Origin of the sequence: Pseudomonas sp. MWU15-20650 (assembly GCF_023242475.1) — a bacterium.
Classification (GTDB): Bacteria; Pseudomonadota; Gammaproteobacteria; order Pseudomonadales; family Pseudomonadaceae; genus Aquipseudomonas.
In genome coordinates this window covers 115,344-159,311 of the sequence record NZ_JALJFG010000009.1, presented here as the reverse complement: position 1 = coordinate 159,311, position 43,968 = coordinate 115,344, and the positions used below count along the sequence as shown (strand labels likewise).

37 protein-coding genes and 3 pseudogenes are annotated in these 43,968 nt (G+C 60.4%); 19 read left to right on the top strand and 21 right to left on the bottom strand.

The window, feature by feature from the left end:
- Window positions 1-2,171: OsmC domain/YcaO domain-containing protein (locus M5B43_RS10805; protein WP_248750090.1), on the bottom strand; the 2,171-nt coding region annotated here is incomplete at its 3' end.
- A 133-nt stretch (window positions 2,172-2,304) separates the two neighbouring features.
- Between M5B43_RS10805 and M5B43_RS10800 the strand changes: the two genes are divergently transcribed.
- Together M5B43_RS10800 and M5B43_RS10795 are read left to right on the top strand one after the other, a co-directional pair.
- Window positions 2,305-2,925, top strand: coding sequence for a LysE family translocator (locus M5B43_RS10800; protein ID WP_248750089.1), 621 nt, complete (start codon window positions 2,305-2,307; stop codon window positions 2,923-2,925).
- A 244-nt stretch (window positions 2,926-3,169) separates the two neighbouring features.
- Complete coding sequence (locus tag M5B43_RS10795; protein ID WP_248750088.1) at window positions 3,170-3,730, top strand: cysteine hydrolase family protein; 561 nt, start codon at window positions 3,170-3,172, stop codon at window positions 3,728-3,730.
- Here M5B43_RS10795 and M5B43_RS10790 read toward each other — a convergent pair.
- Both M5B43_RS10790 and M5B43_RS10785 read right to left on the bottom strand, forming a co-directional pair.
- Entirely contained in the window at window positions 3,727-4,191 is a 465-nt protein-coding gene (locus M5B43_RS10790) for an NUDIX domain-containing protein (protein ID WP_248750087.1), read from the bottom strand. The two genes, M5B43_RS10795 and M5B43_RS10790, sit on opposite strands and share 4 nt — an antisense overlap.
- A 46-nt stretch (window positions 4,192-4,237) precedes the next feature.
- Window positions 4,238-5,014, bottom strand: a complete 777-nt coding sequence (locus M5B43_RS10785) for a nucleotidyltransferase domain-containing protein (protein WP_248750086.1) — start codon at window positions 5,012-5,014, stop codon at window positions 4,238-4,240.
- Between the two features lie 187 nt (window positions 5,015-5,201).
- Between M5B43_RS10785 and M5B43_RS10780 the strand changes: the two are divergent.
- Window positions 5,202-5,342 (top strand): annotated as a pseudogene (locus tag M5B43_RS10780) (MarR family transcriptional regulator); the annotation flags it as partial.
- Window positions 5,343-5,434: 92 nt separating this feature from the next.
- On the opposite strand, the gene M5B43_RS10775 reads toward M5B43_RS10780, so the two are convergent.
- Window positions 5,435-6,838, bottom strand: a complete 1,404-nt coding sequence (locus tag M5B43_RS10775; protein WP_248750085.1) for an MFS transporter — start codon at window positions 6,836-6,838, stop codon at window positions 5,435-5,437.
- 731 nt (window positions 6,839-7,569) lie between these two features.
- Here M5B43_RS10775 and proP point away from each other — a divergent pair.
- Together proP and M5B43_RS10765 are read left to right on the top strand one after the other, a co-directional pair.
- Complete coding sequence (proP, locus tag M5B43_RS10770; RefSeq protein ID WP_248750084.1) at window positions 7,570-9,072, top strand: glycine betaine/L-proline transporter ProP; 1,503 nt, start codon at window positions 7,570-7,572, stop codon at window positions 9,070-9,072.
- Window positions 9,073-9,085: 13 nt separating this feature from the next.
- On the top strand, window positions 9,086-9,619 hold the full coding sequence (locus M5B43_RS10765) for a GAF domain-containing protein (protein ID WP_248750083.1): 534 nt from the start codon (window positions 9,086-9,088) through the stop codon (window positions 9,617-9,619).
- On the opposite strand, the gene M5B43_RS10760 is transcribed toward M5B43_RS10765, so the two are convergent.
- Window positions 9,594-10,517, bottom strand: a complete 924-nt coding sequence (locus tag M5B43_RS10760) for an AraC family transcriptional regulator (protein ID WP_248750082.1) — start codon at window positions 10,515-10,517, stop codon at window positions 9,594-9,596. The genes M5B43_RS10765 and M5B43_RS10760 overlap by 26 nt on opposite strands.
- Window positions 10,518-10,683: 166 nt before the next feature.
- Here M5B43_RS10760 and M5B43_RS10755 point away from each other — a divergent pair, with 166 nt between their 5' ends.
- Window positions 10,684-11,706, top strand: a complete 1,023-nt coding sequence (locus M5B43_RS10755) for an alpha/beta hydrolase (RefSeq protein ID WP_248750081.1) — start codon at window positions 10,684-10,686, stop codon at window positions 11,704-11,706.
- Window positions 11,706-12,893 (top strand): MFS transporter, encoded by a 1,188-nt coding sequence (locus tag M5B43_RS10750; RefSeq protein ID WP_248750080.1) that lies wholly within the window; start codon window positions 11,706-11,708, stop codon window positions 12,891-12,893. The genes M5B43_RS10755 and M5B43_RS10750 overlap by 1 nt, the downstream gene beginning before the upstream one ends.
- Here the strand turns inward: M5B43_RS10750 and M5B43_RS10745 are convergent.
- A complete protein-coding gene (locus tag M5B43_RS10745; protein WP_248750094.1) occupies window positions 12,886-13,659 on the bottom strand; it encodes a helix-turn-helix transcriptional regulator in 774 nt (257 codons plus the stop codon). The two genes, M5B43_RS10750 and M5B43_RS10745, sit on opposite strands and share 8 nt — an antisense overlap.
- 145 nt (window positions 13,660-13,804) lie before the next feature.
- Between M5B43_RS10745 and M5B43_RS10740 the strand changes: the two genes are divergently transcribed.
- Complete coding sequence (locus M5B43_RS10740; RefSeq protein ID WP_248750079.1) at window positions 13,805-15,016, top strand: MFS transporter; 1,212 nt, start codon at window positions 13,805-13,807, stop codon at window positions 15,014-15,016.
- 62 nt (window positions 15,017-15,078) lie between these two features.
- Here the strand turns inward: M5B43_RS10740 and M5B43_RS10735 are convergent.
- A pseudogene (locus M5B43_RS10735) lies at window positions 15,079-15,369 on the bottom strand (DUF2834 domain-containing protein); the annotation flags it as partial.
- A 167-nt stretch (window positions 15,370-15,536) separates the two neighbouring features.
- On the opposite strand from M5B43_RS10735, the gene M5B43_RS10730 reads away from it, so the two are divergent.
- Window positions 15,537-17,237 (top strand): amidase, encoded by a 1,701-nt coding sequence (locus M5B43_RS10730; RefSeq protein ID WP_248750078.1) that lies wholly within the window; start codon window positions 15,537-15,539, stop codon window positions 17,235-17,237.
- A gap of 1 nt (window position 17,238) precedes the next feature.
- Here the strand turns inward: M5B43_RS10730 and M5B43_RS10725 are convergent, their stop codons facing one another.
- Window positions 17,239-17,973, bottom strand: coding sequence for a CPBP family intramembrane glutamic endopeptidase (locus tag M5B43_RS10725; protein WP_248750077.1), 735 nt, complete (start codon window positions 17,971-17,973; stop codon window positions 17,239-17,241).
- Window positions 17,974-18,326: 353 nt separating this feature from the next.
- On the opposite strand from M5B43_RS10725, the gene M5B43_RS10720 reads away from it, so the two are divergent.
- A complete protein-coding gene (locus M5B43_RS10720; RefSeq protein WP_248750076.1) occupies window positions 18,327-18,758 on the top strand; it encodes a nuclear transport factor 2 family protein in 432 nt (143 codons plus the stop codon).
- Between the two features lie 29 nt (window positions 18,759-18,787).
- Here M5B43_RS10720 and M5B43_RS10715 read toward each other — a convergent pair whose 3' ends face one another.
- Window positions 18,788-20,113 carry a PLP-dependent aminotransferase family protein gene (locus M5B43_RS10715; RefSeq protein WP_248750093.1) on the bottom strand — a complete coding sequence of 442 codons (1,326 nt, stop codon included), beginning with the start codon at window positions 20,111-20,113 and terminating at the stop codon, window positions 18,788-18,790.
- Window positions 20,114-20,204: 91 nt separating this feature from the next.
- On the opposite strand from M5B43_RS10715, the gene M5B43_RS10710 reads away from it, so the two are divergent.
- Complete coding sequence (locus M5B43_RS10710; RefSeq protein ID WP_248750075.1) at window positions 20,205-21,095, top strand: DMT family transporter; 891 nt, start codon at window positions 20,205-20,207, stop codon at window positions 21,093-21,095.
- Here M5B43_RS10710 and M5B43_RS10705 read toward each other — a convergent pair.
- On the bottom strand, window positions 21,092-21,646 hold the full coding sequence (locus M5B43_RS10705; protein ID WP_248750074.1) for a YceI family protein: 555 nt from the start codon (window positions 21,644-21,646) through the stop codon (window positions 21,092-21,094). The genes M5B43_RS10710 and M5B43_RS10705 overlap by 4 nt on opposite strands.
- 108 nt (window positions 21,647-21,754) lie before the next feature.
- Here M5B43_RS10705 and M5B43_RS10700 point away from each other — a divergent pair, with 108 nt between their 5' ends.
- Window positions 21,755-22,249 (top strand): PaaI family thioesterase, encoded by a 495-nt coding sequence (locus M5B43_RS10700; protein ID WP_248750073.1) that lies wholly within the window; start codon window positions 21,755-21,757, stop codon window positions 22,247-22,249.
- 44 nt (window positions 22,250-22,293) lie between these two features.
- Window positions 22,294-23,181, top strand: a complete 888-nt coding sequence (gene yghX / locus M5B43_RS10695) for a YghX family hydrolase (protein ID WP_248750072.1) — start codon at window positions 22,294-22,296, stop codon at window positions 23,179-23,181.
- A 131-nt stretch (window positions 23,182-23,312) separates the two neighbouring features.
- Here yghX and M5B43_RS10690 read toward each other — a convergent pair whose 3' ends face one another.
- Both M5B43_RS10690 and M5B43_RS10685 read right to left on the bottom strand, forming a co-directional pair.
- Entirely contained in the window at window positions 23,313-24,497 is a 1,185-nt protein-coding gene (locus M5B43_RS10690) for a DUF2252 family protein (RefSeq protein ID WP_248750071.1), read from the bottom strand.
- Between the two features lie 74 nt (window positions 24,498-24,571).
- Window positions 24,572-25,450: a LysR family transcriptional regulator gene (locus M5B43_RS10685; RefSeq protein ID WP_248750070.1), complete on the bottom strand. Its 879-nt coding sequence runs from the start codon at window positions 25,448-25,450 to the stop codon at window positions 24,572-24,574.
- 132 nt (window positions 25,451-25,582) lie between these two features.
- Here M5B43_RS10685 and ampC point away from each other — a divergent pair, with 132 nt between their 5' ends.
- On the top strand, window positions 25,583-26,725 hold the full coding sequence (gene ampC, locus M5B43_RS10680) for a class C beta-lactamase (RefSeq protein ID WP_248750069.1): 1,143 nt from the start codon (window positions 25,583-25,585) through the stop codon (window positions 26,723-26,725).
- A 55-nt stretch (window positions 26,726-26,780) separates the two neighbouring features.
- On the opposite strand, the gene dctM is transcribed toward ampC, so the two are convergent.
- The 8 genes from dctM to M5B43_RS10640 form a co-directional block, all read right to left on the bottom strand.
- The gene (gene dctM / locus M5B43_RS10675; RefSeq protein WP_248750068.1) at window positions 26,781-28,061 is read right to left on the bottom strand and encodes a C4-dicarboxylate TRAP transporter large permease protein DctM; all 1,281 of its coding nucleotides are present in this window, start codon (window positions 28,059-28,061) and stop codon (window positions 26,781-26,783) included.
- Window positions 28,061-28,693, bottom strand: coding sequence for a TRAP transporter small permease (locus M5B43_RS10670; protein WP_248750067.1), 633 nt, complete (start codon window positions 28,691-28,693; stop codon window positions 28,061-28,063). The genes dctM and M5B43_RS10670 overlap by 1 nt, the downstream gene beginning before the upstream one ends.
- A gap of 119 nt (window positions 28,694-28,812) precedes the next feature.
- Window positions 28,813-29,796, bottom strand: a complete 984-nt coding sequence (dctP, locus tag M5B43_RS10665; protein WP_248750066.1) for a C4-dicarboxylate TRAP substrate-binding protein DctP — start codon at window positions 29,794-29,796, stop codon at window positions 28,813-28,815.
- 218 nt (window positions 29,797-30,014) lie between these two features.
- Window positions 30,015-30,830 (bottom strand): CoA ester lyase, encoded by an 816-nt coding sequence (locus M5B43_RS10660; protein ID WP_248750065.1) that lies wholly within the window; start codon window positions 30,828-30,830, stop codon window positions 30,015-30,017.
- Between the two features lie 15 nt (window positions 30,831-30,845).
- Window positions 30,846-32,042 carry a CaiB/BaiF CoA-transferase family protein gene (locus M5B43_RS10655; RefSeq protein WP_248750064.1) on the bottom strand — a complete coding sequence of 399 codons (1,197 nt, stop codon included), beginning with the start codon at window positions 32,040-32,042 and terminating at the stop codon, window positions 30,846-30,848.
- Window positions 32,043-32,051: 9 nt separating this feature from the next.
- The gene (locus tag M5B43_RS10650; protein ID WP_248750063.1) at window positions 32,052-33,401 is read right to left on the bottom strand and encodes an MmgE/PrpD family protein; all 1,350 of its coding nucleotides are present in this window, start codon (window positions 33,399-33,401) and stop codon (window positions 32,052-32,054) included.
- Window positions 33,402-33,411: 10 nt separating this feature from the next.
- A complete protein-coding gene (locus M5B43_RS10645; RefSeq protein ID WP_248750062.1) occupies window positions 33,412-34,575 on the bottom strand; it encodes an acyl-CoA dehydrogenase family protein in 1,164 nt (387 codons plus the stop codon).
- Window positions 34,576-34,602: 27 nt separating this feature from the next.
- The gene (locus M5B43_RS10640; protein ID WP_248750061.1) at window positions 34,603-35,421 is read right to left on the bottom strand and encodes a MaoC family dehydratase N-terminal domain-containing protein; all 819 of its coding nucleotides are present in this window, start codon (window positions 35,419-35,421) and stop codon (window positions 34,603-34,605) included.
- A 199-nt stretch (window positions 35,422-35,620) separates the two neighbouring features.
- On the opposite strand from M5B43_RS10640, the gene M5B43_RS10635 reads away from it, so the two are divergent.
- Window positions 35,621-36,520: a LysR family transcriptional regulator gene (locus M5B43_RS10635; RefSeq protein WP_248750060.1), complete on the top strand. Its 900-nt coding sequence runs from the start codon at window positions 35,621-35,623 to the stop codon at window positions 36,518-36,520.
- Here the strand turns inward: M5B43_RS10635 and M5B43_RS10630 are convergent.
- A complete protein-coding gene (locus M5B43_RS10630) occupies window positions 36,507-36,701 on the bottom strand; it encodes a hypothetical protein (protein WP_248750059.1) in 195 nt (64 codons plus the stop codon). The genes M5B43_RS10635 and M5B43_RS10630 overlap by 14 nt on opposite strands.
- Window positions 36,702-36,918: 217 nt before the next feature.
- Here M5B43_RS10630 and M5B43_RS10625 point away from each other — a divergent pair, with 217 nt between their 5' ends.
- From M5B43_RS10625 to M5B43_RS10610, 4 genes and pseudogenes are all read left to right on the top strand, one after another.
- Window positions 36,919-40,962: a hypothetical protein gene (locus M5B43_RS10625; protein WP_248750058.1), complete on the top strand. Its 4,044-nt coding sequence runs from the start codon at window positions 36,919-36,921 to the stop codon at window positions 40,960-40,962.
- Window positions 40,956-41,089 (top strand): annotated as a pseudogene (locus tag M5B43_RS10620) (GFA family protein); the annotation flags it as partial. The gene M5B43_RS10625 and the pseudogene M5B43_RS10620, both read left to right, overlap by 7 nt.
- 94 nt (window positions 41,090-41,183) lie before the next feature.
- Entirely contained in the window at window positions 41,184-43,007 is a 1,824-nt protein-coding gene (locus M5B43_RS10615; RefSeq protein ID WP_248750057.1) for a serine hydrolase domain-containing protein, read from the top strand.
- Between the two features lie 17 nt (window positions 43,008-43,024).
- On the top strand, window positions 43,025-43,816 hold the full coding sequence (locus M5B43_RS10610; RefSeq protein ID WP_248750056.1) for a MipA/OmpV family protein: 792 nt from the start codon (window positions 43,025-43,027) through the stop codon (window positions 43,814-43,816).
- Window positions 43,817-43,968: the final 152 nt, after the last annotated feature.

The following is a 43,968-nucleotide window of genomic DNA, read 5'->3' as shown; positions in this document are numbered from 1 at the left end:
GCATGCAGCTTTTTATAGCTGTCGATCAGGCGCAAATGCCGGTCCAGCCCTTCCAGCTTCATGCTCGTCGGCGTCAGCCCATAGAACCGCACGCTGCCGTTGACCGAGCCAATCACCGCATCCATGCGCTCATTGCCGAACATGCGTCGGAAGTTGGCCTCGTAGTCCGCCAACTCCAGATCGTCATCCAGCTCCATTTCCAGCACCGCGTTCATCGCCTGGTAAAACAGGCCACGCTCGGCGGTGTTGTCGTTGTACTGCAGGAACATCTCCACGCACTCCTTGGCCTCTTCATACTGCTTGAGGGCCAGGAAGATCAGCAGCTTCAGCTCCAGGATGGTCAGTTGGCCCCACGCCGTGTTGTCATCGAATTCGATGCCGATCAGGGTGGTGATGTCGGTGTAGTCGTCCAGCTCGCTTTCTATCAGGCGCTCGACCAACGCCTGCAACGCGTCCTCATCGAGGCTGTACAGGTTGAGGATGTCCTCGCGGAAAAACAGCGCCTTGTTGGTGTTGTCCCAGATCAGGTCGTCCACCGGGTAGATTTCCGAGTAGTCCGGCACCAGGATGCGGCAGGCGGTGGCGCCAAGATGTTCATACACCGCCATGTACGACTCTTTGCCCATGCCGTCGAGGATGCCGAACAGCGTCGCGGCTTCCTGGGCGTTGGAGTCTTCGCCGTGGCCCGAGAAGTCCCACTCCACGAATTCGTAATCCGACTGGGCGCTGAAGAAGCGCCACGAGACCACACCGCTGGAGTCGATGAAGTGCTCGACGAAGTTGTTTGGTTCGGTGACCGCCTGGCCTTCGAAGGTCGGCTGGGGCAGGTCGTTCAAGCCTTCGAAACTGCGGCCTTGCAACAGCTCGGTGAGGCTACGTTCCAGCGCCACTTCCAGGCTCGGGTGCGCACCAAACGAGGCGAACACCCCGCCGGTGCGCGGGTTCATCAAGGTCACGCACATCACCGGGAATTCACCGCCCAGGGAAGCATCTTTGACCAGCACCGGGAAGCCCTGGGCTTCCAGGCCCTGAATGCCTGCCAGAATGCCCGGGTACTTGGCCAACACCTCGGCCGGCACATCCGGCAGGGCGAATTCACCTTCGATGATTTCGCGTTTCACCGCCCGCTCGAAGATCTCCGACAGGCACTGCACCTGCGCTTCCGCCAGGGTGTTGCCGGCACTCATGCCGTTGCTGAGGTAGAGGTTTTCGATCAGGTTGGAGGGGAAGTACACCACCTCGCCATCGGACTGGCGCACGAACGGCAGCGAGACAATACCGCGTGCCTCATTGCCGGAGTTGGTGTCGAACAGGTGCGAGCCCCGCAGTTCGCCGTCACGGTTGTAGATCTTCAGGCAGTAGGCATCGAGAATTTCGCTCGGCAGCTCATCCTTGGGACCGGGCTGGAACCAGCGCTCATCCGGGTAATGCACGAACGGCGCATTGGCCAGCTCCTCACCCCAGAACTGGTCGTTATAGAAGAAGTTGCAGTTGAGCCGCTCAATGAACTCGCCCAACGCCGACGCCAGTGCGCCTTCCTTGGTCGCGCCCTTGCCGTTGGTAAAGCACATCGGCGAATGCGCATCACGGATATGCAGCGACCACACGTTCGGCACGATATTGCGCCACGAAGCGATTTCGATCTTCATGCCCAAGCGGGCAAGAACGCCGGACATATTGGCAATGGTCTGCTCCAGCGGCAGGTCCTTGCCGACGATGTAGGTGCCCGCCTCGGACGTCGCGTTGGGCATCAACAATGCCTGGGCGTCGGCATCGAGGTTCTCCACTTCTTCGATCACGAACTGCGGCCCGGCCTGCACTACCTTCTTCACGGTGCAACGGTCAATGGAACGCAGGATACCCTGGCGATCCTTATCGGAGAGGTCTGCCGGCAACTCGACCTGGATCTTGAAGATCTGGTTGTAGCGGTTTTCCGGATCGACAATGTTGTTCTGCGACAGACGAATATTGTCCGTGGGAATATTGCGTGTTTCGCAGTACAACTTCACAAAGTACGCCGCACACAACGCCGACGAAGCCAGGAAGTAATCGAATGGCCCCGGTGCCGAACCATCGCCCTTGTAGCGAATAGGCTGGTCGGCTATGACCGTGAAGTCATCGAACTTGGCTTCAAGCCGAAGGTTGTCGAGAAAGTTGACCTTAATTTCCATGCGGGCACACCAGAATAACGAGCTAAACAAATTGGCCGCCATTATGAAGATTTTCGCCGGGAAGTCTCAGGCTTTTCCGTATTGCCTGCCGATCGGTTAACGTTGCGCTCTCCGACCTTGAAGACGTCGCCCCATGTCCATCACCGACAACCTGCTGGCCTTCACCTTCGCCGCCACGCTGCTGACGCTCACGCCCGGGCTCGACACCGCCTTGGTACTGCGAACCGCCACCGTCGAAGGCAAGCGCCAGGCATTGCAGGCCACTTTGGGTATCAACGCCGGTTGCCTGTTGTGGGGCGCGGCGGTTGCCTTCGGGCTGGGCGCGCTGATTGCTGTGTCCGAAGTGGCGTACAACCTCTTGAAATACTGCGGCGCCGCTTACCTGGCCTGGCTGGGCTTGAACATGCTGGTGCGTCCGCGCCGCTCACTGTCACCCCCGGCAGCTGACGGCAAGGCGCGCAGCAACTGGTTCCTCAAGGGCATGCTGGGCAATGTCTTGAATCCCAAGGTGGGGATTTTCTACGTGTCGTTCCTGCCGCAATTCATTCCCCCGGGCCATTCGTTGATCGCCTGGACGTTCGGCCTGGTGAGCATCCATGTGGTGCTCGGGCTGGTGTGGTCGCTGGTATTGATCGGCGCCACTCAACCCCTTTCCGGTTTCCTGCGCCGCGAAAAGGTCATCCAGTGGATGGACCGTACCACTGGCATGATCTTCGTGTTGTTTGCCGCCCGCTTGGCTTTCAGCAAACGCTGAGTCGTGATCACAGGCGCACAGACAGCGCGATGAGTGGTAGCAAACCACCCAAATGCTCATCGACATCCTCGCCCAACCCGACACGCCTGCGCTGGAACGCTTGCGCTCAACCCTGACAGCTGATGTCGGCGAACTACAACAACGCCTACTCAGCCGGCCGATAGTCCGGGCACTTCCAACAAATGACTGCCTGGATGCCCGCGATGCTGATAGGTTTCGCACTTCACAGGCGAAAGGACAGGCAATGGAACCGTTAGCAATGAACGCGGCGTTGGTGATCATTGATATGCAACAGGGCATGCGCGATCCAACGCTTGGCCGACGCAACAACCCCGATGCCGAGTTACAGATAAAGCGCCTCCTGGACGCCTGGCGGCACGCCCTGCGCCCGATCATCCATGTGCGGCATATCTCCCGCACGCCCGGGTCGGTGTTTTGGCCAGGGCAACCGGGCTGCGAATTCCAGGACGCGCTGCAACCCCTGCCCCATGAGCACGTCGTGGAGAAAAACGTTCCGGATGTGTTCGCCGCCACGGGCCTGGAGCGCTGGCTGCACCTGCGTTCGATCCAGCAACTGGTGATCGTTGGCGTGACCACCAACAACTCCGTGGAGGCAACGGCGCGCTCAGCCGGCAACCTGGGCTTTGACGTGATCGTGCCGGGCGATGCGTGCTTTACGTTTGATCAAACCGACCTCTCGGGTCGCCTGTGGCCGGCTGAAGATGTGCATGCGCTGTCGCTGAGTAACCTGGCGATGGACTACGCCAGGGTGAGCGAAACCCGCGAAATCCTGACCAATAGCTAAGCGGGATCGGCGGCAAACACACCGGCCTGCACAAGCATCGGTATCAGCGCCTCAGGCCATACCGTATCCCCTGTGGCGCGCAATGCTTGAGCCGACCACCAACGATGGTCTGCCATCACCTGGGTTTCTTGCTCGGTCCATTCGGCTCTGGAGAGGCGCTCGCTGGGCGCGTGAACCACGAAGTATTGCTCAATGGCCAGCACCGTTTCACCGCAGGGCAACATCAAGGGAACGCGGCGGTCTGCCACGGATTCGTCAATGTGGCTGACCCTGATACCCGTCTCTTCGCGCAACTCACGAATCGCGGCGGCGTGGAAGGTTTCGCCCTCCTCGACACCGCCTCCCGGAGTAGCCCAATAATCGTTGCCGGCCAACGCGCCCTCTTTGTGGACGAACCGGAAAAGAAGCACCTCGTTCGCCGGGCTTATCACCAGTACTCGTGCTGCCTTTCGTTCACGCATTTGAATCGATTCCTTTCCTGTCACTGTTGAGCCCCCATACCGCTATCTATCCCTGCTGCGAAACCATCCAGGTCACAAACGCCTGCAACCGCGTGCAAAATGCCTCACGCTCGGCACTGGGGTTGCGCGCCTCAAACAGAAAATACGCGATCTGGACGCGCATCTCAGGGTGATGCTGGACGAACAGGGCAACATGTTCTTCGAGGGTGTGTGGCCACATCAATGCGTCTTCCGGGCGCAATGTGTGGGTAGCTCGAATCAGCTTGCGCGCCGCTTCGCGTTGCAAGCGAAGCCGTTCTGGCACGCTGTCGACGCCATCAATACGCGTGAGGTAGCCGCTCAACACCGGTTCGAAGTCCGCATTGAGCGCCCGTGCAACGTCACGTGAAGGCTTGAACCCCTCGAAGTGCAACGAGAGATCCTCGCCCCACACACAACGGCAGTGATGCTTGAGCCAGAAGCCCCATTTGGGTTGATGCTCGGGAGCGAGCACTTCGGCACGGTCGCCAATATCGAAGTCGATCTTGGTGACTGATGGGTGTCGCTGCTCCAATGCCTGGCGCAGCCTGTCCAACGACTCACGCACCGACGAATCTGGCGGCTCGCCCAGTATCAACGTGAGGTCGAGGTCCGACTCACCTGGGCTGGCATCGCCCCGGGCCACACTGCCGTAGACATAAATACCGAGCAGCCCCAACCCCGCTTGCGCCAGGGTCGCACAGGCATCCGCCAGCACGGGCTGAAATTCAGGCTGAATGGCCGCATCGCCAACCCTCAACACAATGCCCTGCGCATCGACACCCGTAGGCAACACGGTACTCATGGGCGATGCACCTCAATCACCCAGCCTTCGGCCTCGTTTGGCACAACAGCCGTATGTTCGGCAAGGGTGGACTTGCCGCACAGCAGATGCAGAGTGGGCATCGGACGGTTCCTTTTTTCGGGGGGGGGGTGAAGCATGCCACCTTTCAGGTGCTCTCATCATATTTCGACACGAATTACCCTGAAACTGGAATTGGGCGTTCGAAGCGCTGGTGGCGGAGATCGTCGCCAAGTATTTGCGCGCGTTCGAGCCGACCTGCGAGCGTTGCCGGATCGCAGAGAAAGACGGCGAGGTCGTCGGTTCGGTCTTTGTGGTGCGCCACGACGAGAACCCACCCTGAGTTTCGGCAAACCGCTGGTCAGCCAGACCTGGGCACGAGACCTGTCAATCGGGGCCTGGTCACCCAGGCCCCGAAGCGGGTTACAGATCGGTGATTTCCTTATGGCGCGGCACCAGCGCTTTCATCACGCTCCATGCCACCAGGTAAGCCAGCGCGCAGATCGCAAACATGATCATATAGCCGGTATGGATGTCGTTGATGGACTTGTAGTAGTCGAACACCCAACCGCCGATCTTGGTCATCACGACGCCCCCCAGGCCACCGGCCATGCCGCCGATGCCAACCACCGACGCCACGGTTTTTTGCGGGAACATGTCGGACACGGTGGTGAAGATATTGCACGACCACGCCTGATGCGCCGAGGCCCCCACGCCAATCAGCAAGACCGGCACCCAGAAGCTCAGATACCCCAAGGGCTGCGCCAGCAGGACCACCAACGGGAACAGCGCGATCACCAGCATGGCTTTCATGCGCCCGTCATACGGCGCATCGCCGCGCGCCATGAAATAGCTGGGGAACCAGCCGCCACCGATACTGCCCACCATGGTCATGCTGTACAGCACCGCCAGCGGCATCACAATGTCGGCGCCTTTCATGCCGTATTGCGCTGACAGGTAAGTGGGCAACCAGAATAGGAAGAACCACCACACGCCATCGGTCATGAACTTGCCGAAGGCAAACGCCCAGGTCTGGCGATAGGTCAGCAACTTGAACCACGAGACTTTGTTCGCGGCTGGACCGGCAGGTTCCGCAGTAAAAGACTGTGCGGTCTGGTCGCTACGGATGTAGGCCAGTTCTTCGGCCGATAGGCGTTTCTGCTGTTCTGGTTTTTGGTAGAGCGCCGACCATACGGCCACCCAGACAAAACCCAGCAGGCCAATCACGATAAACGCCGCTTCCCATCCCCAAAGGCCGGCGATCAGTGGCACACAGATCGGCGCCAGGATCGCGCCAACGTTGGCACCCGAATTAAAAATACCGGTTGCCAAGGAGCGCTCTTTCTTCGGGAAATATTCAGCGGTGGCCTTGATCGCGATGGGGAAGTTGCCCGCCTCGCCAATCGCCAGTACCGCGCGCGACAACATGAAGCCGGCAATCGACACCGGGATCACCGCCAGGCCAATGGCACCGCTGACCGCCGCGATGCCCTCGCCCATCGGCACCGAAAACGCATGCATGACCGCACCGGTAGACCAAATGCCGATGGCGACCACGTACGCCGCCTTGGTGCCGATCTTGTCGACGAACCGCCCGGCAAACAACATGGAAATCGCATAGACAAACTGGAACACCGCCGCAATGTTGGCGTAGTCGGTGTTACTCCAGCCAAATTGCGTGGACAGCTGCGGCGCCAGGAGGCTGAGCACCTGGCGATCAAGGTAGTTGACAGTGGTCGCGAAGAACAGCATCGCGCAGATGGTCCAGCGGTAGTTGCCGACGGCCTGGCCGACGCGGTGGGCGTTGATGGGCTCATTCAAGTTCATGGCATCACTTTTTATTTTTGTTAGATAGGACATACATAACGTCATATGTCGTCGTACAACTATGGCTTTTATAGCGAGCCCCCTATGCGCTGTCAATCTGAAAGATTGCGGTTTCACGCGGCGTTGCGTGGGTATGGAAGGTGTTAAAGCAGGACAGTTATAGGATGACCCCGACGGGCAGGCAGCTCACGCCCACACAATCCCGAGCTGACTGCGCATCCAATGTGGGAGGGACGGTGCGACTTGCGCCCAATGGCGTTGACTCAGCCACTTAATCCAGTGACTGACGCACCGCCATCGGGAGCAAGCCCCCTCCCACATTTGAATTTCTATTGTTTGGACGATTTAGATCTGTGCCAAGGCTTGGGCTAAATCTGCGCATCGGTATCTACACGCTCGCGCCAACATAACCCAAGCCTGACGCTGAAAACCTGTGGGAGGGGGCTTGCTCCCGATGGCGGTGGCTCAGTCACCTAATCCAGTGAATGACACACTGCCATCGGGAGCAAGCCCCCTCCCACATTTGAATCTGCGCGCAGATCCTCCACCTCCTCATCCCCCCGCTACTTTCCACGCCGCTCACAAACACGGTGCGTCAGGCACCGTATTTTCGTCCTGCCGAGAAAAACAACTAATGGAGTGAATTTTTTCACGTCCGCTTGTATCTGAACTGACAGTGCGGTGCTGTCGTAACGATGGCACCTCCCCTGTTCAGTTTTAGAGTGGCCTCCATGAAAATACGTAAAAAGAGCGTCAAACCCATCGGGTTGAAAGACATCACCATCGTCGACGATACCAAGGTGCGCAAGGCGATCACCGCTGCTGCACTGGGTAACGCCATGGAGTGGTTTGACTTCGGCGTCTACGGGTTCGTCGCCTACGTACTCGGCAAAGTGTTCTTCCCCGACGCCTCCCCCAGCGTACAAATGATCGCCGCATTGGCCACCTTTTCCGTGCCCTTCCTGATTCGCCCCTTGGGTGGCCTGTTCTTCGGTGCGCTTGGCGATAAATACGGGCGACAAAAAGTACTCGCCGCCACCATCGTGATCATGTCCCTGAGCACCTTCGCCATCGGCCTGATCCCGGGCTATGACTCGATTGGCATCTGGGCGCCGATCCTGCTGTTACTGTGCAAAATGGCCCAAGGCTTCTCGGTGGGCGGCGAATACACCGGCGCCTCGATCTTCGTCGCCGAATACGCTCCGGACCGTAAACGCGGGTTCCTCGGCAGTTGGCTGGACTTCGGCTCGATTGCCGGCTTCGTGCTCGGCGCCGGCGTGGTGGTGCTGATCTCCAGCGTATTGGGCGAGGCCGACTTCGAGGCATGGGGCTGGCGCTTGCCGTTCTTCCTTGCCCTGCCCCTGGGCATCATCGGCCTGTACCTGCGCCACGCACTGGAGGAAACCCCAGCCTTCCAGCAGCACATGGACACGCTCGAACAGGGCGACCGCCAGGGCCTGACCCACGGCCCCAAAGTGTCGTTCAAGGCAGTCGCCACCCAGCACTGGCGTAGCCTGCTGACCTGCATCGGTATCGTCGCCGCCACCAACGTGACGTACTACATGCTGCTCACCTACATGCCGAGCTACCTGTCACACAACTTGCACTACAAAGAAAACAGCGGCGTGCTGATCATCATCGCGATCATGGTCGGCATGCTGTTCGTGCAGCCATTCATTGGTTTTGTCAGCGACAAGGTCGGCCGCAAGCCCTTCATCATTGCCGGTAGCGTCAGCTTGCTGTTACTGGCGATCCCGGCGTTCATGCTGATCACCAGCGGCCAGATCGGCCTGATCTTCGCAGGCTTGCTGATCCTCGCCGTCATCCTGAATTTCTTCATCGGCGTGATGGCTTCGACGCTGCCCGCCATGTTCCCCACCCACATTCGCTACAGCGCCCTGGCCAGTGCGTTCAACGTCTCGGTACTGATTGCCGGCGTTACCCCGACCGCCGTCGCCTGGCTGGTGGAAAGCACCAACGACCTGTACATGCCCGCTTATTACCTGATGGTGTTCGCGGTGGTCGGCCTGATCACCGGCCTGACCATGAAAGAAACCGCCAACAGGCCGTTGCGCGGTGCGGCACCGGCAGCGTCCGACATGGAAGAAGCCAAGGAGCTGCTGCAAGAACACCACGACAATATCGAGCAGAAGATCGAAGACATCGACGCCGAGATTGCCGCGTTGGAAGCCAAGCGCAAGAACCTGGTGCAACAGCATCCGCGCATCAACTAACACCTGACGTTGCGTGGTGGTCCGCGCCACCACGCCACTGGAGTTTCCAAGCGTCACCCCGGCACACGCGTTACTCAGCGCCGATGAGCGCGCTGCCATCGCCGAAATAGAAGCCACCACCAGCATCCTGCAGTTGGTCACCCGCCTGACCGGTATGCGCTTTGCCGGTATCGCGAAGTTCACTGACCTGGAGTGGGTCGTCTGCTCCGTGCACGACACTCTCGACATGGGCATTCATGTCGATGACGTACTCGACCTTGAAACAACCCTGTGCAGCGAGTTCTGCATCAACCCCCAGACCTTGTTCATTCCGCAAGTCAGCCAGGATGGCCGCTTTGCAGTACGCCCGGTCGTCAAGCGATACGCCATCGAACGCTATGCCGGCGCGCCGATTTTCCTGCCCGATGGTCGCCTGTTCGGCGCGCTGTGTGCGCTGGACTCCAGAGCGATGCTGTTTGATGCCCCTAACTTGGCGGAAACCCTCAGCCTGTTTGCACGGCTCATTGGGTGTATGTTCTTTGCTAATTTAACGGCGGCTGATCAGTGACAGTCGTCTTGCCTCGCAGCACCGCAACATCGCGCTTGGGTGGCACGCCAAATAATCGGCTGTACTCGCGACTGAATTGTGATGGGCTTTCATAGCCCACCTTGAATGCTGCGCTGGAAACGCCGTGCTGCTCGTTGAGCATCAAGCGGCGGGCCTCGTTCAAGCGCAGCCATTTCTGGTACTGCAACGGACTCATCGCCGTCAGCTGGCGGAAATGATGGTGAAAGGTGGCTGCGCTCATTTGCACGCGCGCGGCCAACTCCTCCACGCGCAACGGCACATCGTAGTTGAGCTTGAGCCAATCGATTGCCTTTGCAATTCGATAACCCTGCCCGTCCACGGAGCAGATTTGGCGCAATCGCCCGGATTGATCGCTCCTCAACAGGCGGTAATGAATCTCGCGTTGAATCAACGGCGCGAGTACCGCGATCGCTTCAGGCTCATCCAGTAACGCAACCAAACGCGCGAACCCGGCCAACAGGCCGTCGGTGACAGCACCAATCCCTACCCCCTTCATCACTGCCCGCGCACGCATGGGTGGCAAATCACTCTGGGCGATCAGCTCGGCCAGCATGCGTAGGTCCAGCTTGAAGGTCAGCCCCAGGCAGGGCTTCGTCGGGCTGGCGGCCAGTACTTCCGAATTGGCCGGAATATCCAGCGAGGTGACCAGAAATCGCGAGGTGTCGTACGGATAGCCTACGCCACCGACCCACAGCTGCTTCTCGCCTTGGGCCACCAGCACGATGCTCGGCTCGACCATGCACACCACGGGCGTCGCGGGTTGCTCACGCCGATAAAAGCCCAGGCCAGGGATGGGCATGGGGTAGTCACCGGGGGTCGATATCCGCGCACCAATGGACTGGACCAGCACCTCCAGGGGCGATTGTTCGATCTTCATAAGGGCCTCTGCCTCCACTTCACTGAACTTTACCGCGGACGTGCGCTGAGCGTCCCGGCAAAACGACAAGACTCAGAGGATCAGGCAAGTAACCCAGCGAAACGCACTACAGAGGTCTCCCCTCGCCGGGGAAAATGTACCCACCCACCTTTTCAAGGATTAACCCATGAAACGCCTCTTGCTCGCCCTGAGTGTGCTGGTGAGTTCTTTTTCCTCACTGGGAGCCAACATGTCCAACGGTGCCGACAACTTCTATCAAAGCAACAAAGTGAGCGTCGAAAAAGTCACCTTCAACAATCAGTACGGTATGCCGGTTACAGGCAATCTGTTTATACCCGAGGGCATTGCCCCAGGCTCAAAAAACCCGGCGATTATCGTTGGGCACCCAATGGGCGCGGTCAAAGAACAAAGCGCAAACCTCTACGCCACCAAAATGGCCGAACAGGGCTTCATCACCGTGTCTCTTGACCTGTCTTTCTGGGGGGAAAGTGCAGGTTCGCCACGCAACGCGGTGCTGCCCGAGCTTTACGTCGAGGACTTCAGCGCCGCCGTGGATTTTCTCGGCACCCACCCACTGGTTGATCGTGAACGCATCGGTGTGATCGGCATCTGCGGCAGCGGTAGCTTCGCCATTGCGGCGGCGAAGATCGACCCACGTCTCAAAGCCATTGCCACAGTCAGCATGTACGACATGGGCGCAGCCAACCGCAACGGGCTCAAGCATGGCGTGACGCTGGAGCAGCGCCAACAGCTCCTGCGTAAAGCCGCTAACCAGCGCTACGTGGAGTTCCAGGGCGGCGACACCGTCTACACCGGCGGTACGCCGCACACCCTCACCGGCGATGCGGTGGGCGATGAGTTTTACGACTTCTACCGTACCCCGCGGGGTGAATTCACCCCAGTCGGCGCCTCGCCACACACCACCACTCGGCCAACACTGACCAGCAACGTGAAATTCATGAACTTCTACCCATTCAACGACATCGAGACCCTTTCCCCTCGCCCACTGTTGTTGATTACCGGCGCCAACGCCCACTCCCGCGAGTTCAGCGAAGATGCGTACCAACGGGCTGCCGAACCCAAGCAACTGATGATCATCCCGCAGGCTGGCCATGTCGACCTGTACGACCGGGTCAACCTGATCCCCTTTGCCACGCTCACCACCTTCTTCAAAGACCACTTGAAATAATGTCCAATAACGCTAATTCACACAGTTGGGCTGCCGTGTTCGCGATGTCACTGGCGGCATTTGCCCTGGTGGCCTCGGAATTCATGCCCGTGAGCCTGCTGACGCCATTGGCGGCCGACCTGCATATTTCTGAAGGCCAGGCCGGCGAGGGCATTTCGGTGTCGGGGCTGTTCGCCTTGTTGACCAGCCTGAGCATCGCCGCCGTCGTAGCGCGAGTGGATCGTAAACGCCTGCTATTGGCGCTGACCTTGCTGATGATCCTGTCCGGCACTGTGGTAGCGCTGGCGCCGAACTACCTGGTTTTCATGCTGGGCCGCGCGCTGATCGGCGTGGCCATTGGCGGCTTCTGGTCGTTGTCGGCGGCGACCGCAATGCACTTGGTGCCCCCGGCCCAAGTGCCGCGCGCCCTGGCAATCATCAACGGCGGCAACGCGCTGGCGACGGTAATTGCGGCGCCGCTGGGCAGCTTTCTGGGGGCATTCATCGGCTGGCGCGGGGCATTTTTCTGCGTCGTACCGGTCGCCGTTGTCGCTGGCGGATGGCTGCTGCTAAGCCTGCCTTCGATCAAGACGAACAGCAACGCCAAGGCCGGCAACGTTCTGAGCTTGATGAAAAACCCCACCGTGGCGTTGGGCATGCTCGCCGTCAGTGTGTTTTTCATGGGGCAGTTCATGCTGTTTACTTACCTGCGCCCGTTCCTGGAGAGCGTTACCCGAGTCAGCGTGTCTACTTTATCGTTGATGCTGTTGGTGCTCGGCCTGGCCGGCCTGGTGGGCACGTTCCTGATAGAGCGCTTTCTGAAAAAAAGCCTTTACCCGGTATTGATCGCCATTCCACTGGTGATGGCGGTAATCGCCCTGGCACTGGTTGCCTGGGGCAGCTCGCCGTTCCTCACGACAGTCTTACTGGGCGCCTGGGGCCTGGTGGCTACTGCTGCACCGGTCGGCTGGTGGACCTGGCTTTCGAGGGTGCTGCCGGAAGATGCCGAGGCCGGTGGTGGCTTGATGGTCGCGATCATCCAGTTGGCGATCACTGCGGGAGCCACGGTCGGCGGCGTGGCATTTGACCACAGCGGTTACCAGGCGACCTTTGAACTGAGCGCGACGTCGCTGGGTATTGCTGGAGTGCTGGCCTATCTGGGCGCGCGGCGCTCATCGCCGATGCCCGTGCTCAACCGAACTACCTGAAGAACTGACTCGGCGTCTTGCCAAACTGTTTCTTGAACATGCTGGTAAAGGCGCTCGGGCTTTCATAGCCCAGCTCAAACGCCACATCGATAATCTTCTCGCCCACCGCAATGCGCTCCAGCGCCAGCAGCAACCGTGCCTGCTGGCGCCATTGGCCGAAGGTCATGCCGGTTTCCTTGCGGAACAGACGCTGGATGGTTTTTTGATCCAGGTTCAGGCGCTCACTCCAATCGGCGACGGTGGAGGCATCGCCCGCGTCGTCCTGCAACGCCTGGCAAATCAGGTTCACGCGCGGGTCGGTGGGCTGCGGAAGCGACAACGGCAGCGCCGGCAGGATGGCCAGTTCGTCCAGGATCAGGTGCATGATCCTCGCATCGCGCGACTCCTCGGCATAGGGCGGCTTGAGGTTGATCGACGCCTTGATCAGTTCCCTCAACAACGGCGAAATACTCACCGTCTTGGGTTCGGTCGGCAGGTCCGGGAAGCGGTCCGGGCACACAAATACACTGCGCATCTTCAGCGTGCCCACGCAGCGTAGCGAATGAACTTGCCCGCTGGGCATCCAGAAGCCGCGATTGGGCGGCACCGTCCATTGGTTCAGCGCCGAATACACCACCATCACGCCGCCGATGGCGTAGAGCAGCTGATGCTTGTTATGACTGTGTTCGGGGATCACCCAGTTTTCGGGATAATCGGTGGCCGAACTGATGACGGCCCAGTCGCCCTCATCGATCTCTCGGAGAAATTTATCGAGTGATTTAATGATTTAGTCCTTTTTGCGATGGTTTGGGCCCGAATTTCGCGAGACAGGCATTTTTACCAAATCTAGCATAAGCGCCGAAACGATTTGAAACGGGCAGCGGGCTTAAGTACTCGCTGCCCCTGTTCGCTGCCTTGTATGGAATGCCTGCATGACGACCCTGACTGCGTCACCCGCCGCTGCAACCACTGCGCCCCAAATAAGCCCCTTGGTCATGCGCGTTCTCGGCGCCTGCGCCCTGGCGCATATGATCAATGACCTGATCCAGGCCGTGCTGCCGTCGGTCTACCCGATGCTCAAGGCCAATTACGGGCTCAGCTTCACCCAGGTCGGGTTGATCACGCTGACCTTCCAGTTGACGGCGTCCTTGCTGCAACCCTGGATCGGCTACCACACCGACCGCCACCCTAAACCCTGGCTGCTGCCGGCGGGCATGGTGTGCACCTTGATCGGCATCCTCATGCTGGCGTTTGTCGGCACCTTCCCGGCGATTTTGCTCGCAGCGGGACTGGTCGGTGTCGGTTCCTCGACCTTCCACCCGGAAACCTCGCGTGTGGCACGCCTGGCCTCCGGCGGCCGCTACGGCCTGGCACAATCGACGTTCCAAGTGGGCGGCAACGCCGGCAGTGCGCTGGGCCCGTTGCTGGCAGCGGCGATCATCATTCCCTATGGCCAAACCCACATCGCCTGGTTCGGCCTGTTCGCGGTGTTCGCCATCCTGGTGCTGTACGGCTTGAGCCGCTGGTACCGCCACCACCTCAACCTGTTCAAGCTCAAGCAAGGCGGCAAGGCCACCCATGGCTTGTCCAAAGGCCGGGTGACCTTTGCCCTGGTGGTATTGGCACTGCTGGTGTTCTCCAAGTATTGGTACATGACCAGCCTGACCAGCTATTTCACGTTCTACCTGATTGAAAAGTTCCAGCTGTCGGTTGCCAGTTCCCAGATGTACCTGTTCCTCTTCCTCGGCGCGGTGGCCGTCGGCACCTTCGCCGGCGGGCCGATCGGCGACAAGATCGGCCGCAAGAAAGTCATCTGGTTCTCCATCCTCGGGGCCGCGCCGTTCACCCTCGCCCTGCCCTACGTCGACCTGTTCTGGACCGCCGTACTCAGCGTGGTCATCGGCTTTATCATCGCCTCGGCGTTCTCAGCCATCGTGGTGTTTGCCCAGGAACTGGTGCCGGGCAATGTGGGCATGATCGCCGGGATATTCTTCGGCCTGATGTTCGGCTTCAGCGGGATCGGTGCCGCACTGCTGGGCTTGTTGGCCGACAGCCACGGCATCGAGTATGTCTACAAGATCTGCTCGTTCCTGCCACTGGCGGGCATCCTCACGATCTTGCTGCCGTCGACCAAAGGGGTGTGATCGACTGTGGCGAGGGCGCCCGCGCCCTCGCCACACACGCCGTTCGGTGGCCGACGCAAGACCCCATTGACGACGATATAGAGCAATGGCCCCACCGACACAAAAACGGCCGTCAGCAAAAAGTACGGCAGCACCGAGACCAGCGATCGCCCTCGCCCACGCGCATCCCGGTACATCCACACACACGCCAGCACCGCCATCAAATACAGATCAATCACCACCTGCGCCGTATCGGGCTTCGACATCAGCTCGCGTCCAAACGCCAGCAGCGATTGCTCAGCCGTGAGCATCGTCACCAGGGTGTACAGCGAAAATCCCAGTAACCCGGCCAGGGCGATATAAGGTCGTTGCATAGTCTCTTCCTTGAAATGCGCCATTGATCATCGGGGCCACCTTAGCGATAACGGTCTCTCGCTGGCAACTTCGCCTGGCAGCGCACACGGATTATCCGGCACTGGTTTTGTGAAATATCTGTACGTAGACTGCCGCCATACCCCCACTTGAAGGCGGCGAAAAAAACGTGATGCAAGTTACCGAAGTCTCCATTGCCCAATTGCGCGCGGCGCTTGAATCCGGCCAGACCACGGCCGTCGAACTGGTCCAGGCGTACCTGGCACGGATCGATGCCTATGATGGCCCGCAGACCGCCACCGCGTTGAACGCCGTGGTGGTGCGCAATCCCGAGGCCCTGAAAGAAGCCGAGGCTGCCGATGCGCGCCGGGCGAAGGGCGAAACCTTGGGGCCATTGGACGGCATCCCCTACACCGCTAAAGACAGCTACCTGGTCAAGGGCCTGACGGCGGCGTCCGGCAGCCCGGCCTTTGCCAAGCTGGTCGCACAGCGCGACGCCTTCACCATCGAGCGCCTGCGTGCCGGCGGTGCCATCTGCCTGGGCAAGACCAATATGCCGCCGATGGCCAACGGCGGCATGCAGCGTGGCGTGTATGGCCGCGCAGAAAGCCCGTACAACGCCGACTACCTCACCGCACCCTTTGCCTCCGGTTCATCCAACGGAGCCGGCACCGCCACGGCGGCAAGCTTCTGCGCATTCGGCCTGGCCGAAGAAACCTGGTCGAGCGGACGCGGCCCAGCCTCCAACAATGGCTTGTGCGCCTACACGCCATCGCGCGGGGTGATTTCGGTGCGTGGTAACTGGCCGCTGACCCCGACCATGGACGTGGTGGTCCCGTACGCGCGCACCATGGCCGACCTGTTGGAAGTGCTCGATGTCGTCGTCGCCGAAGACCCCAACCCTCGCGGTGATCTATGGCGCCTGCAACCCTGGGTGCCCATCCCGAGCGTGACCTCGGTGCGCCCGGCGTCCTACGCTGAGTTGGCGGTCAAGCCAGAAACCCTCGCTGGTAAACGGTTCGGCGTACCCCGCATGTATATCAATGCCGACCCCGACGCCGGCACCTGCGAAAAACCCGGGATCGGCGGGCCGACCGGGCAAAAGATCCACACCCGCGCCAGCGTGATCGACCTGTGGCAAGCCGCACGCCAGGCACTGGAAGCGGCTGGTGCCGAAGTGATTGAAGTGGATTTCCCGCTGGTGTCCAACTGCGAAGGCGACCGCCCCGGAGCGCCGACGGTGTTTACCCGTGGCCTGGTGTCCAAGGACTTCCTGCACGACGAATTGTGGGAACTGTCGGCCTGGGCGTTCGATGACTTCCTGCGCGCCAACAACGACCCGAACCTGAACCGCCTGGCGGATGTCGATGGGCCGAAGATCTTCCCTCACGACCCAGGCACCCTGCCCAACCGTGAAGACGACTTGGCCGCCGGCATGGACGAATACGTGCGCATGGCCGAGCGCGGCATCACACCGTGGGATCAGATCAGCACCGTGCCCGACGGCCTGCGTGGTCTTGAGCAAACCCGGCGCCTGGACCTGGAAGACTGGATGGACACGCTGGGGCTCGACGCCGTGCTGTTCCCCACCGTGGCCGATGTGGGCCCGGCGGATGCCGATGTGAACGAAGCGTCTGCCGATATCGCCTGGAGCAACGGCGTTTGGGTGGCCAACGGCAACCTTGCCATACGCCACCTCGGCGTGCCGACGGTCACGGTGCCGATGGGCATCATGGCGGATATCGGCATGCCCGTGGGGCTGACGTTTGCCGGGCGCGCCTACGACGACTCGGCGCTGCTGCGCTTTGCCTCGGCGTTTGAAGCCACCGGCAGCAAACGTCTGGTTCCGCCGCGTACGCCAGCGCTGTAAATCAAGCCATGGGCACGGCGATCAGCAGGATCGCCGTGCCATGGCTCAGCGTCGCCGGCAGCACGCCGTAACGCATGCGCACGAACGCACAGGCCAAACCTTCCACCAGGGTAAACAACAGCACCGGCCAGCCCAGTTGGGTGACGCTCAAGGCCAGGAATGTGTGGCACGCCGCAAATGCCACGCCGCTGATCAACGCCGCCCGCAAAGGCGTCACCTGTTGTTCCAGATAGCCCTGCAGGCACCCGCGAAACAACACTTCTTCCAGCGCATTAGCGCCATACGCCAGCACCACCATGCCCGGCAGCCACACCCAGTAGCCGTGAATCGCTTGCGCCTCGATCCCCTGCAAGAGCCGCAGCGGCAGGCCGATCGCACACCCCACAGCAAGGCCGATCCCCAGGCCATAGGCCCAATTGCCCTTGGACCACACCACCCACCGCCATAACTCAGGTGCCGCTCGCGCCAGCAGCATCATCAGCAGCAACGACAGGCCGCCGAGCGCCGACAACACAAAGGCGTTGGCCGAGAAAGCAATCTGCATATCGCGACTGGGCGCCCACAGGTGCAACGGCGTCAGTGCATCGCGCATCAGCACAAACGCGGCCAGCAGGATCAGAATGCGCATCGCCGGCTGTGACTTGGGCGTCAGTGCGAACCACAGGCCGAACAGCCCCGCTCCCGGTGCCACGTAGAGCACGTAGTCGGTCAATACCACCATGCCTTGGACGATCATGCGCCATTCAGCCAGAGGTGGCGGCGGCCCTGCCGACCTCGACCGCAACCGTATGTAGCGCAAGTAACGGCTTCGCTGTACCTGTCAAAATCCATGGTGTCCCTCCAGCCGTTTATTGTTGTGGCACTAGCATAGCGGCGTGCTACTTGGGCAGGAAGCGACACGTCAGAGGCCCATGACTTATTTTGAGTGTTGGGACGTCGTATAAGAAAATTTAACCATGGGAACGAGTCATTACCCGCTTTATTCGGCACCTGTAAAAATTTAACTTTCCTTCCTACGCAAAATTATTGCATGGTTGTACGACAACTACAGTGTCATGCCCGCCCCCCTACAACAATAAGGAAACGCCCATGCAAAACATCAAAGCGCTGATCGGTTTTCTGTGCCTGTTCAGCGGTTACGTCGCCGCTGCGCCGGCCACCGCCGAGAAAGAGGTGGCCCAAGCGGTCGACCAACTGACCCAAGCCATGTTGCACCTGGACCTCAAGCAGCTTCACGCGCTGACCGCCGATAAGCTCACCTATGGCCATTCCAGCGGCAAGGTGCAGAACAAGGCGCAATTTATCGCCGACCTGGAAACCCACACCAGCGCGTTCAAAACCCTGGAAATGCAGAACCAGAGCATCACCCTCAACGGCGATACCGCGCTGGTGCGCAACCACTTTCACGCCCTGGCGGTGAACAGCGGCGTTGAAGTACCGACCGATATCGACAACTTCCAGGTCTGGCAGAAGCAAAACGGACACTGGCTGCTAATCGGTCGCCAGGCGTACAAATACTGACAGTGGCGGGTGAGCCGTTTACCCCCGGCTCACCACTCCACCACTTTGCGCACCGTCGCCAAAGCCTCGCGTAGCACCGGCATGGGTACCGAGCCCAACGCCAGGCGCAGCGCATGCGGCACGTGCGCCGAGACGGCAAACGGCTCGGCAGTGGACACCGCGATACCGTCGCGCTGCAAAGTCATGGCGACCTGATCGGCACGGGCCTCTTCCGCCAGCGGCAACCATAAAAAATACGATGAGGGATGGCTGATAAAGGTCAGCCCCGCCAGCGCCTGCGCCGCGATAGCCTGTCGCGCCTGGGCGTCCTGGCGTTTTTGGGCTTCCAGCAACGCCACCGTGCCATCTTCGACCCAGGCCACGGCAATCGCGCTCATCACCCCCGGTACGTTCCAGGTGGTGGCCATGACCGTGCGCTCCAACACGTTCATCCAAATCAATGGCGCGGCGATAAAGCCCACGCGCAAGCCGGTGGCGACGCTCTTGGAAAACCCGCCGACATACACGGTGCGCTCAGGCGCCAGCGTCGCCAAGGGCGGTGGCGCTCCTTCGGCCAGAAATGCGTAGGCTGCGTCTTCGATGATCATCAGGTGGTGCTGACGCGCAATGGCAACCAAGCGCTCGCGCTGCTCCAGGCCCATCACCCAACCCAGCGGGTTATGCAGGGTCGGCATGCTGTACACGGCACGCACCGGGCGCTTTCGACACAGGCTTTGCAGGTGATCCAGGTCCGGGCCTTCAGGGGTGACGGGAATCGCGACGATTTCCAGGTGCAGGGTCTCGGCCAGCACCTTGAAACCCGAATAGGTCAGCGCATCCACCGCGATCACATCCCCAGGCTTGAGCAACGCCATCATGCTCACCGCCAACCCATGCTGGGCCCCGCTGACCACCAGGACCTGCTCGGCCTCCACGCTCAGCCCCCGGCTGACCAAGTGCCGCGCCACCGCCGCGCGTTCATGCAAACGCCCGGCATGGGGCTGATAACGCAGCAGTGCCTCCAAGTCGCCGGACAACGCCAACTGGCGCAATGCGCTGCGCAATAGGTCGGCCTGGCCCGGCAAGGACGGGTAGTTGAAATTCAGATCCAGCAGGCCCGGCGCGACCATCATTTGCCCACTGCCCTGCCCCGGCGGTAATGAAATTTCGCGCACAAAGGTGCCACGCCCGGTTTCACCGCTGACCAGGCCCATGGCTTCCAACTCGGTGTATACCCGGCTCGCGGTGACGAGGGCCAAGCCATGGTCGGCGGCCAGTTGCCGGTGGGTGGGCAGGCGCGTGCCAGGCGGCATTGTGCCGCTGCGGATGGCCTCGGCAAAGGTATCGACCAGCGACTTGTAGCGGGCGCGGGGCATAGACGATGTATCCATGACAATTTTTTGATTGTCTTAATCTTCAGTCCTAGGATGCTCATCACGCAACTTCTTCTTTTTCGGACACGCCCTCATGGAACGTACTTCTCCCCTCGGCACCCTGGACAGCAGCCCCCAGGGCTGGATCAACGGTTTTATCGGCGTGGTGATTTTCAGCGGTTCGCTGCCGGCCACACGCCTGGCGGTGATGGAGTTCGACCCGGTGTTCCTGACCATGATCCGTGCCACCCTCGCCGCCGTGTTGGGGTTGTGCCTGTTGCGGCTGTTCAAGGCAAAACGCCCCGCGCGCCAGCAATGGGCACCGCTGGCAGTGGTCGCGCTTGGCGTGGTGATTGGTTTTCCGTTGCTCACCGCCTTGGCCCTGCAATACGTGACCTCGGCCCATTCCATCGTGTTTATCGGCCTGCTACCGCTGGCCACGGCGGTGTTTGGCGTACTGCGTGGCGGTGAGCGGCCCAGGCCGGTGTTCTGGCTGTTTTCGATCCTGGGCAGCCTGCTGGTGATGGGCTATGCCGTCGCCCAAGGGTTGAGCGCCGCTCCCGTCGGCGACGTGCTGATGCTGTTGGCGGTGCTGGTGTGCGGCCTGGGCTATGCCGAAGGCGCCCAGCTGTCGCGCAGCCTGGGCGGCTGGCAGGTGATCTGCTGGGCCTTGGTGGTGTCGCTGCCGGTGGTGGTGCCGTTGAGCCTGGTGCTCGCCCCGTCGACCGTCAGTGGCATCAGCCTGCCGGCGTGGCTGAGCCTGGGCTACGTGTCGCTGTTCAGCATGCTGATCGGCTTTGTGTTCTGGTATCGCGGGTTGGCCCAGGGCGGGATTGCTGCCGTAGGCCAGTTGCAGTTGCTGCAACCGTTCTTCGGCCTGGCGCTGGCGGCAAGCCTGCTGCATGAGCCGGTCAGCCTGGGCATGGTGCTGGTGACGGTTGCGGTGATCGGCTGCGTGGCCGGGGCAAAGCGGTTCGCCCGTTAGCGTTGCGGCGCGACCATCTTGAATTTGATGTCGATACCGTCGGACACCACGCTGTTACCCGCCCACTCGCCATCACCAATCTTGAAGTCGCCGCGCTTGAGGAGGAACTCACCGTCGAACACGCCGATCCCGCTTTGCTCCTTGAGCACAACCTCAATGTCCACCGGCCGCGTGATGCCCTTGATCGTCAGGTGGCCGCTGATTCGGTAGCGGTTGCCGCCCAGCGCGGTCGCACCGCTGGATTCATACACCCCCACCGGGTAGGTCGCGGTATCGAACCAGGCGGGCTGTTGCAACTGGGTATTGGCGTCCTGGCTGCCGGCGTCGATGCTGGCGAGCCGGATCTTGAGCAACGCATGCGCCGCCTCGGGCTTTTGCGTATCGAAGGTCAGGGTGCCGTCAAAGTCGCTGAACGTGCCGTACACCCGCTGCCCGAACTGCTGGAAGATAAAGCTGATCTGGCTGGCCGCGCGGTTGACATCCTTGTATTCCACGGCCTGGGCATTTGAGAAGAAACCGAGGAGGACCGCCAGGTAGATTCGAGACTTCATACAACGCTCCAGGGAGGACAGCCGACACGTATCCGACGGAGTGATTCCCATCCGGCGCATGCTCTGCTAAATAGCGTAGTCGGCCCCCCGGAACAATAAGGATTTTGCATGCTCACTCCGTCTTTGCAAGACACCACCGCGCCGGAAGGCATTTGCTACGGTTGCGGCAGCAGCAACCCCCATGGCCTGCACATCAAGAGCCGCTGGGATGCCGACGGCGTGCACGTGATCGCCGAGCATCTACCTGACGCCCAATACAGCGGCTGGCCGGATTTGGTCTACGGCGGCCTGATCGCCATGCTGGTGGACTGCCACTCGAACTGGACCGCCATGGCCTACCACTACCGGGCCGAGCAACGAGCGCCCGGCAGCCTGCCGCGCATCGACTGCGTCACCGGCAACCTGGGAATCAAATTCATCAAGCCCACGCCCATGGGCGTAAAACTGACGCTGCGCGCGCACGTCGAGGGTGAGGTGGGGCGCAAAAGCCGTGTGGTCTGCGAGGTGTACGCAGGTGACGTACTCACCGCCATCGGCGACTCGGTGTTCGTGCGCGTCGACACCGGACAACTGGCCGCCAACGCCCATGGCCGCGAGGCTTGATCCTGGTCTACATTGACTGCAACCGCTAATCGAGGACTGCATCGATGACTCGTCTCACCGCGAAAGACTTTGCCCCCGAGTTGCTGGAACTCTATGACGGCTACGCCCATGGCAAGATCAACCGCCGCGAATTTCTCGACCGTGCCGCGTTGTTCACCTTGGGTGGCCTCACGGCCTCGGCGTTGCTGGCGGCGCTGAGCCCCAACTACGCCCTGGCCGAACAGGTCAAGTTCACCGACCCGGACATCGTCGCCGACTACGTCACCTACCCCTCGCCCAAGGGCAACGGTACGGTGCGCGGTTACCTGGTACGCCCCGCCAAGGTCGCAGGCAAGTTGCCCGCCGTGGTGGTGGTGCATGAGAACCGTGGCCTCAACCCGTATATCGAAGACGTCGCGCGACGCCTGGCCAAGGCCGGTTTCATCGCCCTGGCGCCAGACGGCCTGACCTCGGTGGGCGGCTACCCCGGCAACGATGAAAAAGGCGTGGAGCTGCAACAGAAAGTCGACCCCGAAAAGCTCATGAATGACTTTTTTGCCGCCATCGAATGGCTGATGCACCACGACACCAGCACCGGCAAGGTCGGTATCACCGGCTTCTGTTATGGCGGCGGCGTGGCCAACGCGGCGGCGGTGGCCTATCCGGAACTGGGCGCGGCGGTGTCGTTCTATGGGCGCCAGCCCGACGCCAAGGACGTGCCACGCATCAAGGCGCCGATCATGTTGCATTACGGCGAGCTGGATACGCGCATCAATGAAGGCTGGCCAGCGTACGAAAAGGCGTTGAAGGCCGCCGGGACGACCTATGAAGCGTTCATCTACAAGGGCGCCAACCACGGCTTTCATAATGACTCGACGCCACGCTATGACGAGGCGGCGGCGAACCTGGCGTGGGAAAGGACACTCGGCTGGTTCCGCAAATACCTGGCCTGACGGCAGGCTAAATGTGGGAGGGAGCTTGTTCCCGATGAGCATCGGTATCGACTCAATTACCGTCGAACGCAAATCTGTGACAAATCGGCTGCCGTGGCGAGCGGGCTTGTCCCCTCCCGCCAAATTCCCGATCAGTGTTCCAACGCATACTTGCGGCAGTGGTTGAGATAGCCCTGCTCATGGCTACCCACCAGTTGCACCACACTGGTCCATAACCACGAGGGCGCATCCAGCTGCCGGGAACGGTTTTCCTGTAACACCGCCATCCAATCTTTACGGGTCTGCCGGTCCATCTGGCGGGCATGGGCGATGCCGACCACGCGGGCCAGGTAGCCGGCGGCGTGCATGGCATCAGTCTCGCTCAATTCATCCAGTTCCAGCTTCATGTCCTGGGGCAACAGCTCACGGATGAAGAAACCATGGTCCAGAAAACGCGTCGCGAGCATGCGCTCACCCAGGCCCGGTGACAGCTGGCGAGCGCCTTCCACCACGCGTCGACCGTTGTCCCTGGGCATCTTCGCGCGTGCCGCACGGGGTGCAGCGGCACCCACGGCTTCCTTGATATCGATCAGGCAATATTCCTGGTCATCCTGGTCGCCAACGCCCAGCAGCACCGCATAGCGCAACAAGCCGAGGGAGCTGCAACCCTTGACCCAATAGGCCGAGTCCAGCAGTTCGACCTTGGCGTCTTTGGGGCGGCCTTTGAGCGACGTGACCAACGGGTGGAGGTCTTCGGAGGCGCAGAGCGTTGTCAGGGCGCTCTTTTCTGCCCGTGACAAGGGCCAGAAATGCTTGCCCAATGGAATGGTCGGCCGCGCGTTTTCAATACGTTCACGCGCCAGGTTTTTCCAGGTGCGCTCCACGGCACTGCGCATCCCGGCCTTGACTTGGGACGGGCGTGGCGGCGCTTCGTCGGGTTTGTCCTTGAAGGCTTGCGCGTAGCCCACCATCATTTCTTCGAGCATGCGGGCGGTGGTCACCCCAGGTAAATCCGAGCCTCGCGCAGCCGTGGCCAACGACAGGGCCAGGCGCACCAGGTCATGGGCCGGGTTGCCGATCACGGTTTGGTCAAGGTCGCGGATATGCATATCGATGCGGCCCTTGTTATCACCGGTCGGCCCCAGGTTGCCGGCATGGCAGTCGCCACAGATCCAGATCGCCGGCCCATGGGGCAAGCGTCGGCCAGGCAGACTGTGCAGCCACTCATAAAATTGCACCGTACTGCCGCGCACGTAGGCGTGGGCCGAACGGGCCATCTTCAGGTTGCGCAGTTGGGTGAGGTGGGGCATGCGGTCGGAGGGGCGCGGTAGTTTCATGAATGAACTCGATACGGGGTACGGTAGAGGTTAGCCCGTCGCGAACGTTTCATTTTGTTTCACGAATAAGCCTTTCATCCCTCCCTCGCCACCGCTTGCAACCACCCTTTGAAGGCCAGCATCGCCGACGTCTCGGCACGCGACTGCAAGCGTGTCAGCCAGTAACTGCCGGTAGAAATCCCCACACCGAACGGCTGGCGAATCGCATCACTTTCCAATTGGCGTGAAAACATCAGCGCCGGTGCCAACGCCACGCCAGTGCCTTGCAAGGCGGCCTCCATCATCGCCAGCGACGAGTCGAACACAATGCTGCGCGGCACCAGGGTGTCAGCGGGCAGCCCGGCCGCCTGGAACCACAGGTTCCACTCATCCGCGCGGTAGGAGCGCAGCAACGTATGCTTCAACAGATCGGCCGGGCTGTGCAGCTGCTCGGCGATGGAGGGCACACACAGCACGCTGAGCGGTGCATCCAGCAGTTGGCAGGCGTCGGTGCCGTGCCAGGCACCGGCACCAAAGCGGATGGCGTAGTCCAAGCCTTCGGCGGCGACATCGACACGGTTGTTGTGGGTGGACAGGCGCAGGTCGATAAACGGGTAACGGCTGTGGAAGTCCGGCAAGCGTGGCAACAACCAGCCCACCGCAAACGTGCCGACTGCCCCCACCGTGAGCACCTCACGGTAATGCCCACCCTCAAACTGGCCTAAGGTATTGGCAATGCGGTCGAAGGACTCACGCACCACCGGCAGCAGGGTTTCGCCTTCGCGGGTCAGCATCAGGCCCCGTGGCAGGCGCTTGAACAACGTGACGTTGAGTTGGGCCTCGAGGCTTTTGACCTGATGACTGACCGCCGCTTGGGTCACGCATAACTCAATGGCCGCACGAGTAAAGCTCAAATGGCGCGCCGACGCTTCGAAGGCGCGCAGGGCATTGAGTGGCAGGTGGGAACGCAGCAAGGCTTACCCCAAATTTTTCTAATGGCTAGTGCGAGATATCATCGTTTGCCCGCCGCATAAAATCCACCTAGATTTGCCACGCCTGCGCAGGCTCCGCTCGTCAGTGCCTCATTTACATGGAAGCGAATCACCATGAAACACCACCTGCAAAAACTCTTGATTTCAGCTTTAGTGCTCGGCTCCGGCAGCTGCATGGCCGCCGCCGATATGCGCAAGGTCGTGGACAGCAGCGTTGAACCGTTGATGCAGCAGCAAGCCATTCCCGGCTTGTCGGTCGCTGTCATCAACAAAGGCCAGGTGCAATACTTTAATTACGGCGTAGCCGCCAAAGACACCCAAGCCCCGGTCACCGAAGACACCCTGTTTGAAATCGGCTCGGTGAGTAAAACCTTCACGGCCACCCTCGGCGGTTATGCCCAGGCCACCGGCAAGCTCAAGCTCTCGGACATGGCCAGCCATTACCTGCCCGCCCTCGCCGGCAGTGCGCTTGACCACATCAGCCTGCTGCAACTGGCGACCTACACAGCCGGCGGCCTGCCGCTGCAGTTTCCGGACGCCGCCGACAATGCCGACGCCATGCTCGGCTACTACCAGCACTGGAAACCGACATTCGCGCCAGGCGAACAACGCCTGTATTCCAACCCCAGCATCGGCTTGTTCGGCTACCTGGCGGCGCAAAGCCTGGGCCAGCCGTTCGACGTTGCCATTGAGAAAACCCTGCTGCCCAAGCTCGGCTTGCACAACACCCACGTCAACGTGCCCGCCGATAAGTCAGGCCAATATGCCCAAGGCTACGACAGCCACCAGAAGCCCGTACGCGTCAGCCCCGGTGCATTGGACAGCGAAGCCTACGGTATCAAGACCAGCGCCCAGGACTTGGCCCTCTATGTGCTCGCTAACATGCACCCGCAAACCCTGGAAAAACCGCTGCAACAAGCCATCGCCGCCACCCACGCCGGCTACTACACAGTCAATGGCATGACCCAGGGCCTGGGCTGGGAACGCTACCCCTACCCCATCGCGCTGCCAGCCTTGCTGGAGGGCAACTCCACCCCCATGGCGATGGAGCCGCACCAGGTCAACTGGCTGAAACCGGCGCAGGCACAACCGGCCGATGTGCTCTACAACAAAACCGGCTCGACCGGCGGCTTTGGTGCCTACGTGGCCTATGTGCCGAGCCGGGACATGGGTGTGGTGATTCTGGCGAACAAGAACTACCCGAACGCCGAACGGGTGAAAGTGGCCCACGCAATCTTGAGTGCGATGGATCAGTAACGCCGAACACAAAACTGTGGGAGGGGGCTTGCGCCCTCCCACCGCTTTTACTGCGTTACATGCCAAGCCAGTGCGGCAACGCCAGCGAGATAAACGGCAAGTAAGTGACCATGATCAGGAACACCAGCAGGATCATCAACCACGGCAACGCCGCACGGATGGTCTGCCCCAGGGTCAAGCCGGTCACCGCCGAGGTCACGAACAGGTTCAAGCCTACCGGTGGATGCACCAGGCCGATTTCCATGTTCACCACCATCACGATCCCCAGGTGAATCGGGTCGATACCCAGCTTCATGGCAATCGGGAAGAAGATCGGCGCCAGGATCAACACAATGGCCGAAGGCTCCATGAAGCTGCCGGCCACCAGCAGCACCACGTTGACCATGATCAGGAAGCCGATAGGCGTCAGCCCTTCAGAAATCACCCAGGCCGTGATTTCCTGCGGGATCTGCTCAGTGGTCAGCACGTGGGCAAACAGCATGGCGTTGGCGATGATAAACATCAGCATGATCGCCAGGCGCCCCGATTCCAGCAGCACCTTGGGGCAGTCACGCAGCTTCATGTCCTTGTAGATGAACAGCGCGACAAACGCCGAATACACCGCCGCCACCGCTGCCGCTTCGGTTGGGGTGAACATGCCGCTGTAGATGCCGCCGAGGATGATCACCAGCAACAGCAAGCCCCAAAATGCCCGGCGTGCACAGGCCAGCCATTCGCGAAAGGTCGCCCGTGGTTGCGCCGGCAGTTTCTTGATGCGCGCGACGATGTAGATCGCGACCATCAGCATCAGGCCCAACAGCAAGCCCGGGATCACCCCGGCCATGAACAGCTTGCCCACCGACGTTTCGGTCGCGGCCGAATACACCACCATCACAATCGACGGCGGAATCAGGATGCCCAGGGTACCGGCGTTGCAGATGATCCCGGCGCCGAACTCCTTCGGGTAGCCGGAACGCACCATGCCCGCGACCGCAATCGAGCCGACCGCTGCCACGGTGGCCGGTGATGAACCCGACAGCGCCGCAAACAGCATGCACGCCAACACCGCCGCGATCGCCAGGCCGCCACGGATATGGCCGACACAGGCATTGGCGAAGTCGATCAACCGCTGGGCTACGCCCCCGGTGGTCATGAATGCACCGGAGAGCAGGAAGAACGGAATCGCCAGGAAGGTGTAGGCGTCGGAGGTTTCAAACAGCTTGATCGCCAGGGAGCTCACCGAGTCCTGGCTGAACATCAGGATCGACACCGCACCGGACAACCCCAGGGAAATCGCGATCGGCACACCGAGGAACATGAACACGAACAACAGCAAAAACAGACAGAGCACGGCCATCAGTGACGCTCCTCATGGCTGCCGGCCAACTTGCTGGCCTCCCCGGCCTCGTCGGCCAGCCCCAACCCGACCTGACGGTGGGTAAAGATGCGGTAGAAAATTTCCAGGTAGCGGATAAACACCAAGGCAAAACCCACGGGCACGATCAGCACGATGTCACCGACCTCGACGCCGTACTGGTCGAGGTCTTCAGCGCCGATATGCGCCGTCATCACCGCACTCACCCACTTGTAGCTGGCGACCATGAACAGCCCGGCGTACGCCAGGCAGCACAGGCAGGCGAGCATGCCGAGCAGGCGTTGCACCGGGCGCCTGGTCAGCTTGACCAGCGCGTCCACACCCAGGTGGCCGGCGGTGCGTACACCGTAGGAAATACCGAAGAAAATCAGCCAGCCGAACATGGCCTTGGTCAGCGCCACGCTCCAGGTCATGTCCTGGGCCCAGGTCATGGTGTGGTCGCCCAGGGCGCCGAAGAAACCGCTGCTCCACGCCCACTTATCAGACAAGGCAAAGAACAGCGTGTAGATGTTGTTGAGCATGACGTAGACGAATGTCACCAGGGTCATGGCGGCCAGCAGGACGGCAATAAAGCCTTCCTCCAGGTGCTCCCAGGCGCGCCTTAGCGTTTGCATGGCAAAACCTCGCGAGGCAGAGATAGGTGTCAGGGTGCAAACCGGATCAAATTGTGGGAGGGGCGGTGCGACGACTCGACGTGCCCCCTCCCACATTTGGACCTCAGTACACCCTGGGATTACTGGTTGGAAGCGTCCGCCGCCTTGATCAGGTCGGCGCCGATCTCACCCTCGAACTTCTGCCATACCGGGCGCATGGCTTCGCGCCAGAGCGTACGTTGCTCGGGGGTCAGTTCGATGATTTCGCTGGTCTTGGCGTCGACGATCTTCTGCTTGGCCGACTGGTTCAGCGCTTCGGCCTGCTTGTTCACCTCGACGGTGACCTCGACCATGATCTGTTCCAGGGTGCTGCGGATGTCGGGCGGCAGGCCGTTCCAGAATTTGGCGTTGGTGATCACCATGTAGTCGATCAGGCCGTGGTTGGACTCGGTGAAGTACTTCTGCACCTCGTTGACCTTCTGGCTTTCATAATTCGACCAGGTGTTCTCGGTGCCGTTGACCGTACCGGTCTGCAAGCCCTGGTAGACCTCGGCAAAGCTCATCTTGCGCGGGTTGGCGCGGATCGCCTTGAACTGTTCTTCGAGCACGCTGGAGGCTTGTACACGGAACTTCAGGCCACGGGCGTCCTTGGGTTCGCGCAGGGCCTTGTTGGCCGAGAGTTGCTTGAGGCCGTTGTGCCAATAGGCCAGGCCGAGAATGTTCTTGTCCTGCATCGAGGTCAGCAGCGCTTTGCCCTGGGCCGCCTGGAACCGGTCTACGGCAGCCAGGTCGTTGAACAGGAACGGCAGGTCATAAATTTGTACTTGCTTGGTGTATTGCTCGAACTTGGCCAGGGACGGTGCCAGCATCTGCACATCGCCCAGCAGCAACGCTTCCATTTCCTTGCCATCGCCAAACAATGACGAGTTCGGGTACACCTCGACCTTGACCCGGCCCGGCAGGCGCTCCTCGGCGAGTTTCTTGAACAGCAGTGCGCCCTGGCCTTTTGGGGTGTTTTCGGCGACCACGTGGGCAAACTTGATGACAATCGGGTCCGCCGCCTGGGCCAGCCCCGCGGCAAATAAAGTGGCGGCGCACAGCAGCGCCCGAGAAAGCTTGAGCATGGAAAATCACCTTCTTATTGTTGTGTTATGGGGCAAGGTGCCTGATGTGGCGTGTGTAGTGAATTTCGAATTCTAGATACCTGCGTTCGGCAGAGACGAACACCATCCTGAAGAACAATGGAGATCCCCTGTGGGAGGGGGCTTGCTCCCGATAGCGGTGAAGCAGGCGAAACATCTGGTGACTGTCACACCTCATCGGGAGCAAGCACCCTCCCCCATTAGCGTTGGGCCGCCAGCAGCCGTTGCGCACGCAACAACACGGGCGCATCCACCATCTGCCCATCCATCTGGTAAGCCCCCGCCCCATGCGCCCCGGCCTCCACCACCCGCTGTGCCCAGGCCAGGTCTGCAGCGCTCGGCGCCAGTGCTTCGTGAATCACCGCGACCTGCCTGGGATGAATGCACAGGGCACCGGCAAAGCCCATTTCATAGGCATGCCGGATTGCGCGGCGCAGCCCCTTGGGGTCGTCGATGGCCGGGTGCACGCCATCCAGCGGCGCGACCAAGCCTGCGGCGCGGGAATGCACGATCAGCGCCAGCCGCGCCTGGTCGAGGGCAAAGTCAGCGGCGCGGGTCTGGCTGCTCAAGTTCAGGTCCAGTGCCAAGTCCAGGCCACCGAACGACAGGCGCTCCACCTGCGGCGCATGGGCAATTTCGGCCACCGCCAGCAACCCGCGAGCACTTTCGATAATCGGCCAGATACGTTTGCCGGTGGCGGCCACCACGGCCACCTGTGCTGCGCTTTCAACCTTGGGCAGCAACACACCCGCCACGTTCGCATGCGCCTTGCAGAACGCCACGTCTTCAAAATGCTCGGCATGTTCCAGTGCGTTGATGCGCACCCACACCTGGGCTTGGGGATGGCGACGTAAAAACGCCCCGAGGTTGTCCCGGGCTTGGCGTTTGAGGGGCTCTTCCACCGCGTCTTCAAAATCCACGATCACCGCATCGGCACCACTGGCCAGCGCCTTGGAAAAACGCTCCGGCCGGCTACCGGGAACAAACAGTGCAGAACGCACAACAGGGTTTGGCATGACTGGATTTCCTGATTAGATAACGCCGCGCGCGCGCAGGCTGTCGATGGCATCGCCGGTGTATCCGAGCTGTTCAAGAATGCTCTGGCTGTGCTGCCCCAGCGCGGGTACGCCATCCATGCGCGGGGTGAACGCGGCATTACGGGCCGGCGGCAGCAGCGAGGGCAACGGACCGGCCGGGCTATCGACTTCGCACCAACTGTCACGCGCCTTGAGTTGTGGGTGGTCCCACACGCCTTGCATGTCATTGACCCGCGCGTTGGCGATCTGTGCGTCTTCCAGGCGCTGGATCAGCGCCTCGGCATCCAAGCGCGCAAAGCTGTCGACGATGATCTGGCGCAGCACGTCGCGGTTGGCCGAGCGCTTGAAGTTGGCGCTGAAACGTTCATCCGTCGCCAGCGTCGGCGTGAGCAGCACCTTGTCGCAGAACGCGGCCCACTCGCGCTCATTCTGCAAGCCGAGCATTACCGTGGCACCGTCACCGGTAGGAAACGGCCCGTACGGGTAAATGGTCGAGTGCGCGGCACCCGCACGCGGTGGCGGTGGTGCGCCGTCGAACGCGTAGTACATGGGGTAGCCCATCCACTCCACCAGGCTTTCGAGCATGCTCACGTCGATGCGGCTGCCCTTGCCCGTCCTGCCGCGTAGCAGCAACGCCGAAAGGATGCCGCTGTAGGCGTACATGCCGGCAGAGATGTCGGCGATGGAGCAACCGGCCTTGGCCATCTGCTCTTCACCGGGCCCACCGGTCACTGAAAGAAAGCCGCCCTCACTCTGGATCAGCAAGTCATACGCTTTCTTTTTCTCGTAAGGCCCACCTTCGCCATAGCCGGAAATATCGCAGACGATCAGCCGTGGAAACCGCGCCTGCAGCGCCTCGAACGACAAGCCCATGCGCGCCGCCGCGCCGGGGGCGAGGTTCTGCACCAGCACATCGGCATCGGCCAGCAGGGTGTCGAGGATAGCGCCCGCCTCGTCCTGCTTGAGGTCCAGGGTCAGGCTTTCCTTGGAACGGTTGGTCCATACAAAGTGCGAGGCCAGGCCGCGCACACGCTCGTCATAGCCCCGGGCAAAGTCGCCGCTGCCAGGGCGTTCTATCTTGATCACACGGGCGCCGAGATCCGCCAATTGCCGGGTGCAGAAGGGAGCGGCAATCGCATGTTCCAGGCTGACAACCGTGATGCCGTCCAGCGGTCGTTGATTAGCAGTCATGACGATTCCTCAAAGCCAGTGGGCCATGGACGCTGCACTGCGCAGGTTCCAGACCTTCTCGATCAGTGCATCAGCCTCAGCCGGGGTGCGGGCGCCGCTGAACTGGGTAAGACGCTGGAATTTATCCGCCAACTCCACACGGCTCAGGGTGTTGCCCGGGTCGCCTTTGGGCTCATCAAGGGCGCCGTGCAGCGTGCGGCCATCGACCGTGGTGACGATGACGCGGCCCAGCCAGCGTTGCGGGTAGGCGCCGTCGACTTCGGCGTCGAGGGTCATGCTGACCTTGTCGCGAAAGGTTGAGACGGCGGGATCGGTCAACGCCCGGTCATGAAACTCGGTCAGCCCAGCCTTGCCATGCACGGCGATCAGGCCGAGCACGGTGCCCATGGAGAATTTGGCCTGGTGCACGCTGACGGGGACCTTCACACGCCCCAACACGTCAATCGCGCCTTGATGGACACGGGTCTCGACACCGGCAATCTGTTCTGCGCTCAGCCCTTCACGCTGCATCAGATCCAACAGCGCATCGGCGGCCGGATGGGTATGGCGACACGAGGCGTGGAATTTGAACGAGGTCTCCAGCAGCGCCCAACGACTGCCGAGACCGGCGGATAATTTGCTCGGCTCGGCATCGCTGGACATGCCGGCGGCCATGCCCTGGTCGCCTTCAAGAATATTGCGCGCGCCGGTCAGCCCGTCTGCGGTCAGGTAGGCCGAGAGCAAGCCATCGGCCGCTGCCTTGGCCGTGTGCAGTTGCTTGGAATCGGCGGCATCGCGCAGGAACTCCCAAAGCCCGGCGGCCTGGGTGCCGGCGCTGCCGAGCAGGTTGATAAATTGCTCTTGATTGAACCCCAGCAACTTGCCGACCGCCACGGCCGCCGCCAACGTGCCGACGGTGGCCGTGGTGTGGAAGATACGGTAGTGGGAACGGCCCATGAACTCGCCGATGCGAATCCCGGCTTCGTAGCCGGCCACCGAGGCCAGCAACAGCTCACGGCCGGACTTGCCCAAGTCTTGCGCGGCGGCCAACGCGGCGGGAAATACCACCGTGGCCGGGTGCAGCACCGAGCTGTTGTGCAGGTCATCCTGCTCCACCAGGTGCGACGACGCCGCGTTCACCAACGCGGCAAAATACGCGCTGCTGCTGCCGCCGTTGACGATCAGTTGGGCCGGGCCGCTGCTCGGGCCCATCTTGTGGGCGTAACGTTCGAACAATGGAATCGGATGCGCGCCCTGGCTCGCCAGCGCCGAGGCCAGCCAGTCCAGGTAAAGGTCTTCGGTACGCGCCAGCACGCTTTCGGGCAATTGTTCGTAGCTCAAGTCGGCCAGGAACCGACACAGGGCTTGGGTATGGCTCATGCTCAGGCCCTCAGAAGCTGCGTGGCAGCTCGAGCAAATGCTCGGCCACGTAGGACAGGATCAGGTTGGTGGAGATCGGCGCCACCTGGTACAGGCGCGTCTCGCGGAATTTGCGCTCCACGTCGTACTCACAGGCAAAGCCGAAGCCGCCGTGGGTTTGCAGGCAGGCGTTGGCCGCTTCCCAGGACGCCTTGGCCGCCAGGTACTTGGCCATGTTCGCGCTGGCACCGGCATTGGCACCGCTGTCGTATTCCTCGCAGGCACGCCAGCGCATCAGGTCGGCGGCTTCGATTTCGATATGGGCTTCGGCGATGGGAAACTGCACACCCTGGTTCTGCCCGATGGGCCGGCCAAACACCACGCGGTCACGGGCATAGGCGCTGGCCTTTTCGATAAACCAGCGGCCGTCGCCGATGCATTCGGCGGCGATCAAGGTGCGTTCGGCGTTGAGGCCGTCGAGGATGTACCTGAAGCCCTTGCCCTCCTCGCCAATCAAGCTGTCCAAGGGCAACTCCAAGTTATCGAAGAACAACTCGTTGGTCTCGTGGTTGACCATATTGGCAATGGGTTGCACGGTCAGGCCATTGCCGATGGCCTCGCGCAGGTCCACCAGGAAGATCGACATGCCTTCGGATTTTTTCTTCACCTCAGCCAGGGGCGTGGTCCGCGCCAGCAAAATCATCAGGTCGGAATGCTGTACCCGCGAGATCCAGACTTTCTGGCCGTTGATCACGTACTTGTCACCGCGCTTGATCGCGGTGGTCTTGATTTTTGTGGTGTCGGTGCCGGTGGTGGGCTCGGTCACACCCATCGACTGCAAGCGCAGTTCCCCGCTGGCCAGCTTGGGCAAATAGAAGCTTTTTTGTGCCTCGCTGCCGTGCCGCAACAGGGTGAACATGTTGTACATCTGGCCGTGCACAGTGCCGGAGTTGCCGCCGCAGCGGTTCACTTCTTCAAGGATCACCGAGGCTTCGGCCAGGCCCAGTCCGGAGCCGCCGTACTCCTCGGGAATCATCGCCGACAACCAACCGGCGTCGGTCAGGGCCTTGACGAAGGCTTCGGGGAAGCCCTTTTCTTCGTCAATCCGGCGCCAGTAGGCCGCATCGAATTCGGCGCACAAGGCGCGCACGCCGTCGCGGATGGCGTTGAGTTCTTCGTTTTCATTGGGGTTCATTAACGGCTCTCCGCCTGTTGTTCTGGTTTATTCGAAGTGCACTTGGGCAGTCTGTGCCAAGCCCTGCGCATTGCCGGCCCACAGTTCTGCGACGCCGGTTGCGGTGATGCGCCCACCGACTTCGAACGGTTGCGGCGCGATCAACGGGCGCACGCCGCGATAGGCGAAACGGCGCACAATGGCCTCGGGATGGGCGCGGCAAAATGCGCGCAGGCTCAAGGTGGCGATCAGTGGCCCATGCACCACCAGGCCCGAATAGCCTTCGGTGGCGGTGACATAGGGGTAGTCGTAATGGATGCGGTGGCCGTTGAAGGTCACGGCGCTGTAGCGGAACAGCAGGGTTGGCGTGGGGTCGACCGCCTCCAGCCATTCACCGTGCGCCAGCGCCTCGCCGCTGCCCGACTTGGGTGGCGTGGGTTCGCGGTAGACGATGTCCTGCTCTTCACGAATCGCCAGGCGCCCGCCCTGGGAATAGTCATGGCGCACGGTGACAAACAACAGCGAGCCGGTGCGGCCAACCTTTTCTTCGACCTGAGTGATGGTCGACACACGGGTGGCCGCCTCGCCGGCATGCAAGGCGTGCAAGAACTCGATCCGCCCACCGGCCCACATGCGATTGCGGTTATCGGCAGGTGGCAGAAACCCGCCGCGGGCCGGGTGGCCGTCAGCGCCCAGGGCGGATTCCGGCAGTGGGTCCTGGAAAAAACACCATTGCCACAACGGCGGTACATCAGCGCCCGTTTCGGGCACGGCTTCACCGAAGGTCGCGGCGATACGTTTGAGCAGGTTGTGGCTCAAGTGGTCGTGGGCGGTCTCACTTCGGCCGATCCAATCGGTAGCGCTCATCGGGTGCAGGTCCTCGGGCGGTGGGTGTCTGCCCCGGATCATGCAAGCGCCTGGCCGTTCTGAGAATTTGCATTTCAATAAACCAGCGTTCGGTTATGCTGAACGCCATCAGTAACGCCGCCTATCCATTGTGGGAGCGGGCTCGCTCCCACATTTAGAGCTTTGTTGTGATGAAGTCCGTGTTCACTCAGGAGCCGCCATGCATTTCGATCTCGCCGACCTGCGCCTGTTTATCCATATTGCCGAATCCCCCAGCCTCACCCAGGGTGCCAAGCGTGCGTTCCTTTCGCCCGCCGCCGCCAGTGCGCGGATCAAGGCGTTGGAGGGCCAGTTGGATACGCGCCTGTTGTACCGCGACAGCCGTGGCGTGGAGATCACCCCGGCGGGCGAGCGCCTGCTGCACCATGCGCGGCTGATCATGCGCCAGGTCGATTACCTGAAAAGCGAGTTCACCCAATACGGCGTGGATTCGGCCGGGCATATCCGCATCTTTGCCAATACCACGGCGGTTACCGAGTTTCTGCCCGAAGTGTTGGCGGGCTTTTTGTCCCAGCGCCCCGGCGTGACCGTCGACCTGCAAGAGCGTTTGTCCCGCGATATCGTGCGCGGCGTGCTGGATGGCACCAGCGACATGGGTATCATCGCCGGTCCCGTGGAAGCGGCCGGCTTGCAGGTGCTGCATTTCAGTACCGACAAGCTGGTGCTGATGGTGCCGGTCGGGCATCCCTTGGCCGAGCAACCTTCGGTTACCCTCGAAGGAACGCTCGCGTACCAGCATATCGGCCTGCATGAAGGCAGCACGTTGTTGAGCTTCTTGCGCGAACACGTCGAGCGCCTGGGCAAGCAGTTGTCGCTGCGCATCCAGGTGTCGAGCTTCGAGGCGATTTGCCGGATGGTCGAGGCCGGTGTGGGCATCGGCATCATCCCGGAGTCGGCCGCGGTGCGGCATAGCCGGACCATGCAGTTGGTGGCGGTGAAACTCGATGAGCCGTGGGCAATTCGCGAACGCAGTATTCTGGTGCGCGAACTGGAAGCCCTGCCCGGCACCATCCGGGCGCTGATCGCTACCTTGATGCCGGACACACTCAGTACAGGCTGACGTTACGCTGGCTGGCGGTATTGATAGGCTCAGCCGGCCCTGCCCATCGAGCAGCAACAGGTCTGCCCCCAGGCAGCGAAGCTGGGCCGGCGATTGCGGCCAGCACACCGAGGTCCTTGGCGACACGATTGACCAGGTCCAGTTTGCTGACGCGCCATACATTTCCACGCCAGATCAGCACCATCGCGACCTGTCGGCTATGGGCAAAAACGATTTTCTGCGCCGGCGCAGCAACAAGCCGCGCCTGGGGCTGACGCGTTAACAGTCTTTGACCTCAGTGATGAGAGAACCATCCTGTAACAATCAAGCCGGAACCAGGGTTGGGGAACTGACGACAGACAGCGCTAGATCACGTAGGAAACGCGTGATGAACACTGTCATCCTCACGGAACCTATCTATGTCTATTATCCCCCAATCCTTTGCGGCAACGTCTTCTTCGCTCGCGGCATTCCCCAGCCAACAGGCACCGCTAAATACAGTCCCATCAGACCCGCCGGCCTTACAAAACACCCCTGCGTCCTCGCGGGATGGCGTGACCAAACACACACCAGGCAATACAGCCGACAAGGCACTGGCAGCCTCTTATGCCACGGCGCTGGTCGATGCGGTGCAGAATGATAACCCGGCTGACTTTAACAAACCGACGATACCTGTGCCTCGTGACGCTAAGTTCGGGCAGTGGCGCCAGCATCTCGATAACCTGCTCGCAGGGCCAGATTTTCAGCAATGGGCCGACCGCCATAATATTGACCGCACCAAACCTATTCGCATTGCCCCTCAAACCGACACCTCGGTAGAACATATAACGGTCACCGTCAAATCCGTGAACGCCCATTACCCGGAGGCCTATCTAAAAACATTTTCAATGCAACTCGGCCAGCAACTCCCGGACTCATGGCGGCTGATCATGCAGGCGGCCCGCGTCATGGCTCCCAACCGGCCCGCGGTCGAAGTGCAGCCCCCTGACCAGTCTTCGCCCAGCGCACACGCGGAGCGCCCCGCCACGCTGTCAGAGATCATGGCGTTTCACGGGGAATATAGTCCTGATAACAAAGATAAGGCCGTTGAACGCGCCAATCAGCTTAAACAAACCGACGCGTTTCCTATGCCGGATACCTACCTTTCAACTGAGCAACTGGAGAGGGGCTCCGAGGAAATGCTGGAGCAGCAGCAGAAAACATTGGGCGATATTCACAACAAAAACCAATTGTTTCAGCAGTTGAGTAAGGCTATCGATTTCGCCACCCCGGCACCTGAACCGATTAATACCAACCCGCACTTCATAAGCACACTGCCAACACCCGAGGATGCCGAGCGCATCGAAAAAGCCAGGATCAAAGAGTTCCTCAAGAGTCACCACCTGCAGATCGACCCTGTTTCCTGGTATTTTCACAATGAGCAGCCACTGCCAGAGGGCAAGGTCAGCGTTGAACAGTTCCTCAGCAGCACCGACTCTTATATTCCAGAAACAATAGATGAAATAAACACCCTGATCGCGACCCTCAGGCAAGAGGTTCTGCCGTCTACGCCTCATGGTAACTTGTCAGGCGCCTTAGGCTGGCAAGTACCCGTCAGTTTGCACGAGCAAAAGCTGGCGTACTCTCACGTTACGTATAACAACCTGGAACTGCCAGGCCTGGGTACCGACACTAAAAAGGGGGATGTGCTGGATTACCTGACAGACAGTGATAACCGGAGTTTTCCGGAGTTTTCCGATGCTGCCGATCTACTGAATGCAATAGTCACGTCGCCTAAAGCCAAGGAGTTGGAAGCCGCCCTGCAAAAGAAAATGGGGACGGTAGAGGATAAAAACAGTTCAGACTGGGTCTTGGCGACCCTTTACCTCGGGCTGGCTCACCCATCGTGGTTGGACCCCACCAAGAGAAATGAAGTGGCCGGGTTCGATCTGGCCGATAAAGCCTTCTACGGCAAACCGTTGCAGGAAATCCACACTCAGCTATTCGTACACTTGAAGGCCACGAAACGCGCCACCCAAAAATATGCAGGGGCGGCGACACATCTATTGCTCTCGCAGGCCGCGCCTGAACTGTTGGTTAGCAACATACCCAGCAATGTGACTTATGGTTCGCCGAGCTGGTTCAGCTTGAAAACAACGGTAGCTTTCATAGAGGCGAAGAGCCCTGGAAGCAGCGCAAAGATGACGTTTGATCAAGTCGTCAAATACGGAAGTCTCGACCCCACCAACGCCGAAGATGAAGCGCTGATGAATAAGGTGAAGCAGGAGGCACTGATCGATTGGGCGTTAATGTATGGCGTACTAACCCCCTCTACCACAGGACACTACTGCGCCGCACAATTGGATGCTGCGCAGAAGACGTTCTCTGAGGTGATGACCGGGCTGACAACGATCAGCACAGACCTGAGTGCCCCATTGCCCACCTTGAAGGAAAAGGCACTGGAAATAATGGGCAGGCACATTAAAAATGTCGACCTTGAAGCCAAGGTGATCACAAGTGACGCGGACAGAACCAGTAATGCGCTTGAATCATTTGCCCTGGACGTCAAACACGGGCCCTACTCCTTGTTAGACCTGAGCCTTTCCGAACACCTCCCGAACCTGAAAGACAACAAAACGTGGTATTCAACCGACGAGCAAAAAGTCCCAACCGCCGCGATCCAGTCGCTAGGCCTTATACCACCGGACGTCAAAGAAATTCACGCCGCTGAGCTTGAGGATTTCGACCGCAACAGAAAGAAATCGCTAACCAATCTTAGCGCGCATCTGATTGCGCAATTGCCGCTGGCCGATCGACAGCAACTGGAATATGGGAGCCTTGAAATACTTCGCAAAAGGCCGATTCAGGAATTCAAACCGACCGGAATCGCAAGTGTCACGGCTACGTCGTACCCCACCCCGGACAAACGCAACATCGAGGAACCCCTGTATGTCAAAGCGACCCTTAATGGTAAAACAATTACCTATACATTCGACCTCGCGAACAATGTGATAGGGAGAAGTTCTGTCACCGCAGGCTTACAAGAAGAATGGCAAGAAAAAAACAAAAACTCGGCAACCGGGTATACACGTACAAACGTAATCGTCGAACCGCTCGTCGACAACGAGGTGAAAGACAGTGATTTACGCCCCACCGCTGCAGATGAAGGCTCGATCCCCGCGTCGTACACCAGCCTGCGCACCCAATTCCTCAGCAAACTGGTGACCCGGTATTCCTACCAGGATGCTGACCTGAAAACCTTGACGGACGCCGCCCACCACACCACCAAGTTTGATGAGGAAGACGGTGAGCACAAGGCAAACACGGATCTTTTATTTAGCCCCCTGCCGTTCGTGAACGGAATCAGGCGATTAGCCGAGGGCAAGTGGAACGAGGCAACGATCGAGCTGGTATTTGACGGTGTCATGTTTTTGGCGGGCGGTGGTTTGCTGAAGAAACTGGGGGGCGTATCGTCATTGCCTGCTCAGCTTAGGAGAGCGCGAGTGTTCGGCAGCCCACTCTTCAAACGTGCAAAGAATATCGCTGCCTATACACCCAATCCTCAATTAAAGAACTGGGTGGGTAACAAAACCGGAAAATATGAACTGTCCAAGTTCGCGTCGCGCCCGGACATCGCCGAGGGCACTTACAAACACGGCAATGCAACACTCTCCACGCCTGCCAAGTTCGACGCAGAAACAGGCAAGTGGCATGCATTTGACCCCGTTAACGACAAGCAACTCGGAAAACCGCTCAATGACTTCAAGCCTGAGACAGCGAGGTATTTTGACAACACCTTGAGTACCGCTGATGACGCGGCCGAGGCTACCAGCGGGGTGGTACTCAGAAGAAAGAAGCCCAATCACTTAGAGCAAGCGCTGGCCAAAAATAATGTCATTAATACCCTCCGCGAAATAGATGACTTCACGATCCTTGCCGATGATATTTTTATCTATGTCGACAAATATAAAGGTGTCAAGAGACTCAACGTAGTCGCACACGGGGCCCAACCGACCTATAAAGAACTGCTTGCTGATGAACCCATCTCTATGATTTTCAACGGCCGGAAGAACTCACCCAGTGAACTATTGGAATTTCTGAAAAGCAAGAGCATAGACCCTCAAAAGTTTAACAATGTTCGCTTATTGATGTGTGGTTCAGCCAACGGCTCCGCCGACTCTTTCGGCAGTCAGTTCGGGCAATTAATAGAGCGTCATGTTAAAGCCTTTGAGGGGCCTGTTCGCGTCCACATCGCGCCTGAAAAGATATTGGACTCAAAGAACGAGCTTCTCATCACGAATCCAGAGCTTTCAGCAACGGAAATCAACCAGAAAATCTACAATCAACTTCACGTGAAGTTTGCCACTACCCCCATAAAAAACAATCCTGATGCCGTTATCCAGGGCACCCGAACAGTGAAGGAGATACCGTTCTTCTATCGGCCGGTTAAGTTTCCGGCCCCTAACATCAACCGGGCTCTTTAGTCACGGCATTGCCGGTGCCGCCGGAACACACGCACCCGATGCTCGGCGCCAAGGCGATGTGCAGTTCGATCAATTCCCCGAGGAGTCTATTGCCCAGTGGCATGAACGTTTGGGGCCGACGCGTTAACACTCTTTGACAGTTTCTCGACAAAGCTCTCAAAGATTGTGGGCCGGCATCGCCCTAGCATTCGAGCCTCCAAATCACCATCCGGGTGCTCTTCATGTTTCGCAGATTGCGCGGTATTCCGCTGTTGGGTTGCCTGCTGGGCAGTGTCGGTTGCCACGGGCAACCGCCTGTGCCGCCGCCGATTCCAAAGGGCGACTACGGTGCAATCATTCGTTACCTGCAAACCCGCATACCTAGGGAGATGGCCCGGGACAATGTGGCGGGTTTGTCGATTGCCCTGGTCAACGGTCAAGAGCTGATCTGGGCCCGTGGCTTCGGCCTGTCGGACAAGGCCCAGGGCGTGCCGGTCACGGCTAACACGGCCTTTCGCGCCGGGGGCATCTCCCAATTACTCACCGCCACTGCGGCGCTGCAACTGGTGGAGCAACAGCGCCTGGCGCTGGATGCGCCGATCCAGCAAACCCTGCGGGAGTTCTACGTACGCTCGCGCTTTCATAGCGACCAGGCGGCGGCAGACCGCGAGATCACCTTGCGGCGCTTACTCAGCCATCAATCCGGTTTACCCAGCGAACACCTGCGTGACCTGCGCAGCACCTACGCCATGGGGCAGATGCCTATGCGCGTGTCAGGCGTGTGGCTGAGCAGCCCGCCAGGCTCCCAGGTGGCCTACTCCAACCTGGGTTACGCCTTGGTCGGTGCCGCCATCGAGCGCAGCACCGGCAAAAGCTTCGAATCTCACTTGCAAAGCAGCCTGCTCAAGCCGCTGGAGATGAACCAGTCCAGCTTCGTCGGCACTGGCGCACAATTAAGTTTCCGTGCCCTGGGCTACGAAGACGGCAAGGCCGGCACCGATGCCCAGGTGCGTGACCTCGCCGCCGGTGGCCTGTGGGCCAGCCCCAAGGACCTCAGCCATTACGTGCAGATGTTGTTCGCCCACGGCGCCTACAAAGGCAACCAGGTCATGGGCAGTCGGTCGATCAATGAGATGTTCACCCAGCAAAACAGCGGCAATGCCCTGGATTTTGATTGCCAGGTCGGCCTGGGCTGGTTTCTGGCGCCTTGCGGCGATGAACCGATCGGCCCTGGCGTTCGGACCTACCAGCACAACGGCGGCGGGGACGATTTTGCCGCACAGTTGACCGTACTGCCGGACCAGCAATTGGCGGTCATCATCATGGCCAACGACAGCAATGCCGAAGAGATGCTGGTCTCGCTGTCCACCGACACGCTGCGCTTGATGCTCCAGGCACAGACCGGCAAGCCGGTCTGTGCCGATGACTGCCAGACGCCCAGCCACGGCCTCAAGCTGCGCCATGTGCCGGCCGCCGTCGACCGCAAGCGCCTGGCCGGGTTTTACGCCACCGCCTGGGGCGTGTTCCGCATTCGGGATGACAAGGATCGCTTAACCGGCGAACTGGCCGGCTACGACTTCGAATTGTTACGCGACGACCACGGCTGGCTGCGCGCGCAGAAAAAAGTCCTCGGTTTCTGGCTCAAGGATCTGGGTGAACTGGGCCGTGTGCAACTGGACGTGTTCACGGTACAAGGCCGACAGATGCTCACCGCCCGCAGCCACGGCCAGCGCATTGCCATCGGCGAGCGCATCGACCCGCCGCCCCTGCCCCTGGCCTGGGCCGCCACCATCGGCACGTATCAAGTGCTCAACACCCATGAACCCGACGCGCCGTTAAGCGGTATCAGCGTGCGCCTGGAACAAGGCTTCCTGGTGATTCGCGGCCAATTGCACGACGAGCCGCTGACCGACTACATCCTGCTGCCCGTCGACAACGCCCACGCCGTACTGGCCGGTAACGGCTACGGCCTGGGTGACACCGTCAGCCGCCAGGTCAACGGCCTGAGCGCTTCAGGCTATTCATTCAAACGCACGCAACCGCCCCACACCCCCTTGAACTTCTAACATGGACGAACACCCTGATGCGCTCAAAAAACCTGTGCCTGTCATTCACCTCTCTGTGCCTGCTCGCCGCTGCCGACACGGCGATTGCCGAAGACTGGCAATACAGCCTCAAGGCCGGCGTGGCCAACGCACCCCGCTACAGCGGCAGCGACGAACGCATGACCGCGCCAGTGCTGGGCGCCAAAATCGTCAGCCCTTGGGGCATTTTCCTCGACACCGACAAGGGCCTGGGTTGGGGCTATGAAGGCAACGCCCTGAGCTTCAGCGCCTACGTTGGCGCCAGCAGCTCACGCAAGGATAAAAACGAGAGCCTGCATGCCGGCTCCAAACGCCTCAAAGGCATGGGCGAGATCAAGTCACGCCCACAACTGGGGGTGAACGCCGCCTATAACCTCGGCGGCGTGATCATCGGCGCCACCCTGGAACATGCGATTGAGGAAGATAAGCACAAGGAAACCGGCAAGGCCTACACCCACCTGGAGCTGAGCCTGGGCACCAATCTCTACGAGGGTCGTTACGGCAGCGTCGATACCGCCATCAGCAGCCACTTCGGCGACCGTGATTACCTGCAGACCTGGTACGGCGTCACTACTGGCCAGGCCTCTCGAAGCCGTTTCCAGGCATACAAGGCCGCAGGCGGCAATATCAGCAACGGTATGAACCTGGTCTGGAGCTTGCCGATTAACGAGCACACGCAGTTCTCAACCTTGCTTGATGTGCAGTATCTGTCAGATAAAGCGGGCCAAAGCCCGATTGTGGAGCGACGACTACAGACATCGGTGGTTGGGGTTGTGGAATACACGTTCTGATGTGTAGTTTCGAGTAACCCGCGCTGTCCCCAAAGCATTTCGGAACACTCAGAAATAGTACCGCAGGAACTCAGTTTCGGGAGTCGACAACTAATCAGCCCCCCTCACCTATTAAGTGTGCGGTGGCTAACGTCTTCTTTGCGGAGCTTATG

Bases quoted from the DNA above. Each gene is read 5' to 3' on its own strand.
- yghX (WP_248750072.1), top strand. From the start codon at position 22,294: ATGACTCGTCTCACCGCGAAAGACTTTGCCCCCGAGTTGCTGGAACTC.
- M5B43_RS10725 (WP_248750077.1), bottom strand. From the start codon at position 17,973: ATGATCGTCCAAGGCATGGTGGTATTGACCGACTACGTGCTCTACGTG.
- M5B43_RS10715 (WP_248750093.1), bottom strand. From the start codon at position 20,113: ATGCCCCGCGCCCGCTACAAGTCGCTGGTCGATACCTTTGCCGAGGCC.
- M5B43_RS10655 (WP_248750064.1), bottom strand. From the start codon at position 32,042: ATGACTGCTAATCAACGACCGCTGGACGGCATCACGGTTGTCAGCCTG.
- M5B43_RS10720 (WP_248750076.1), top strand. From the start codon at position 18,327: ATGCAAAACATCAAAGCGCTGATCGGTTTTCTGTGCCTGTTCAGCGGT.
- M5B43_RS10610 (WP_248750056.1), top strand. From the start codon at position 43,025: ATGCGCTCAAAAAACCTGTGCCTGTCATTCACCTCTCTGTGCCTGCTC.
- M5B43_RS10625 (WP_248750058.1), top strand. From the start codon at position 36,919: ATGTCTATTATCCCCCAATCCTTTGCGGCAACGTCTTCTTCGCTCGCG.
- proP (WP_248750084.1), top strand. From the start codon at position 7,570: ATGAAAATACGTAAAAAGAGCGTCAAACCCATCGGGTTGAAAGACATC.
- M5B43_RS10760 (WP_248750082.1), bottom strand. From the start codon at position 10,517: ATGAAGATCGAACAATCGCCCCTGGAGGTGCTGGTCCAGTCCATTGGT.
- M5B43_RS10755 (WP_248750081.1), top strand. From the start codon at position 10,684: ATGAAACGCCTCTTGCTCGCCCTGAGTGTGCTGGTGAGTTCTTTTTCC.
- M5B43_RS10650 (WP_248750063.1), bottom strand. From the start codon at position 33,401: ATGAGCCATACCCAAGCCCTGTGTCGGTTCCTGGCCGACTTGAGCTAC.
- M5B43_RS10800 (WP_248750089.1), top strand. From the start codon at position 2,305: ATGTCCATCACCGACAACCTGCTGGCCTTCACCTTCGCCGCCACGCTG.
- M5B43_RS10710 (WP_248750075.1), top strand. From the start codon at position 20,205: ATGGAACGTACTTCTCCCCTCGGCACCCTGGACAGCAGCCCCCAGGGC.
- M5B43_RS10670 (WP_248750067.1), bottom strand. From the start codon at position 28,693: ATGCAAACGCTAAGGCGCGCCTGGGAGCACCTGGAGGAAGGCTTTATT.
- M5B43_RS10700 (WP_248750073.1), top strand. From the start codon at position 21,755: ATGCTCACTCCGTCTTTGCAAGACACCACCGCGCCGGAAGGCATTTGC.
- M5B43_RS10645 (WP_248750062.1), bottom strand. From the start codon at position 34,575: ATGAACCCCAATGAAAACGAAGAACTCAACGCCATCCGCGACGGCGTG.
- M5B43_RS10690 (WP_248750071.1), bottom strand. From the start codon at position 24,497: ATGAAACTACCGCGCCCCTCCGACCGCATGCCCCACCTCACCCAACTG.
- M5B43_RS10785 (WP_248750086.1), bottom strand. From the start codon at position 5,014: ATGAGTACCGTGTTGCCTACGGGTGTCGATGCGCAGGGCATTGTGTTG.
- M5B43_RS10750 (WP_248750080.1), top strand. From the start codon at position 11,706: ATGTCCAATAACGCTAATTCACACAGTTGGGCTGCCGTGTTCGCGATG.
- dctP (WP_248750066.1), bottom strand. From the start codon at position 29,796: ATGCTCAAGCTTTCTCGGGCGCTGCTGTGCGCCGCCACTTTATTTGCC.
- M5B43_RS10790 (WP_248750087.1), bottom strand. From the start codon at position 4,191: ATGCGTGAACGAAAGGCAGCACGAGTACTGGTGATAAGCCCGGCGAAC.
- M5B43_RS10775 (WP_248750085.1), bottom strand. From the start codon at position 6,838: ATGAACTTGAATGAGCCCATCAACGCCCACCGCGTCGGCCAGGCCGTC.
- M5B43_RS10660 (WP_248750065.1), bottom strand. From the start codon at position 30,830: ATGCCAAACCCTGTTGTGCGTTCTGCACTGTTTGTTCCCGGTAGCCGG.
- M5B43_RS10615 (WP_248750057.1), top strand. From the start codon at position 41,184: ATGTTTCGCAGATTGCGCGGTATTCCGCTGTTGGGTTGCCTGCTGGGC.
- ampC (WP_248750069.1), top strand. From the start codon at position 25,583: ATGAAACACCACCTGCAAAAACTCTTGATTTCAGCTTTAGTGCTCGGC.
- M5B43_RS10640 (WP_248750061.1), bottom strand. From the start codon at position 35,421: ATGAGCGCTACCGATTGGATCGGCCGAAGTGAGACCGCCCACGACCAC.
- M5B43_RS10705 (WP_248750074.1), bottom strand. From the start codon at position 21,646: ATGAAGTCTCGAATCTACCTGGCGGTCCTCCTCGGTTTCTTCTCAAAT.
- M5B43_RS10740 (WP_248750079.1), top strand. From the start codon at position 13,805: ATGACGACCCTGACTGCGTCACCCGCCGCTGCAACCACTGCGCCCCAA.
- M5B43_RS10635 (WP_248750060.1), top strand. From the start codon at position 35,621: ATGCATTTCGATCTCGCCGACCTGCGCCTGTTTATCCATATTGCCGAA.
- dctM (WP_248750068.1), bottom strand. From the start codon at position 28,061: ATGGCCGTGCTCTGTCTGTTTTTGCTGTTGTTCGTGTTCATGTTCCTC.
- M5B43_RS10795 (WP_248750088.1), top strand. From the start codon at position 3,170: ATGGAACCGTTAGCAATGAACGCGGCGTTGGTGATCATTGATATGCAA.